This is a genomic window from Streptomyces sp. NPDC026673 (genome assembly GCF_040638135.1).
In the GTDB taxonomy this organism is placed as follows: domain Bacteria; phylum Actinomycetota; class Actinomycetes; order Streptomycetales; family Streptomycetaceae; genus Actinacidiphila.
This window is the reverse complement of sequence record NZ_JBEZXR010000007.1, coordinates 1-57,000: the sequence shown is the minus strand read 5'-3', so window position 1 is coordinate 57,000 and position 57,000 is coordinate 1. Positions and strand designations below refer to the sequence as shown.

General features: G+C 73.9%; 47 protein-coding genes and 1 pseudogene (1 of these 48 only partly in view). 27 read left to right on the top strand and 21 right to left on the bottom strand.

Annotation, left to right across the window (positions count from 1 at the left end; all coding sequences use genetic code 11):
• On the top strand, positions 1-243 hold the 3' portion of the coding sequence (locus AB0F62_RS08115; protein WP_361793609.1) for an ABC transporter ATP-binding protein. It extends 558 nt beyond the left edge of the window; 243 of the gene's 801 nt are visible here — the last part of the coding sequence; the start codon falls outside the window, past its left edge; its stop codon occupies positions 241-243.
• Positions 240-743, top strand: coding sequence for an isoprenylcysteine carboxylmethyltransferase family protein (locus AB0F62_RS08110; RefSeq protein ID WP_361793606.1), 504 nt, complete (start codon positions 240-242; stop codon positions 741-743). Before AB0F62_RS08115 ends, AB0F62_RS08110 begins: the two co-directional genes overlap by 4 nt.
• Here AB0F62_RS08110 and AB0F62_RS08105 read toward each other — a convergent pair.
• The 3 genes from AB0F62_RS08105 to fes all read right to left on the bottom strand — a co-directional run bounded on the left by AB0F62_RS08105 (position 716) and on the right by fes (position 3,599).
• Positions 716-1,234: an N-acetyltransferase gene (locus tag AB0F62_RS08105; protein ID WP_361793603.1), complete on the bottom strand. Its 519-nt coding sequence runs from the start codon at positions 1,232-1,234 to the stop codon at positions 716-718. The genes AB0F62_RS08110 and AB0F62_RS08105 overlap by 28 nt on opposite strands.
• A 68-nt stretch (positions 1,235-1,302) precedes the next feature.
• Positions 1,303-1,707 carry a RidA family protein gene (locus AB0F62_RS08100; RefSeq protein WP_361793600.1) on the bottom strand — a complete coding sequence of 135 codons (405 nt, stop codon included), beginning with the start codon at positions 1,705-1,707 and terminating at the stop codon, positions 1,303-1,305.
• 428 nt (positions 1,708-2,135) lie between these two features.
• Positions 2,136-3,599 (bottom strand): enterochelin esterase, encoded by a 1,464-nt coding sequence (gene fes, locus AB0F62_RS08095; RefSeq protein WP_361793597.1) that lies wholly within the window; start codon positions 3,597-3,599, stop codon positions 2,136-2,138.
• Positions 3,600-3,762: 163 nt separating this feature from the next.
• On the opposite strand from fes, the gene AB0F62_RS08090 reads away from it, so the two are divergent.
• The 3 genes from AB0F62_RS08090 to AB0F62_RS08080 all read left to right on the top strand — a co-directional run bounded on the left by AB0F62_RS08090 (position 3,763) and on the right by AB0F62_RS08080 (position 7,344).
• Positions 3,763-5,688 carry a DUF5107 domain-containing protein gene (locus tag AB0F62_RS08090; protein ID WP_361793594.1) on the top strand — a complete coding sequence of 642 codons (1,926 nt, stop codon included), beginning with the start codon at positions 3,763-3,765 and terminating at the stop codon, positions 5,686-5,688.
• A 73-nt stretch (positions 5,689-5,761) separates the two neighbouring features.
• Positions 5,762-6,832, top strand: coding sequence for an RNA ligase (ATP) (locus tag AB0F62_RS08085; protein ID WP_361793591.1), 1,071 nt, complete (start codon positions 5,762-5,764; stop codon positions 6,830-6,832).
• A 98-nt stretch (positions 6,833-6,930) separates the two neighbouring features.
• A complete protein-coding gene (locus AB0F62_RS08080; protein WP_361793588.1) occupies positions 6,931-7,344 on the top strand; it encodes an SseB family protein in 414 nt (137 codons plus the stop codon).
• 102 nt (positions 7,345-7,446) lie between these two features.
• On the opposite strand, the gene AB0F62_RS08075 is transcribed toward AB0F62_RS08080, so the two are convergent.
• Both AB0F62_RS08075 and AB0F62_RS08070 read right to left on the bottom strand, forming a co-directional pair.
• Positions 7,447-8,922: a phosphatase PAP2 family protein gene (locus AB0F62_RS08075; RefSeq protein ID WP_361793585.1), complete on the bottom strand. Its 1,476-nt coding sequence runs from the start codon at positions 8,920-8,922 to the stop codon at positions 7,447-7,449.
• A 98-nt stretch (positions 8,923-9,020) separates the two neighbouring features.
• Positions 9,021-9,401, bottom strand: a complete 381-nt coding sequence (locus AB0F62_RS08070; RefSeq protein ID WP_361793582.1) for a DUF2795 domain-containing protein — start codon at positions 9,399-9,401, stop codon at positions 9,021-9,023.
• Between the two features lie 153 nt (positions 9,402-9,554).
• Between AB0F62_RS08070 and AB0F62_RS08065 the strand changes: the two genes are divergently transcribed.
• Complete coding sequence (locus AB0F62_RS08065; RefSeq protein WP_361793579.1) at positions 9,555-9,815, top strand: DUF6158 family protein; 261 nt, start codon at positions 9,555-9,557, stop codon at positions 9,813-9,815.
• A 116-nt stretch (positions 9,816-9,931) separates the two neighbouring features.
• Here the strand turns inward: AB0F62_RS08065 and AB0F62_RS08060 are convergent, their stop codons facing one another.
• Positions 9,932-10,093, bottom strand: coding sequence for a hydrophobic protein (locus AB0F62_RS08060; protein ID WP_361793576.1), 162 nt, complete (start codon positions 10,091-10,093; stop codon positions 9,932-9,934).
• A 168-nt stretch (positions 10,094-10,261) separates the two neighbouring features.
• Here AB0F62_RS08060 and AB0F62_RS08055 point away from each other — a divergent pair, with 168 nt between their 5' ends.
• On the top strand, positions 10,262-11,494 hold the full coding sequence (locus AB0F62_RS08055; protein ID WP_361793573.1) for an aminotransferase class I/II-fold pyridoxal phosphate-dependent enzyme: 1,233 nt from the start codon (positions 10,262-10,264) through the stop codon (positions 11,492-11,494).
• A gap of 574 nt (positions 11,495-12,068) precedes the next feature.
• On the opposite strand, the gene AB0F62_RS08050 is transcribed toward AB0F62_RS08055, so the two are convergent.
• Both AB0F62_RS08050 and AB0F62_RS08045 read right to left on the bottom strand, forming a co-directional pair.
• Complete coding sequence (locus tag AB0F62_RS08050; protein WP_361793570.1) at positions 12,069-12,737, bottom strand: VTT domain-containing protein; 669 nt, start codon at positions 12,735-12,737, stop codon at positions 12,069-12,071.
• Positions 12,734-13,516: an MBL fold metallo-hydrolase gene (locus AB0F62_RS08045; RefSeq protein ID WP_361793567.1), complete on the bottom strand. Its 783-nt coding sequence runs from the start codon at positions 13,514-13,516 to the stop codon at positions 12,734-12,736. The genes AB0F62_RS08050 and AB0F62_RS08045 overlap by 4 nt, the downstream gene beginning before the upstream one ends.
• A 196-nt stretch (positions 13,517-13,712) precedes the next feature.
• On the opposite strand from AB0F62_RS08045, the gene AB0F62_RS08040 reads away from it, so the two are divergent.
• Complete coding sequence (locus AB0F62_RS08040) at positions 13,713-15,923, top strand: phage holin family protein (RefSeq protein ID WP_361793564.1); 2,211 nt, start codon at positions 13,713-13,715, stop codon at positions 15,921-15,923.
• A 186-nt stretch (positions 15,924-16,109) separates the two neighbouring features.
• Complete coding sequence (locus AB0F62_RS08035; protein WP_361793561.1) at positions 16,110-16,541, top strand: hypothetical protein; 432 nt, start codon at positions 16,110-16,112, stop codon at positions 16,539-16,541.
• Positions 16,542-16,624: 83 nt separating this feature from the next.
• On the opposite strand, the gene AB0F62_RS08030 is transcribed toward AB0F62_RS08035, so the two are convergent.
• Both AB0F62_RS08030 and AB0F62_RS08025 read right to left on the bottom strand, forming a co-directional pair.
• Positions 16,625-17,731 (bottom strand): ionic transporter y4hA, encoded by a 1,107-nt coding sequence (locus AB0F62_RS08030; RefSeq protein ID WP_361793558.1) that lies wholly within the window; start codon positions 17,729-17,731, stop codon positions 16,625-16,627.
• Positions 17,732-17,793: 62 nt separating this feature from the next.
• Positions 17,794-20,178, bottom strand: coding sequence for a SpoIIE family protein phosphatase (locus AB0F62_RS08025; protein ID WP_361793555.1), 2,385 nt, complete (start codon positions 20,176-20,178; stop codon positions 17,794-17,796).
• A 123-nt stretch (positions 20,179-20,301) separates the two neighbouring features.
• Between AB0F62_RS08025 and AB0F62_RS08020 the strand changes: the two genes are divergently transcribed.
• Together AB0F62_RS08020 and AB0F62_RS08015 are read left to right on the top strand one after the other, a co-directional pair.
• On the top strand, positions 20,302-21,312 hold the full coding sequence (locus AB0F62_RS08020; RefSeq protein WP_361793552.1) for a WYL domain-containing protein: 1,011 nt from the start codon (positions 20,302-20,304) through the stop codon (positions 21,310-21,312).
• A 261-nt stretch (positions 21,313-21,573) separates the two neighbouring features.
• Positions 21,574-22,077 (top strand): DinB family protein, encoded by a 504-nt coding sequence (locus AB0F62_RS08015; RefSeq protein ID WP_361793549.1) that lies wholly within the window; start codon positions 21,574-21,576, stop codon positions 22,075-22,077.
• A 687-nt stretch (positions 22,078-22,764) separates the two neighbouring features.
• Here the strand turns inward: AB0F62_RS08015 and AB0F62_RS08010 are convergent.
• From AB0F62_RS08010 to rhaI, 3 genes are all read right to left on the bottom strand, one after another.
• Positions 22,765-24,252 carry a rhamnulokinase family protein gene (locus tag AB0F62_RS08010; RefSeq protein WP_361793546.1) on the bottom strand — a complete coding sequence of 496 codons (1,488 nt, stop codon included), beginning with the start codon at positions 24,250-24,252 and terminating at the stop codon, positions 22,765-22,767.
• Between the two features lie 112 nt (positions 24,253-24,364).
• On the bottom strand, positions 24,365-26,410 hold the full coding sequence (locus AB0F62_RS08005) for a bifunctional aldolase/short-chain dehydrogenase (RefSeq protein WP_361793543.1): 2,046 nt from the start codon (positions 26,408-26,410) through the stop codon (positions 24,365-24,367).
• A 43-nt stretch (positions 26,411-26,453) separates the two neighbouring features.
• Complete coding sequence (gene rhaI, locus AB0F62_RS08000; protein WP_361793540.1) at positions 26,454-27,620, bottom strand: L-rhamnose isomerase; 1,167 nt, start codon at positions 27,618-27,620, stop codon at positions 26,454-26,456.
• Between the two features lie 312 nt (positions 27,621-27,932).
• Here rhaI and AB0F62_RS07995 point away from each other — a divergent pair, with 312 nt between their 5' ends.
• The 5 genes from AB0F62_RS07995 to AB0F62_RS07975 all read left to right on the top strand — a co-directional run bounded on the left by AB0F62_RS07995 (position 27,933) and on the right by AB0F62_RS07975 (position 33,749).
• Positions 27,933-29,453, top strand: a complete 1,521-nt coding sequence (locus AB0F62_RS07995) for a sugar ABC transporter ATP-binding protein (protein WP_361793537.1) — start codon at positions 27,933-27,935, stop codon at positions 29,451-29,453.
• Complete coding sequence (locus AB0F62_RS07990) at positions 29,450-30,505, top strand: ABC transporter permease (protein ID WP_361793534.1); 1,056 nt, start codon at positions 29,450-29,452, stop codon at positions 30,503-30,505. Before AB0F62_RS07995 ends, AB0F62_RS07990 begins: the two co-directional genes overlap by 4 nt.
• On the top strand, positions 30,498-31,529 hold the full coding sequence (locus AB0F62_RS07985; protein ID WP_361793531.1) for an ABC transporter permease: 1,032 nt from the start codon (positions 30,498-30,500) through the stop codon (positions 31,527-31,529). The genes AB0F62_RS07990 and AB0F62_RS07985 overlap by 8 nt, the downstream gene beginning before the upstream one ends.
• 95 nt (positions 31,530-31,624) lie before the next feature.
• Positions 31,625-32,710 (top strand): rhamnose ABC transporter substrate-binding protein, encoded by a 1,086-nt coding sequence (gene rhaS, locus AB0F62_RS07980; protein WP_361793528.1) that lies wholly within the window; start codon positions 31,625-31,627, stop codon positions 32,708-32,710.
• A gap of 10 nt (positions 32,711-32,720) precedes the next feature.
• Positions 32,721-33,749 carry a LacI family DNA-binding transcriptional regulator gene (locus AB0F62_RS07975; protein ID WP_361793525.1) on the top strand — a complete coding sequence of 343 codons (1,029 nt, stop codon included), beginning with the start codon at positions 32,721-32,723 and terminating at the stop codon, positions 33,747-33,749.
• Between the two features lie 491 nt (positions 33,750-34,240).
• Here AB0F62_RS07975 and AB0F62_RS07970 read toward each other — a convergent pair whose 3' ends face one another.
• Entirely contained in the window at positions 34,241-35,593 is a 1,353-nt protein-coding gene (locus tag AB0F62_RS07970) for a diacylglycerol kinase family protein (RefSeq protein WP_361793522.1), read from the bottom strand.
• 207 nt (positions 35,594-35,800) lie between these two features.
• Positions 35,801-37,003, bottom strand: coding sequence for a glycoside hydrolase family 3 N-terminal domain-containing protein (locus tag AB0F62_RS07965; RefSeq protein ID WP_361793519.1), 1,203 nt, complete (start codon positions 37,001-37,003; stop codon positions 35,801-35,803).
• A gap of 63 nt (positions 37,004-37,066) precedes the next feature.
• Between AB0F62_RS07965 and AB0F62_RS07960 the strand changes: the two genes are divergently transcribed.
• The 6 genes from AB0F62_RS07960 to AB0F62_RS07935 all read left to right on the top strand — a co-directional run bounded on the left by AB0F62_RS07960 (position 37,067) and on the right by AB0F62_RS07935 (position 46,720).
• Positions 37,067-37,558 carry a TIGR00725 family protein gene (locus tag AB0F62_RS07960; protein WP_361793516.1) on the top strand — a complete coding sequence of 164 codons (492 nt, stop codon included), beginning with the start codon at positions 37,067-37,069 and terminating at the stop codon, positions 37,556-37,558.
• A gap of 400 nt (positions 37,559-37,958) precedes the next feature.
• A complete protein-coding gene (locus tag AB0F62_RS07955) occupies positions 37,959-41,810 on the top strand; it encodes a S8 family serine peptidase (protein ID WP_361793513.1) in 3,852 nt (1,283 codons plus the stop codon).
• A gap of 174 nt (positions 41,811-41,984) precedes the next feature.
• A complete protein-coding gene (locus tag AB0F62_RS07950) occupies positions 41,985-42,989 on the top strand; it encodes a helix-turn-helix domain-containing protein (protein ID WP_361793511.1) in 1,005 nt (334 codons plus the stop codon).
• Positions 42,990-43,063: 74 nt separating this feature from the next.
• Positions 43,064-43,900, top strand: coding sequence for a PP2C family protein-serine/threonine phosphatase (locus tag AB0F62_RS07945; RefSeq protein WP_361793508.1), 837 nt, complete (start codon positions 43,064-43,066; stop codon positions 43,898-43,900).
• Positions 43,897-44,901, top strand: a complete 1,005-nt coding sequence (locus AB0F62_RS07940) for an MASE1 domain-containing protein (RefSeq protein ID WP_361793505.1) — start codon at positions 43,897-43,899, stop codon at positions 44,899-44,901. Before AB0F62_RS07945 ends, AB0F62_RS07940 begins: the two co-directional genes overlap by 4 nt.
• Positions 44,902-44,989: 88 nt before the next feature.
• Positions 44,990-46,720, top strand: coding sequence for a GAF domain-containing protein (locus AB0F62_RS07935; RefSeq protein ID WP_361793502.1), 1,731 nt, complete (start codon positions 44,990-44,992; stop codon positions 46,718-46,720).
• Here the strand turns inward: AB0F62_RS07935 and AB0F62_RS07930 are convergent, their stop codons facing one another.
• The 3 genes from AB0F62_RS07930 to AB0F62_RS07920 all read right to left on the bottom strand — a co-directional run bounded on the left by AB0F62_RS07930 (position 46,721) and on the right by AB0F62_RS07920 (position 48,990).
• Complete coding sequence (locus tag AB0F62_RS07930; protein WP_361793499.1) at positions 46,721-47,614, bottom strand: hypothetical protein; 894 nt, start codon at positions 47,612-47,614, stop codon at positions 46,721-46,723. It lies immediately after the preceding gene.
• 102 nt (positions 47,615-47,716) lie between these two features.
• Complete coding sequence (locus AB0F62_RS07925) at positions 47,717-48,418, bottom strand: response regulator transcription factor (RefSeq protein ID WP_361794019.1); 702 nt, start codon at positions 48,416-48,418, stop codon at positions 47,717-47,719.
• 110 nt (positions 48,419-48,528) lie between these two features.
• The gene (locus AB0F62_RS07920; protein WP_361793496.1) at positions 48,529-48,990 is read right to left on the bottom strand and encodes a cyclic nucleotide-binding domain-containing protein; all 462 of its coding nucleotides are present in this window, start codon (positions 48,988-48,990) and stop codon (positions 48,529-48,531) included.
• A gap of 151 nt (positions 48,991-49,141) precedes the next feature.
• Between AB0F62_RS07920 and sulP the strand changes: the two genes are divergently transcribed.
• On the top strand, positions 49,142-50,926 hold the full coding sequence (gene sulP, locus AB0F62_RS07915; protein ID WP_361793493.1) for a sulfate permease: 1,785 nt from the start codon (positions 49,142-49,144) through the stop codon (positions 50,924-50,926).
• A gap of 93 nt (positions 50,927-51,019) precedes the next feature.
• Positions 51,020-53,011 (top strand): ABC transporter ATP-binding protein, encoded by a 1,992-nt coding sequence (locus tag AB0F62_RS07910; protein WP_361793490.1) that lies wholly within the window; start codon positions 51,020-51,022, stop codon positions 53,009-53,011.
• Positions 53,012-53,040: 29 nt separating this feature from the next.
• Here AB0F62_RS07910 and AB0F62_RS07905 read toward each other — a convergent pair whose 3' ends face one another.
• Entirely contained in the window at positions 53,041-53,913 is an 873-nt protein-coding gene (locus tag AB0F62_RS07905; RefSeq protein WP_361793487.1) for a haloalkane dehalogenase, read from the bottom strand.
• Between the two features lie 98 nt (positions 53,914-54,011).
• On the opposite strand from AB0F62_RS07905, the gene AB0F62_RS07900 reads away from it, so the two are divergent.
• Positions 54,012-54,503 (top strand): MarR family transcriptional regulator, encoded by a 492-nt coding sequence (locus tag AB0F62_RS07900; protein ID WP_361793484.1) that lies wholly within the window; start codon positions 54,012-54,014, stop codon positions 54,501-54,503.
• A 6-nt stretch (positions 54,504-54,509) separates the two neighbouring features.
• Here AB0F62_RS07900 and AB0F62_RS07895 read toward each other — a convergent pair whose 3' ends face one another.
• Complete coding sequence (locus AB0F62_RS07895) at positions 54,510-54,866, bottom strand: zinc ribbon domain-containing protein (RefSeq protein WP_361793481.1); 357 nt, start codon at positions 54,864-54,866, stop codon at positions 54,510-54,512.
• A gap of 49 nt (positions 54,867-54,915) precedes the next feature.
• The gene (locus AB0F62_RS07890) at positions 54,916-55,620 is read right to left on the bottom strand and encodes a TetR family transcriptional regulator (RefSeq protein WP_361793478.1); all 705 of its coding nucleotides are present in this window, start codon (positions 55,618-55,620) and stop codon (positions 54,916-54,918) included.
• Positions 55,621-55,723: 103 nt separating this feature from the next.
• On the opposite strand from AB0F62_RS07890, the gene AB0F62_RS07885 reads away from it, so the two are divergent.
• Together AB0F62_RS07885 and AB0F62_RS07880 are read left to right on the top strand one after the other, a co-directional pair.
• On the top strand, positions 55,724-56,875 hold the full coding sequence (locus AB0F62_RS07885; RefSeq protein ID WP_361793475.1) for an acyl-CoA dehydrogenase family protein: 1,152 nt from the start codon (positions 55,724-55,726) through the stop codon (positions 56,873-56,875).
• A gap of 30 nt (positions 56,876-56,905) precedes the next feature.
• Positions 56,906-57,000 (top strand): annotated as a pseudogene (locus AB0F62_RS07880) (electron transfer flavoprotein subunit beta); the annotation flags it as partial.

Below are 57,000 nucleotides of genomic sequence, written 5' to 3'. Positions count from 1 at the left end.
ACCACGCTGCTCGTCACCCACGACATCGACGAGGCCGTCTACCTCGCCCGCCGCGTCGTCGTCCTGTCCGGCGCGCCCACCGTCGTCCAGGAGGACCTGCGCGTCGACCTCCCCCACGACCGCGACCAGATCATCACCCGCTCCGACCCCCGCTTCGCCGAACTGCGCGCCCACGTCTACGGGCACATCCGCGCCGCCAAGACGGATCCGGGACGGCCGCCCGCGGGCACCATGAAGGCATGAGACGGTCCACTGCCGCGCTCGGCAGCGCGGCGTTCCTGCTCGCGGCGCCGGGCGTCGTTGCGGGACTCGTGCCCTGGTGGCTCACCCGGTACGCCTCCGGCGGCGGCCCCTGGCCGCCGCGGGCCGCCGGCGGCCTGCTCGCCCTCGCCGGGGCGGTGGTGCTCCTGCACGGTTTCGCCCGCTTCGTACGGGAGGGTCTCGGCACCCCCGCGCCCGTCGCCCCGACCGAACGCCTCGTCACCGGCGGCGCGTACGCCCGGGTGCGCAACCCGATGTACCTGGCGGTCGTGGCGCTCGTCGCGGGGCAGGGGCTGCTGCTCCTGAGGCCCGTCCTGTTCCTCTACGCCGCCGCCGTGTGGCTGACCGTCGCGGCCTTCGTCCGCTGGTACGAGGAGCCGACGCTGCGCGCGGCCTACGGCGAGGAGTACGAGGCGTACCGCCGGGCCGTGCCCGCCTGGCTGCCGCGGATCGCTCAGAACCGGTCGAAGGGCTCCGCGTAGCGGAACGCCCCGGTCACCGAGGGGGAGTAGGCGGACAGCGGGCGGATCTGGAAGTACGGGCCCCAGGCCGGGTCGGGCGGTGTGACCCGGTAGTCCGTGCTCGCCCGGAAGCCGTAGCGGCCGTAGTAGTCCGGGCTGCCCAGCAGCGCGACCAGCGGTTCCCCCAGGGCGTCCGCGGCGCCCAGCACCGCGTGAACCAGCGCCAGTCCGACGCCCTTGCGCTGGTGGCCGGGGGCGACGCTCAGCGGGCCGAGGCCGAGGACGGGCACGCCGTCGACGTGCGCACGGGTGCAGACGACGTGGCCGACGACGGCGCCCCCGTCGGGGGCCTCCGCGACCAGCGACAGCTCCGGCAGCCAGGCGTCGCACTTCCGCAGCTCGGTCAGGAGCTCGGCCTCGACGGGGACGGGACGGTCCTCCGTGGCGAACGCCGCCGCGGTGAGGGCCTGGACGGCGGGGACATCGTCGGGGGTCTCACGTCGAATCAGCACCCGGGCAGTCTGGAGGCGGCACCGCCGTCCGGCAAGCGGATTACGTCCCGGTCACCCCCGCGGCCGGCTCAGCGCGCGATGTCGAGGCGGACGACCGCGCCGATCTCGACGAGCTGGTCGGGCAGCGCGAGGTCGGAGACGCCCATGACGGTGCTGGTGGGGCGGTGGTCGCCGCAGTACTCGGCGTGCAGGCGGGCGACCGTGTCGAAGTGCTCGCGCAGGTTCCTGACGAGGATCGTGGTCTCGACGATCTGGTCGCGGCGGGCGCCGAAGTGCTCCAGCACGCGGTCCAGGTTGCCGAGCGTCGTGCTCATCTGGAGTGCGAAGTCGTCCGCCCCGATGAAGGCCCCGGTGTCGTCGTGCGACAACTGTCCCGAGATGTAGAGGGTGTCGCCGGCCTGCACGGCCTGGCTGTACCCGTAAAGGGCTTCCCACGGCATGCCGAAGGCGAATTCCCTGGGCTGAACGGTCACGGTTCTCTCCTCTTGGTCGACTGAGCCGTCCCCGCGCGGGCGGGGACGACTACAGAGACCGGCGCTGCCGCAGCGGTGTGACACGAGCGCCGGATGGGCGGGGACGACACCGGCGGCCCGACCGGCCTCGGCCGCGGACGCGGCGCGGTCCGAGAGGGCGGGCAGCGGGCGACCGTGCACAGGATCGTGACTGCCGAGGCGGTACGGAGAGCACCACGCCGTTCGCCGGCAGGGCGGCCCTCGCCTGGAGCCGCCCGATCGGATGCACGGCAGTGGCAACGGCAACGGCAGTGGCAACGGCAACGGAACCGGCAGCGGCAGCGGCCACCAAAGCCCACGACTGCCCGCCGCCGCGCGGACGCGCTCGGCCCCCCGGACGGGTACGGCGGGGCCTTCGGCCGCGCCGTACCGTCAGACGGCGCGCACCGTCACACCGGCTCGGGACCGGCCGCCGCCGCGACGCGCCCGCGCACCGAGCCGGGGAACGGCCCGCGCAGCAACGCCACCAGTCCGTGGGCCAGTTCCTCCCGCCAGCACAGGTAGTCGTGGCCGCCGTTGTACTCGTGGTGCGCCACTTCGTAGCCCTGGCCCTGCAACGCGTCCCGCATCCGCCGCACCGCGGACGTCAGCCCCCACTCCTGGAGCCCGGCGGACAGGTGGAAGCGCACCGGTCTTCGCGCCATCGACGCCACGCGCCCGGTCAGCCACTCCTCGGGCCGCGCCCCCGCGCGCACCCCGGCCGGCCACCAGAAGGCCCCCGACTGCGCCAGCACGTTCCCGAACCGCTCGGGCCGCCGCAGCGCCGCGTATGCGGCCGCCAGACCGCCCAGCCCCTGTCCCGCGACGACCGTACGCGCCGGCTCGCCGCTGACCGGCCACCGGCGGGCCGCCCAGGGCAGCAGCTCACGGGTGAGAAAGGCCACGAAGCGGTCGTCGCAGGCGAGTTCGCGGCGCCGGGTGTCGCTGTCCAGAGCGTCCGGCATCAGCGCGACCAGCGGCGGCAGCGCCCCGGCGGCGACGAGCCCGTCGAGCAGTGCGGCAACGTTCAGATGCTGCTGCCACACGTCCCCGTCGAGCAGCACCACCACCGGCAGCCCGGCCAGGTCCTCGTATCCGGCGGGCGCGTACGCCCACACACGGCGCCAGTTGCGCAGGTGCGCGCTGCGCATGGTGTGGACCGAGACCTCGCCCACCGGCGCCCCGGACCGGGCCCGCCACGCCCCGAGCGGCGCGTGCGCGGCGGGGAGGGCGACCACCGACAGCGGCTCGCTGCCCCAACGGGTCGGAAAGACCGTCCGGTTGAGCGGGTCGCGGCGCGGGTGGCGGCGCAGCCCGCGCAGATACGCCTGCCCCCTGCCCGCCTCCGCCGGTGAAGCGCCGCTGTCCTGCCTGCCGTCCTGCCCGCTCTCCTGCCCGCCGTCCTGCCCGTCTCCGTCGCCCGTGCCCTCGTCTCCGCCCTCGTCCCCGCCCCCGTCCCCAGCGCCGTCCGCGCCGTCGTCCACGCAGAGCGCGTACGTGGCCCGCCAGTCGGCGCGCATCCTGATCGTCCAGTGCCACACGTCCGTGCCCGGCACGCGCGACATCAGATTGCCCGCCAGGTCGTCGGGGTCGAGCACCTGGTTGGGCAGGGCCAGCACGGCCCGGGTCGCGGCCGTGCCGCGCCAGAGGAAGGTGACCGCGGCGTGCCCCGGGTCACCGTCCAGCGGCTCCACCAGCGGCGTCCCCTCGGCCCGCACGGCCCGCCAGAACTCGGCCTCCCGCTCGGGGCGGGCGGCGAGCGCCGCCACCCGGGGACTGCGCGCGCGTTCGACCGGGGCGGGACGCGGGACGCGCGGCGCACGCGAGGGCGTACCGGTCGGCGGGCTCCACAGCGTGGACAGCATGATCGGCAAACCCTCCCGGACCCGCGCGACGGCAAAGGAAAGCAAAAATGACGTTCACCATATATTGAAGGCCGCACACGGCCCGTCCGGTGAGGTCGAAACCCCTGACGGCGCAGGCCGATACGGGGTTCCATGTCCTCACCCGACCACCGGTGACAGAGAGAGGGACCTCTTGGCCACCACCGTGCGACGCACCGTCCTCGCCCTTCAGGCCAGCCCGCTGGGCCCGGAGAACCCCCTGCCCGCCCTCCGGGCACCAGGGGACCTCCACGTGCTCGACGAGGACGGGAGCGCGGCGCTCCCGCCCGGGATGGCCCGCCGCATCGCCTACGGGCAGCTGCGCACGCTGCTTCCCGTGCCACGCCTCGACGGTTACACGCGCGAACGCGTTCCCACCGAACTGGACGCCGTCGTCATCGAGAACGACCGGCTGCGCGCCACCGTCCTGCCCGGTCTCGGCGGGCGCCTGTACTCGCTGCGCCACAAGCCCACCGACCGCGAACTGCTGCACGCCGACCCCGTCCTGCAGTACGCCGACTTCGGCCTCGCCGGCGCGTGGTTCTCCGGCGGCGTCGAATGGAACCCGGGCGCCACCGGGCACACCACGCTCAGCTGCGCCCCGCTCCACGCGGCACGCGTCCCCGCTCCCGACGGCGGCGAGATGCTCCGCCTGTGGGAGTGGGAGCGGTTGCGCGACCTGCCCTTCCAGATCGACCTGTGGCTCCCCGAGGGTTCCGACTTCCTCTACGCGGGGGTACGCGTCCGCAATCCTCACCACCGGACCGTTCCCCTCTACTGGTGGTCCAACACCGCCGTACCGCAGACACCCGGCACCCGCGTCGTCGCACCCGCCACCCACGCATGGCACTTCGGCGCCTCCCGGACCCTCCAGCGGGTGCCCGTCCCGGAGTCCCCGACCGCCTCCGAGCACCCCGCCGACTGGTTCTACGACCTCCCCGACGGCACCCGCCCCTGGATCGCCGCTCTCGACGCCGACGGCCGCGGCCTCGTCCAGACGTCCACCGAAGCCCTCCGCGGCCGCAAGCTCTTCGTCTGGGGCGAGGGTCCCGGCGGCCGGCGCTGGCAGCGCTGGCTCGCCGGCGACGAGGGCGACGGCCCCGGCTACCTGGAGATCCAGGCCGGTCTCGCCCCCACCCAGCTGGAACACCTCCCCCTCGCCGCGGGCGCCGCCGTCTCCTGGCTGGAGGCGTACGGCCCCCTGGAGACCGCGGCCGAGGCCGACGCCCACGCCGTGGCGGAGCACCTGGAGGGCGTCCTGCCGCGCGAACGCCTGCGCGCCGCCCACGAGACCTGGCTCCCCGCCGCCGACACCGAACCCAAGGACGTCCTCGCCACCGGCTCGGGCTGGGGCGCCCTGGAGGTCACCCGGGGCCGCTTCGACCTGCCGGGCACCCCCTTCGCCGCGGACACCATGGGCGACCGGCAGAAGCCCTGGCTGGAACTCCTGCTGGCCGGCGTCTTCCCGCGGCTGCGCGAGGACTCCGTCCCGGGCCCCGCGCTCGTCTCCCCCGAGTGGCGCGAACTCCTGGAGACCGCGGGCACCTACGACGGCAACGCCTGGGCCCTCGACTACCACCTGGGCCTCGCGCAATGGCACGCCGGCGACCGTGCGCAGGCCGTCCGGAGCTGGGAGCGGGCCGTCACGCGGTCCGGCTCCCCCCTCCCGCTGCGCTGCCTCGCCGTCGCCGACCAGGCCGACGGCAACCCCGGGCGTGCCGCGCAGCGTTATCTCGACGCCTTCCGCGGCCTCCCCGGGGGTGACGCCTGGGCCACCGCCGCGGCCGCCCTCGCCCGTGAGGCCGTCCCGGCCCTGCTCGCCGCCAAGCGCCCCGCGGACGCGGCCGCCGTCCTCGACGCCCTGCCCGCGGCCACCCGCTCTCGCGGCCGCTTCCGCCTGCTGCACGCCCAAGTCCTGCTCGCCGAGGGTGACATCGCGGGCGCGCGGGCCGTCTTCGACGCGGGCTTCACCGTCGACGACCTGAGGGAGGGCGAGGGCTCGCTGCACACCACCTGGCAGGCCCTCACCGATGAACCGCTGCCCGAAGCGTACGACTTCCGCATGGCCCCGTCCCCCTGAAAAACCGTTCGCCCGCGGCGCGCGGCACCCCGCACAGTGGTGCGATCCACGCACCACCATGAGGGGGAACCCGATGTCGACGCTGCGCGTCACGGCCGAACGGCTCACCGTCCACGACCACCCGAACGCGGACGCCCTGGAACTCGCCCAGGTCGGCCTCTACCGGGCGGTCGTGGCCAAGGGCGCCTACCGGACCGGCGACTTCGCGCTGTACATCCCCGAGCAGTCCGTGCTGCCCGCCGCGCTCATCGCCGAACTCGGCCTGACCGGGCGGCTCGCCGGCCCCGCGGCCGACCGCGTCAAGGCGGTCCGGCTGCGCGGCGAGCTGTCCCAGGGCATCGTGTGCCGCCCGGCCGCGCTGGAGGGCACCGACCTGGCGCGGGCCGCCGGCGACGCCACCGACTTCGCGGAGCTGCTCGGCATCACCAAGTGGGTGCCGCCGGTCCCGGTGTCGATGAGCGGCGACGTGGAGTCCGCGCCGGACCTGCTGCCGTGGGTCGACATCGAGAACGTCAAGCGCCACCCCGGGGTGTTCGGCGCGGGCGAGCCGGTCGCGATCACCGAGAAGGTCCACGGAACGGCCTGCTGCCTGACCTACCTCGCCGACCCGGGACGCGTGCTGGTCACCTCCAAGGGGCTGGGTGCCCAGCGCCTCGCCCTGAAGGAGGCCGACGGCAACCTCTACTGGCGCGCCGTTCGCGGACACGGCCTGCCCGACGTCGCCGCGGCCCTCGCCGGCCGGCTCGGCGCCACCCGTGTGGCGATCTTTGGCGAGGTCTACGGCGCCGGCGTCCAGGACCTCGGCTACGGCGCCGACGCGGGCCGCGACACGCCCGGCTACGCGGCCTTCGACGTCGCCGCCGAGATCGAGGGGGCGGTCCGCTGGTTCGGCCCCGCCGAGGTCCTCCCGGCCGGGAGCGTGCCGCTGGTGCCCACGCTGTACCGGGGCCCGTACGACCTCGACGTCGTCCTGGAGCTCGCGCGGGGCGCCGAGACGGTCTCCGGCCGTGCCCTGCACCTGCGCGAGGGCGTCGTGGTCCGGGCGGTCCCGGACCGTCACAGCCCCGAGCTCGGCGGACGCGCCGTCCTCAAGGCGGTCAGCGACGCCTACCTCACCCGCAAGGGCGGCACCGAGTACGAGTGACACCCGAGTGACACCCGGCGCGCACGCATGACCGTTCCCCCGCTGGGCAGGCGCCGCCCCGAGCCACCCCGTACGCAAGCAACGGAAAGGGAACGGCCATGACCGACTTCACCACTCCGAACGGCGCGCAGCCCCCGGCGCAGCGTGCCCTGCACGAGATCGCCACCGGCGGTGACAACGCGACCGCGCTCAGCACCCTGGCCGCGAGCGACGTGCTGCTGCCGGTACCGGGGCCGCCGGAGGCCGCATCGGGTGACGCGGCGGAGGAGGAGACGATCAGCCTGCCGGTCTTCGAGCAGGAGGACGGGACGAAGCTGGTCCCCGTCTTCACCTCGGAGGTACGCCTTGCGCACGCGCTGCCGAACGCGCGGGGCTACCGCATCCTGCCCCTGGCGGCGCTGAGTAGCGGCTGGCCGTCGGACGACCTCACGCTCGCGATAGACGCGGGGTCGCCGGACACCCTCACCATCAAGGGCGAGGGCGTCCGGGCGCTGGCGGGCCTGTCGGGCTGATCGACCGCGCGTCCGGGTCCGCCCCGGCCGCGCACCCGGGACGTGTGCCCGGGGCGAGTAGGGCCGCGCCCCCGCGGGGGCGCGGCCCGCGTGCGCGGCGCGTCAGACCGGCCGGTAGACGGTCAGGGCCTCGTTGGCCTTGTCGATGACCAGCTCGCGCGGCGCCGGGGCGACCTCGCCGTCGTAGGCGAGGCGGATGCCCTGGTCGATGCCGCCGATCCGCAGGCGCCGGAGCAGGGCCGTGGTGGAGCCGGTGAGGGCCGCCGTGAGCAGGCGGGTCCGGGCGTAGGGGCTGCCGGGGACGATGCGGACGTCGAGTTGTCCGTCGGAGAGGGCGCGTCGGCGGACCGGCGCCGGGCCGATGCTGCGGTAGGCCCCGTTGCCGGCGAAGAGCATCCACACCGAGTGCCGGCGCCCGTTGATGTCGATGTCGACCGGATCGGAGGTGCGCAGCACGTGCAGCGCTGCCAGCACTCCGGCGGGCCAGCTGCCCACGCGGCGTGACCAGCGCTCGCGGTAGCGGACCAGATCCGGGTAGACGCCGAGGCTGAAGGTGTTGAGGAAGACGGTGGACTCGGCGGGCTCGCCCGTGGTGTCGTCGACCGGGGTCACGCGCGCGATGTCGACGGCGATGGCGGTGCCCGCCTCGGCCGCCCTGGCCGCGTCCTCGATGTTCTCGATCGAGAGGTCCATCGCGAAGTGGTTGTACGTGCCGCCGGGGGAGACCAGCAGCGGCACGCCGTGCCGCAGGGCGACGGCCGCGGCGAGGCCGACGCTGCCGTCGCCGCCGTGGATCCCGAGTGCTCCGCCCGCCTCCGCGGCCTGCTGGGCGGCCTTCTCGAGCATCTCCGCGAGGTCGTCGTCCTCGGAGCACTCCTCGACCACGGCCTCGGGCAGCGCGCCGCGTAGCCGTTCGGCCGGGGGGCCGAGCAGCGGCGGGGGACCGGAGACCTCGTTGACCACCGCGTACAGGCCGCGGCCGCCCGGCAGGGCCGGGGCGTCGGCCCGGGGGGTCGGCGGCACCGCCAACTGGCGCCCCGTGGGGACGAGGCCGCGCACGGCGAGGGCCGCGCCCATGCCGAGAGCCATCCCGGCGGCGACGTCGCTCGGGTAGTGCACGCCGGTGTAGATCCGGGAGAACGCCACCGACCAGGCGACCGGCAGCACCGCGGCACCCCAGCGGGGCGATTCCAGGGCGACGCCCGCCGCGAAGGCGGCGGCCGAGGCGGCGTGGCCGGACGGGAAGGACGTGGTGCCGGGCTGGCGGGAGAGCCGGCGGATGACGGGTACGGCGTCGAGCACCGGGCGGTTGCGGCGCACCGCGCCCTTGCCGATGGTGTTGACCACCGCCGACGCGACGGCGAGCGACCCGGCGCCGCGCAGCGCCGCGCGCCGCCCGTTGCGGCCGCCGACGGCCGCGATGCCGGCCGCGACCCCGAACCAGAGCAGTCCGTGGTTGGCGGCCCTGCTGAGCCGTGGCAGTACCGGCTCGGCCGCCGGCCACGAGCGCGTCGCCACCCTCAGGAACAGCTCCTTGTCCCATGCGCTCAGGATCCGGCGCACAACGGCTCCCTCCATGTTCGATCGATTCCCGGGCGGTGCGGTGCGGTGCAGGGGCGCGGGCGGTGCGCGGGGCACCGGCGGCCCCGCGGCCCGCTTCGCGGGCGTGCGCCCCGTCATGCCTCCGGACGCATGCCCAGGGTCCGTACGACTTCCTGGACGTTGGCGTACCGCCGGTTGTCGCCGGGGAGTCCGTCCACCAGGTCGGTCAGCGGATCCGGCGCGTGCCGGTCGCGCAGGGCCCGCAGCAGATCGCCGCGGCGGGCGGGGAACGGCTGCCGGGTCAGGTGCCGGGCGAGCTCGAACCGCACCGAGGTGCCCTCGGGGGCGCCCGCCCAGGCCGGTCCGGTGCCGACCTCGGGGTCGTCGTCGGCGGCGGGCTCGGGGTCGTGCCATTCCTCGACCCGGGTCGAGTGCCCGGAGCGAAGCATCCCGCGCAGTTCGTGCTTCATCTCGTCGTCACGGTGGACGCTCAGACGGTCGCTTCCTCGTTGCACGGTGGCTCCTTTCCTCAGGGGTCGGGTTCTTCCATCGTCTACCCGGACCGGGGGTCCGATGCCTGTTGAATGCCCGCAGAAGCGGATGAATCCCCGCACCGGGGGTACCAAACGGGCGAGGTGACAGGGAGGCGAAAGGAAGGTGCGCGACCCATGAGCCGCTACCCCGGCGGGGTCGACCCCGCAGACCTGGACGAACGACAGCTGGTACAGGAGCTGGAGTCGGTCCACCGGACCCGCCACGAGACACTGCTCTACGGTTCCGGGGCGGCCCTCGACGCCCACAACTCGCGGATGGCGGCCCTGGAGGGCGAGTACCTGCGGCGACATCCGCAGCGGATGGTCTCCGCCGGCCGTACCCGCGCCGGGGCGAGGGCCCGGACCCTGCGGATGCCGGTCCAGGCCCAGCAATAGCGAACCGGGGAATGCCCCCGCGCGTTCACCGGGCCGGGGGCGGAACGCCGGAATCCGGGGCGTGCGGCGGCCCGTCGGCCGTCGCACGCCCCGGATCGGGTTCGCGGTTGCGATCACTACCACCGGTACCAGCGTGAGCCGCCGGAACCGCCGCGCGCCACGAAACCGAGCAGCCACAGCACCAGGACGATCAGGGCGACCCACCAGAGCACCTTGACCGCGAAGCCCGCGCCGAAGAGGACGAGGGCCAGCAGCAGAACGAGTAGCAGCGGGACCATGGGAACACCTCCTGGATGTGCGGTTGCCCTGGATTCCCGGCGGCACGCAGAGGAATTCGCGTGCCGCGGCGGCGGGAGGCGGAGCCGCGTGCGAGGGTGGCGGCGGGGCCCGCGGCCCGGGCCCCGCCGCCGGACCGCACCGGTCACCCGATTCCTCCGGAGGTACGGATGCAGCGGACGTCACCGCCGGCTCCGGCCGGGCGCCTGGCGCGGGGAGGACTCCGGCCCGACCCCGGTCTGCCCGTGCCGCCGTACTGGGCGGAGCGACTGCGGGCCGGGATGCCGGGCGGTGCCGTGCCGGAGCCGCCCGGCGGCGGCGAGGCGCTCCGTACGGCCGCCGCGGGCTACTGGGAGCGGCGGGGGCTGACCACGACCGCGGCCGACACGGCGGCCGCGCCGGGTGCGGAGCCGCTGCTGCTGGCGCTGCTCGCCGCGGTGGGAGGCGATGTCGTCCTGGCCCGGCCCGCCGCCGCGTGGCAGGCCCCGCTGGCGCGGACACTGGGCCGGCGCACCACGGCCGTCCCGACACCCGCGGTGGGCGGCGGCGCGCCGGACCCGTTCGCGCTACTGGAGGCGGTGCGCAGGGCCCGTGCGGAGGGTGCCGACCCGCGGGTGCTGGTGATGTCGGCGGCCGACGACCCCAGCGGCACGGTCACACCTCCGGAGCTGCTGCACGAGGTGTGCGAGGCGGCCGAGGAGAGCGGGCTGCTGCTGGTCTCCGACGAGACATACGCCGACACGGTCCACCACCCGCACGAGACGGTGCTGCTCACCCCGGCCGAGATGCTGCCCGGCCGGACGATCGTGATCGCCGACCTGTCCGCGGCCCTGGCCCCGCCCGGCTGGCCGGTGGCGGTCGCCCGCTTCCCCGCCACCGCCGAGGGCGGCGAGCTGCGGGCCGCCGTGGTGGAGCGGTGCGCCTGGCTGCGCGCGCTGCTGCCGGGGCCGCCGGCCGCGGCGGCCGCGTACGCACTCGCCGAAGGCGATGACGTACGGGCCCATCTGGCCGCCGCCACCCGTCTGCACGCCGCGCTCGGTGCCGCCGCGTACCGGGCGGTGGCCCGCACGGGCGGCCTGTGCCGCCCACCGGAGGCGGGTTGTCACCTCTACGCCGACTTGGCCCCCCTGCGGCACGCCCTGGCGGCCGCCGGCGTCACCGACGCGCCGAGCCTGGAGACGGCCCTCGAGGAGCGCCTCGGCCGCCCGGTCCCCGGCGGGCACCGCTTCGGCGACGACCCGTCGGCCTTGCGCGTGCGGATCGACACCGGCCCTCTCCACGGCGCCGACGACGCACGGCGCCGTGCCGCGCTCGACGCCCGGGACCCGCTCGAACTGCCGCATGTGGCGGCCGCGTTGTCCGACCTGGAGGCGGCCCTCGCCGCCCTGGCGACCGGCGCCTGACCGGCGCTCACGGGCGCATCGCCGCACCCGATCCCGGCGGGGCGCGGTCCGTGCGAAGCGGCGAAAGGCTTCGACCGGGCCGCGTAGGCCTCGCGCACGTTCGGCGATGTGAGCCCTTGTGCGCCGCCGTCGCCGTCGCCGTTCCCGGCCCCGTCCGAACGGGCGGCGCGCATCAGCGCCGTGAGCGCGGGCTCGGGCCGTCGCCGGTGTCGGGGCGAAGGCGTCCGGGGCGGCGGAGGCGCGCAACCCGGACCGGGGATCGGCTGCCGGGTTCGGCATCCGGCGGGGGCCGGTGTGGGCCCCGCGGCAGGAGGCGTCGCGCGGGAGGGGGTACGGCCGGGCCGGGGCGGCCGCGGGGCGTCAGGGGCCCGTCTGCTCGACCCGGGTGTCGTCCGGGGCGGCGGGGGAGGCCGTGCCGCCGCGCAGGCGGCGTGGGAGCCGGGGTGGCGGAGGCGTGCAGCCCGGACCGGGGATCGGCTGTCGGGTTCGGCATCCGGAGGGGGCCGGTGTGGGCCCCGCGGCAGGAGGCGTCGCGCGGGAGGGGGTACGGCCGGGCCGGGGCGGCCGCGGGGCGTCAGGGGCCCGTCTGCTCGATCCGGGTGTCGTCCGGGGCGGCGGGGGAGGCCGTGCCGCCGCGCAGGCGGCGCCAGAGTTGCGGGGCGGAGGCGATGAGGAGGGTGAGCGCGACGGCGAGCAGGACGCCCTGCCAGGGTTCGGGGAACAGGGTGCCGCCGAGGATGCCGATGAGCTGGTAGGCCGCCGCCCAGGCCAGACAGGCGGGGACGTCGCCGCGGGCGAAGCGGCGGACCGGCATCTCGGCGAGCAGGCAGGCGACCATCACGGGGATGCGGCCGGCCGGTATCAGCCGGGACAGCACGAGCACGGCCACGCCGTGTTCGTCGAGCCGGCGTTGCGCGTCGGCGAGCCGCGCGGGGTCGGCGCGCTCCTGGAGCTGCCGCAGCCAGCGCGAGCCGTTGCGGGAGCGGACGCCGCGGTGGCCGAGCAGGTACAGGCCCATGTCGCCGATGAAGGCCGCGCCCGAGGCGATGAGGAAGACCAGCGCCAGGGAGAACGGGGCCGTCTGGTGGAAGGCCACCACGGCGGCGCTGCTGACGAGCGCCCCGGTGGGCACGACCGGCACCAGGGAACCGAGCACGACCAGCAGGAAGAGCGAGGGGTAGCCGACCACCTGCCCGGTGGACTGCGAAGACGCCTGCTCCGCGAGCAGGGTGAGAGCGCTCACCGGGCCGCCGCCAGCAGCACGCTCTCCCCGTGCTCCAGCCGGTGCACCGCCACCTGCGGCGCCAGCCGCCCGGCGATCCGGACGAACTCGTGGCCGGGGGCGTGGAATTCGTGCGGGCGCACGGCGTCCATGCCGATCGGCCAGTAGGTCCCGTAGTGGATGGGCACGGCCGCGCGCGGCGCGAGGCGGGCCAGCGCCTGCGCGGCGCGTGCGGCGTCCAGGTGGCCGGTGCCGAGGAACGGCCCCCAGCCGCCGACCGGCAGCAGCGCGGCGTCGCAGGGGCCGACCTCGTCCGCCATGGCGTCGAACAGCCCGGTGTCCCCGGCGAAGTACGTCCGCTCCTCGCCCACCAGCACGTAGCCCAGCGCGGGCGAGCGCCGCGGCCCGTACGGCAGGCGCCGTCCGTCGTGCGCCGCGTTCACCACCCGTATGGTCAGCGCGTCCACCTTCACCTCGTCACCGGGGACGACCTCGGTCAGGTCCAGCCGCCGGTCGGCGGCGAGCCGCCGCAGCCGGGGCACCGCGGCGAGGGCTCCGCGCGGCACCAGTACCCGGGTACCCCGGGGGAGCCGGGCCAGCGACCCGGGGTGCAGATGGTCGGCGTGCAGGTGCGAGACGACGGCGACGTCCGCCAGCGCCGCACCGGGCGGGGGGACCGCGCCGCGGCGTCTGCGCAGGTGGGCCAGGCGTGAGACGAACAGCGGATCGGTGAGCACCCGCACCCCGGAGTCCCGCACGGTCACCGTCGCGTGCCCCCACCAGGTGATCTCGACCGCCACTCGCGCCTCCTCGTCTCACCCCGAGCCTATGCTCCGGCGCGCCCGCCGTGTGCCCCCGGTGCGCCGCGGGGCCCGGGGAGGACTGTGACAGTCTGGGGGTATTCGTGTCCGCGGACGCGGCGGGACATGTCGGGACGCAGCGTGACGCGACGTGACGTGACGCGACGCGACGAGACGTGAGGAGACGTGAGGGAGGGTGGGCGTGCTGCGTCGGTGGCGGGCCGCGGGGGGCGCGATCGTCCGCGTGCTGGTCGTGTGGGCGGTGTCGACGGCCACGATGGCCGTGCTCGCCGGGATCCTGCCCGACTTCCGCATCCAGCCGCCCAGTGGGGACAGCCCGACCCGGATCGCGATCACGGCGGCGGCCGCCGCCGGGGCCTTCGGCCTGCTGAGCGCGCTGGTGTGGCCGGTGCTCGTCCGTGCCGTCCTGCTGGTGCCGGCGCTCGTGCTGGGCCTGTTGGTCTTCTTCCTCAACGGCTCGCTGCTGCTGCTCGCGTTCCGCTTCACCCCCGACTGGCAGGGCGACATAGCGCCGGCCACGGCCGTCGTGATCGCCGCGGTGATGTCGGCGGCGTCGTCCGCCACGAGCACGACGCTGGCCATGCGCGACGACGCGGCGTACGGCCGCCGCCTGGCGCGGCTGGCCGGCCGGCGCGGGAACCCGGGTCAGGGGACGGCCGGCGCGGAGGGGCCGCGCGAGCCGGGCTTCGTCTTCGTCCAGCTGGACGGCGTGGGTCACGACGTGCTGCGCGAGGCCGTGCGCCCGGTGACGCGCAAGGGGCGGCTGCGTCCCCCGGCGATGGAGACCGTCGCCGACTGGCTGGACAGCAGCCACCGCCTGGTGCCGTGGACCACCGACTGGAGCAGCCAGACCGGCGCCAGCCAGCTGGCCATCCTGCACGGCAGCAACGAGGACGTGCCGGCCTTCCGCTGGTACGAGAAGGAGACCGGGCAGATCATGGTCTGCAACCGGCCCTCGTGCGCGGCCGAACTGGAGCGCCGCGCGGTCGCCCGCACCGGGCGGGCCGGGCTGCTGGCCCCGGACGGCGCGAGCCGGGGCAATCTCTTCAGCGGCGGCGCCGAGCAGTTGGCCCTGGTGATGTCGGTGTCGACGCGCCGCAGGCGCTTCTCCGCCGACCGGCTCGCGATGGCCCGGCTGCGGTCCCGTGCGGTGGGCGCGCCGGAGGCCGGCGAACCCGCGGCGGCCCTCGCGCGGGTCGGCGCCACCCGCTCCCGGACCGGCTACTTCGCCTACTTCTCCGACCCGGCCAACGCCGTCCGCACCGCCGCCTCCTTCGTCGCGGAGGTCGTCCGGGAGATCACCGAGTCGACGTCGGCGCGCCTGCGCCACGAACACCCCCGGGTGGGGCGCGGCGGCCTCTATCCCTTCCTGCGCGCCTTCGCCACCGTCGTGGAGCGCGACGTGGCCGTCGCGGCCGTCGTCGGCGACATGCTCGCCGGGCGCGGCGCCGTCTACGCCGATCTGGTCGCGTACGACGAGGTCGCGCACCACTCGGGGCCCCGCAGCCGGGACGCGATGCGGGTGCTGCGGCGCCTGGACCGCGCCATCCGGCTGATCGCCGACGCCTCGCGGTACGCGCCGCGCCCCTACCGGATCGTGCTGCTCTCCGACCACGGCCAGAGCGACGGCGCGACCTTCGAGGCCGCCTACGGGCTCACCCTGAAGGATCTGGTCCGGGCGGGGTGCGGGCTGCCGGTGCGGCGGCGCGCCCGGGGCACCGCCAGCGGCGCGGAGGCGCGCGCCGCGGCCCGCGCGGCGCTGCACCGCCCGGAGCGCGGGGGCCGGACGGGCGAGGAGCACGAGACCGCCGGGCCGGCGTCCGAGCCCGTGGTGCTCGCCTCCGGGAACCTGGCGCTGATCTCCTTCCCCGACCTTCCCGGGCGGGCGGACCGCGGGAGCATCGACGCCCGCCACCCGGCCCTGCTGCGGACGCTGGCCGAGCATCCGGGCATCGGCTTCGTACTGGTCCTGGACGGGGAACGCGGGCCGCTCGTGCTGGGCGGGGACGGCGGTGAGCACGAACTGGAGACGGGCAGGGTCACCGGACGCGATCCGCTGGCGCTCTTCGGGCCGGGCGCGGCGGCCGCGGTGCTGCGCACCGCCCGGTTCCCGCACGCCGCGGACATCATGGTCAACTCCGCTTACGACCCGGTCGCCCGGACCGTGCACGCCTTCGAGGAGCAGGTCGGCTCGCACGGCGGCCTGGGCGGCGACCAGAGCCGCGCCTTCCTGCTGCACCCCTTCGACCTGGACGGGCCGGACCCGACGGATCGGCTGGTGGGGGCCGGGGCCGTGCACGAACTGCTCGGCGGCTGGCTGGGGCGGAAGCCCGCGGCGGCGCCTCCGGTCGCGGACGGCAAGGACGAGGCCCCGGTCGCCGGATGACGGTCCCCGCGTACGGGACTGGTGTCCGGCGGCGGTCTCCTTCGGGGGTTCCGCACGGCCGCCGCGGGCGCGCCGCCGGGATCCGGCCACGTACGGGTGATTGACCTACGGGCCCCGCTGCTGGACGCTTGCCCGCGATTGATCGAACGGTGCGCGCGGCCGGGTCCGCGGGCGGGAGAGGCTGCGATGCCGTACTACGAGGACCTGAGTCCGTACGCGTACTTCACAGAAACGATTCCGCCGGATGTCTCGGCCCGCGCCGTCGGCTGGCTCGACCCCGCCCACCCCTTCCCGCGGGCCGAGCCCTCCGAGGAGTTCGCCGACCGGCTCTTCGCCCTGTGCCGCGACCACCTGTGCGCCATCACCCACGGCTGGTACGGATGCATCCTGTGCCGCCGCCGGCTGATCGGCGGCGGTCGCTTCAACCCGGTCGCCGTCTCGCGGGGCGGCGAGCGGATCCTCGTGGGCCACGGCGAGGTACGGGTGGAGGGCGGCGCCGGCACCTGGCTGATCGCGCCCGACCTGGTCGTGCACTACGTCCTGGCCCATCACTACGCCCCGCCGGAGTCCTTCGTCGAGGCCGTGCTGGCCGGCCGCGTCGTCGCGGGCTGCCGGTAGGGCCCGGCTCCGGGTTCGCCGCCCGGCCTGCCGACCACCGCCTGCCGCCCGCCGCCCGCCGCGCGCCACCCGCCGCGACCGGCTCACGGACTGATCGCGAGCACCACGTACGCCGCCAGCAGCGCCAGGTGCACTCCGCCCTGCAACGGCGTGGCGCGTCCCGGTATCACCGTCAGGGTGCCCACCGCGACGGTGATCGCCAGCAGCACCATGTGCGTGGCGCCGAGTCCCAGCAGCAGCGGGCCGGACATCCACAGCGAGGCGACCGCGACCGCCGGGATGGTCAGCCCGATGCTCGCCATCGCCGAACCGAGCGCCAGGTTGAGGCTGGTCTGCACCCGGTCGCGGGCCGCCGCGCGGACCGCGGCGATGGTCTCGGGCAGCAGCACGAGCAGAGCGATGACCACGCCGACGAAGGAGGAGGGCAGACCGGCGTACTGCACGCCCTGCTCGATCGTCGGCGACTCGACCTTGGCCAGGCCCACCACCCCGATCAGCGCCACCACCAGCAGAGCCAGACTGAACAGCGCGGCCCTGGTCGTCGGGGCGACGGAGTCGTCCTCCTCCGAGGCGTCGATCACCTCGCCACCGGCCGTCACCGGAAGGAAGTACGTGCGGTGCCGTACCGTCTGGGTGGCCACGAACAGGCCGTAGAGCACCAGCGACGCCAGCGCGGCGAAGGTGAGCTGGGCGGTGGAGAAGCGCGGGCCCGGGGTGCTGGTGGTGAACGTCGGCAGGACGAGGCTGAGGGTGGCCAGGGTCGCGACCGTCGCCAGCGAGGCTCCCGTTCCCTCGGGGTTGAAGACCGCGACCCGCCGGCGCAGCGCCCCCACCAGCAGGCAGAGCCCCATGATGCCGTTGCAGGTGATCATCACCGCGGCGAAGACGGTGTCCCGTGCCAGCCCGGCGCTCTTCGGACCCCCGTCCGCCGTCAGCGTGAGGATCAGGGCCACCTCGATGACGGTCACCGCCACCGCCAGCACGAGCGCGCCGTAGGGTTCGCCCACCCGGTGCGCCACGACCTCCGCGTGGTGGACCGCGGCGAGCACGGCGGCACAGAGGAAGAGCGCCACCACCACGACCACGGCCACCGGCAGCCCGCGTCCCCACGTCAGGGCGAGCAGGACCACCGAGAGCACCGGGACGACGACCGTCCAGTGCAGGGCGGACACACGGAGACGAGCGGTCATGCATCCGAGACTGACAGCTCGTCAGGATCGGCGCGACGCGGGAAGCCCGGACGTGCCGCCGCTCATCGCCCGGCCGGGGGAAACGCCTGTTCGGCCCAGATCGTCTTGCCCGCGGAGGTCTGCCGGGTGCCCCAGGCCTGGCTCAACTGCGCGACCAGCAGCAGCCCCCGCCCGCCCTCGTCGTCGGACAGGGCGCGGCGCAGATGCGGGGCGGTGCTGCTGCCGTCGGAGACCTCGCAGATCAGGGTGCGGTCGCGGATGAGCCGCAGCTGGATCGGCGGGGCACCGTACCGGATCGCGTTGGTGACCAGCTCGCTGACCACCAGCTCGGTGACGAACACCGCGTCCGCCAGGCCCCAGGCGACCAGCCGCTCCGCCACGGCCTGCCGGGCGTCCGCGACGTGCGCGGGGTCGCGGGGCAGGTCCCACACCGCGACCTGGCCGTCGTCGAGCACCCGGGTACGGGCCAGCAGGAGTGCGACGTCGTCCACCGGGCGGTCCGAGGGCAGCGTCTTCAGTACGGTGTCGCAGGCCGCCTCGATCGTCGGGGCCGGCGCGCCCAGCGCGGCTCGCAGCCGCTGCAGACCGGCGTCCAGGTCGAAGTCCCGGCTCTTGACGAGGCCGTCGGTGTAGAGCGCGAGCAGGCTGCCCTCCGGCAGGTCCAGCTCGATCGGCTCGAACGGCAGTCCGCCGATGCCCAGCGGCGGACCGGTGGACATCGGGACCATCTCGACGGTGCCGTCCGGCAGGCGCACCGCGGGCGGCGGGTGGCCGGCGCTCGCGAGGGTGCAGCGGCGGGCGATGGGGTCGTACACGGCGACGAGGCAGGTCGCGCCCAGCTCGCCGCTGGTCTCGGCGGGCGACACCTCCCGGCCGCGGCCGTCGTCGGGGTCGAGGTGCGTGACGAGGTCGTCGAGGTGGGTCAGCAGTTCGTCCGGCGGCAGATCCACGTCCGCGAGGGTGCGTACCGCGGTCCGCAGCCGGCCCATCGTCGCCGAGGCGTGGATGCCGTGACCGACGACGTCGCCCACGACCAGGCCCACGCGCGTGCCGGACAGCGGGATGACGTCGTACCAGTCGCCGCCCACCCCCGCACGGGACCCCGCCGGCAGATAGCGCGAGGCCACCTCCACCGCGGCCTGCTCGCGCAGCCGCAGCGGCAGCAGGCTGCGCTGGAGGGCCAGCGCCGTGGAGTGCTCGCGCGTGAAGCGGCGGGCGTTGTCGACGCACACCGCGGCCCGCCCGGCCAGTTCCTCGGTCAGCGTCAGATCGTCCTCCGTGAAGAGTTCGGGACGCGCCCAGCGGATGAACACCGCCACTCCGAGGGTGATGCCGCGCGCCCGCAACGGCACCGCCAGCACCGAATGGATGCCGTACTCCTGGACCTTGGCGTCCCGCAGCGCGTTCTGGGCCAGCCACAGTGTGAAGTCCGGATGCCCCAGCCGGCTCAGCACGGGCCGGCCGGTCGCCAGGCACCGCGAGGGCGGGGAGAACTCGGGATACACGTCGAGTTCGCCGAGGTCGACAGCCGCGTCCGGGGCCCGCCCGGACGCGGTGCGGTGGGCGACCCGCCGCAACTCCACCCCGGAGCCGGGCGGTCCGGGCGGGGGCTCCTCGCCGTGCAGCACCGAGTCCAGCAGGTCGACGCTGGCGAAGTCGGCGAAGCGCGGCACGGCCAGCTCCGCGAGCTCGTCGGCGGTGCGCACCACGTCCAGGGTGGTGCCGAGGCGCGCGCCGGCCTCGTTCAGCAGCGCGAGCCGCCGGCGCCCCCGGTACTGCTCGGTGCTGTCGAACGCCGCGCTCGCCACGCCCCTGATCCGGCCCGCGGGATCCCGCACCGGCCACATCTCGGTGCTCCACGCCCGCTCGCCGACCGTGGCCCCGGCGGCCGCAGGGCTCTCGTAGTGCGCGGCCCGGCCGGACTCCGCGACCCGCCGCAGGTGATCGTTGAACCGGCGTCGGGCCTCCTCGTCCAGGAGGGCCCCGGAGAAGGGCCGGCCGCGCAGATCGGCCGCGGGGACGCCGATCATGCCCGCCGCCGCGTCGTTGACCCGGTGGTAGCGCAGCGCGGTGTCGTACGTGGCCATCGCGACGGACGACTGCTGGAAGGCCCACAGCAGGAGTGCCGTGTCCGGGTCGACGGGCGCGGCCGTGACGACGCAGCCGGCGGGCCGGTCGTCGGCGTCCAGCGCGGGGGAGACCCGTACGTCGAGTTCGAGTTCCCGGCCGTCCCGGTGCCGCGCCGGCACGTGGCCGCGCCACCCCCGGTCGAAGACGATCCCGTCCTTGTCCGCTCCGAACACCTCGGCGACGGGACGCCCCACCGCCTCCGAGGCCGTGTGGCCGAGCAGCCGCCGTGCCCCGGCGCTCCATCCCGTGACCACCCCCCGCACGCTGACGGTGACCACGGCCGTCCCGGCCGGGTCCTCGGGGTCGCTCGTGTTCATCGTCGGCGATCACACACCCGTCGCAGTGCCTACCTCCCCAGGGTGCGCGCTCCACCGGGCGCCATCAAATCGGCCGGGGCCCGCCCCGCGGCCACTGTCGGTGGCGGCGGCGATACTGCCGCCATGCGCGCGAGCCGGCTCGTCTCCCTCCTCCTGCTCCTCCAGTCGCGGGGCCGGATGACCGCCGCGCAGCTGGCGGACGAGCTGGAGGTGTCCGTCCGCACGGTCTACCGCGACGTGCAGTCGCTGCACGAGGCGGGCATCCCGCTGTACGGCGACGCCGGGCACGAGGGCGGCTACCGGCTGCTCGACGGCTACCACACCCGGCTCACGGGTCTGACCGCCGACGAGACGCAGGCGTGGTTCCTGGCGGCGCTGCCCGACCCGGCGGCACAGCTGGGACTCGGGGAGGCCGCGGCGGCGGCCCGGCTGAAGTTCAGCGCCGCGCTGCCGCCTGCGCTGCGGGAGCGGGCGGAGCGCGTACGGGAGCGCTTCCTGCTGGACGCGCCCGGCTGGTACGGCACCGAGGAGCAGGTGCCGTACCTGCCCGCGGTGGCCGACGCCGTGTGGAACCGGCGGGCCGTGCGGGTGCGCTACCGCCGCTGGCGCGAGCCCGCCGAGACCGACCGCAGGCTCGAGCCGTACGGGCTGGTGCTGAAGGCGGGCCGCTGGTACGTGGTCGCCCACGACGGAAGCGACCCGCGCACCTACCGCGTCGACCGGATGATCGAGGTGCGCACCCTCGACGAGGTGTTCGCGCCCCCGCCCGGCTTCGACCTCGCCGCGTACTGGCGGGAGTACCTCGCCGGGTTCCACGCGCGGCTCCACCGGGACCAGGCCCTGATCCGGGTGTCACCGGCCGGCGTCGAGCGGCTGCCCGCGCTGTTGTCGCGCGCCGTGGCCCGGGCGGTGGCCGAGGAGGGCGAGCGAGAGCAGGACGGCTGGATCCGCGCCCGCGTGCCCGTCGAGTCGGTCGCCCACGCGCACGGCGAGTTCCTCAGGCTCGGCGCGGACCTCGAAGTTCTGGCGCCGGCACCGCTGCGGGAGCTGCTCGCGCGGTCGGCGCGGGAACTGGCCGCGCTCTACGGTCCGCCGCGATCCACACCGCCGCCTCCGCGGATGCCGCCGCACTGACGGCGGCGACCGCGGCGACTTCGGCCACGCCGGTCGTGAGCCCGGAACGGGCGGTGACCGCCGCGGCCCCCGGCATCACGGCCACGGAGGCGGCCGACCCGTACGCGCGGGCCGTCTCGAAGGCTCGCCCCACGCGCCCCTCGGCGACCGCGGCCGTCCGCAGGCGTTGTACGGGTCGGCTGGTCACCGGGACCGATGGTCCGGCTCTTGCTCGCGGTTAATCGGTGGACGTGCCGCCGCTCTCCCGGGAGCATTCCGCCGATGACTCGAACCGACACGCCGCCCGCATGGGACGAGCGCTCCTCGCTGACGACCCTCCTCGACTACGCCCGGGACACCGCCCGCGCCAAGTGTGAGGGCGTCTCGCCCGAACACGCCCGCAGCGCTCCGCTCCCGGGTTCCCCCCTGATGACGCTCAGCGGGCTGATCAACCACCTCCGCTGGGTGGAGTACTACTGGTTCGAGGTGGTGTTCCTCGGCGGTGAGGACGAGGGCCCCTGGACGGAGGAGGATCCCGACCGCGAGATGCGGATCGCCGTGGACATCCCCCTCGCCGAGCTGCTGGCCGACTACGAGGCGCACACCACCCGGTACCGCGAACTCGTCGCCGGGCACGACCTGGACACCGCCGCCAAGCGCCCGATCAGAGACGGCCGGCACCCGAACCTGCGGTGGATCCTGCTGCACCTGATCGAGGAGACCTCCCGCCACAACGGCCACCTCGACCTCCTGCGAGAGCTGGCCGACGGCACCACGGGCGTGTAGCCCTGCGGGTTCTGTCGGTGTGCGGCTGTCTCGCCGTCTCGCTCCCTTCGGTCGCAGTGCGGCGGGCTGCGGATGGGAGGGTGGGGGCCGGGGCCCTCGTGGCGGTGTGCGGGTGGGTGCGTGGTGGGGGTTCAGGCGCCGGAGCGGATGGCCTTACCGGTGGCTGGGGTCTCGTTGCCGTCCGCGGGTATAGATGGCCGCTTCCACGCCTACTGCCGGTGGTGGGCGCGCCCGCCGTGACCGGCGTCTGCGGCTGCTTCGGGGTGCTGTCGAGCCGTTGACGGGACATTGGGCTCGCTTTCGCCGACATAGTCGGCGGAACAGAGCCCGATCTTTGAGCCGCAGAAGATCGGGCCCGCTTTCACCGAATATGTCGGCGAAACAGAGCCCGATCTCGGAAAGCCACCTGCCGAGCCCAATCCCTGTAGGGGAATTACCCGCAGACGCCGGTTACGGCGGGCGCGCCACCCACGAACGGTGGGCGTGGTCACCGGCCATCTATACGCGCGGACGGCGACGAGACCTGCGCCCATGAACAACCGGCCCCGCTCCGGCGCCTGAACCCCGGTCACGCACTCACCCGCACACCGCCACGAGGGCCCCGCCCCCACCCTCCCATCCGCAGCCGGCCGCCTTGCGACCGAAGGGAGCGAAACGGCGGGACAGCCGAACCACCACCGACCACAGCTACGGCCGTCGCGCCGGGGCGAGCCCGGCCAGGCGCGCCGCCGCCGCGTCCCAGGCGCGGCCGTCCCCGTCCGGCTCGTACGTCCGCAGCGGCTGGGTGGCCGCGACCAGCGCCCGCATCGCCGCCAGTCCGTCCGGGCCGTCGCCGATGGAGCCGTGGGCGCGGGCCTGGACGAGGATGTTGCCCAGGGCCGTGGCCTCGGTGGGGCCGGCGACGACCGGGAGCCCCGTGGCGTCGGCGGTGAACCGGCAGAGCAGTTCGTTGCGCGAGCCGCCACCGACCAGGTGGACGCGGTGGATGTCCCGTCCGGCGAGGTCCGCCGCCTCGCGCAGGGCGCGGCGGTGGGCCAGCGCGAGGCTCTCCAGGATGCAGCGGACGACGGCGCCGTGCGACGCCGGAGGTTCCTGACCGGTGCGCAGGCAGTAGGCGCGGATCCGGCCGGGCATGTCACCCGGCGTCAGGAAGACCGGGTCGTCCGGGTCGATGAGGGCGGCGAAGGGCTCCGCGGCGGCGGCCGCGGCGAGCAGGTCCTCCAGGGGCAGTCCCTCCCGGCGCTGCTCCCACGTGCGGCGGCACTCCTCCAGCAGCCACATGCCCATGATGTTGCGGAGGTAGCGGACGGTGCCGTCGATGCCCCGCTCATTGGTGAAGTTGGCGAGCCGCGAGGCCTCCGTGAGGACCGGGGCGTCCAGCTCCAGGCCGGCCAGGGACCAGGTGCCGCAGGAGATGTAGGCGAAGTGCGGCCCGGTGGCCGGGACGGCGGCGACCGCGGAGGCGGTGTCGTGCGAGGCGACGGTGACGACGGGTGTCTCGGCGGGCAGCCCCGTGTGCGCGGCCACATGGGGCAGCAGGGTGCCGGCGGGGGTGCCCGGGCGGCGCAGCGGCGGCAGCAGCCGCGGCGCGATGCCGAGCCGGTCGAGGAGCTCCCTCGACCAGGACGCGGTGCGGGCGTCGAAGAGGCCGGTGGTGGAGGCGTTCGTCTCCTCGGCGCCGATGCTGCCGGTGAGCCAGTGGGTGAGCAGGTCGGGGATCATCAGCAGCGTCCTCGCGGCGGCGAACTGCGCCCCCTCACGGGCCGCCGCGAGCTGGAAGACCGTGTTGAAGGGCAGGTGCTGCAGCCCGGTGACGCCGTACAGCTCCTGCGGGCCGATGGCGTCCCTGACCCGGTCGGCGACGTGCTCGGTCCGGGTGTCGCGGTAGTGGTGGGGGACCCCGAGCAGGGCGCCGTCCGCGTCGAGCAGTCCGTAGTCGACCGCCCAGCTGTCGATGCCGACCGACGTCACGCCGTCCCCGGCCCGGGCCGCCAGGCGCAGGCCGTCCAGGCTCTCCCGGAACAGGGCGAGCACGTCCCAGTGCAGGCCGGTGGGGAGCCGTACGGGCGGGTTGGCGAAGCGGTGCACCTCCTCCAGGTCGAGGTGGTCCGGGCCCACCCGGCCGAGGATGACGCGGCCGCTGGTGGCGCCGAGGTCGATGGCGGCGAATGGCACGTGGGCCCCTCGTGTTCTGGTCGTTCGGGTCGGAGCGACGGGTGCGGTCGGTGGGGGGGGTACGGGTGCGGGGGAGCCGGTCGGCCGGCTCCCCCGCAGGTGGTGCCCGGCGTCAGCGCAGGAACGCCGCGGCCACGCCCGCGTCGACCGGGACGTGCAGACCTGTGGTGTGGGTCAGGTCTCCGCCGGTCAGGGCGAAGACCGCGTTGGCGACGTGCTCGGGGAGCACCTCGCGCTTGAGGATGGTGCGCTGGGCGTAGAACTCGCCGAGCTTCTCCTCCGGCACCCCGTACGTCGCGGCGCGCTGGGCGCCCCAGCCGGAGGAGAAGATGCCGGAGCCCCGCACGACGCCGTCGGGGTTGACGCCGTTGACCCGGATGCCGTGCTCGCCGAGCTCGGCCGCCAGCAGCCGCACCTGGTGCGCCTGGTCGGCCTTGGTCGCGGAGTAGGCGATGTTGTTGGGGCCGGCGAAGACCGCGTTCTTGGAGGCGATGTAGACGATGTCGCCGCCGAGCTTCTGCGCGATCAGGATGCGGGCCGCCTCGCGGGAGACGAGGAAGGAGCCGCGGGCCATGATGTCGTGCTGGAGGTCCCAGTCGCGGGCGGTGGTCTCCAGCAGCGGCTTGGAGATCGAGATGCCCGCGTTGTTGACCACCAGGTCCACTCCGCCGAAGGCCAGCAGGGCCTCGTCGAAGGCGGCGCGGATGGCCTCCTCGCTGGTCACGTCCGCGGTGACCGCGACCGCCCGGTCCGGGCCGCCGAGTTCCTCCGCGACGGCTCGCGCGTTCTCCGCGTCGAGGTCGGCGACGACCACGCAGGCGCCCTCCGCCACCAGGCGGTGCGCGATGGCCTTGCCGATGCCCGAGCCGGCTCCGGTCACCAGGGCGATGCGGGTGGCCAGCGGCTTGGGCTTCGGCATCCGCTGGAGCTTGGCCTCCTCCAGCGACCAGTACTCGATGCGGAACTTCTCCGCCTCGTCGATGGGGGCGTACGTCGAGACCGCCTCGGCCCCGCGCATCACGTTGATCGCGTTGACGTAGAACTCGCCCGCCACGCGGGCGGTCTGCTTGTCCTTGCCGTAGCTGAACATGCCGACGCCCGGCACGAGGACGATCGCCGGGTCGGCGCCGCGGATGGCGGGGGAGTCCGCGGTGGCGTGCCGGTCGTAGTACGCCTGGTAGTCGGCGCGGTAGGCGGCGTGCAGCTCCTCCAGCCGGGCCACGGCGTCCTCGAGCGGGGCCGTCGGGGGCAGGTCGAGGACGAGCGGGCGGACCTTGGTGCGCAGGAAGTGGTCGGGGCAGGAGGTGCCGAGCGCGGCCAGCCGGGGGTGCTCCGCGTGCGCGAGGAAGTCCAGGACGGGCGCGGAGTCGGTGAAGTGGCCGACCTGCGGCCGGTCCTGGGAGGCGATGGCCCGCAGGACCGGGGCGAGCGCGGCGGCGCGGGCCCGGCGCTCGGCCTCCGGCAGCGGCTCCCAGCCGGGCAGCGGCGCGCCGAACGGGTCCTGCCGGCCGTGGCCCTCCAGGAACTCCTCGGCGGTGCGGATGATCCACAGCGCGTTGCGCTCGCACTCCTCGGAGGTGTCGCCCCAGGCGGTGATGCCGTGGCCGCCGAGGATCACGCCGACGGCCTGCGGGTTGGCCTCCTTGATGGCGGCGATGTCCAGGCCCAGTTGGAAGCCGGGGCGGCGCCACGGCACCCAGGCGACCTTGTCGCCGAAGCACTCCTGGGTGAGCTTCTCGCCGTCGGCCGCGCAGGCCAGCGCGATCCCCGAGTCGGGGTGCAGGTGGTCGACATGGGCGGCGTCGACGAGGCCGTGCATGGCGGTGTCGATGGAGGGCGCGGCGCCGCCCTTGCCGTGCAGGCAGTAGTCGAACGCCGCGACCATCTCGTCCTCGCGCTCGGGGCCGGGGTAGACGGCGCCGAGGGCGCGCAGCCGGTCCAGCCGCAGGATGGCGAGCCCGGCCTCGGTGAGGGTACCCAGGTCGCCGCCCGAGCCCTTGACCCACATCAGGTCCACGGAGCCGCCGGTGACGGGGTCGGTGGCGGCGGCCTTGGCGGAGGCGTTGCCGCCGGCGTAGTTGGTGTTGCGCGGGTCGGCGCCCAGGCGGTGGGCGCGCTCCAGCAGGGCGGCGACTTCCGGGTGGGTGGCGGGTGCCATGGAGGTGTCCTTCGGGAGGGGGAGGTACGGGGGCGTACGGGGGCTACGCGCCCCAGCCGGCCTGGGTGCCGCCGACGCGGTCGGCGACGATGTGCTCCTGCCAGCCGGAGGCGTGGTAGGCGGCGACGGGGTCGGGGGCCAGGCCCCGCTCCTCGCGCACCTCGCGCAGCAGCGGGCGCACATCGGTGTTGTAGGCGTCCATCAGCACGGCGTTGGCGGCGAGCACGTCACCGGAGCGCTGCGCCGCGCCCAGGGCGTCGAGGTCGACGAGGAGGGCCTTGGCGGTGGCCTCCTGGACGTTCATCACCGAGCGGATGACCGCGGGGATCTTGGCCTCGATGTTGTGGCACTGGTCGAGCATGAAGGCCACGTTCGTCGCGGTCTCGAAGCCGCCGTTCTTGGCGACCTCGTGCAGGATCCGGAAGAGCTGGAACGGGTCGGCGGCTCCGACCATCAGGTCGTCGTCGGCGTAGAAGCGGGAGTTGAAGTCGAACCCGCCGAGCTTCCCCTGGCTCAGCAGGAAGGCGACGATGAACTCGATGTTGGTGCCCGGGGCGTGGTGGCCGGTGTCGACGACGACCTGCGCCTTGGGGCCGAGCTTGAGGCAGTGCGCGTAGGCGGTGCCCCAGTCCGGGACGTCGGTGGTGTAGAACGCCGGCTCGAAGAGCTTGTACTCCAGCAGCATCCGCTGGTCGTCGCCGAGCCGCTCGTACACCTCGGCCAGGGCCTCGGCGAGACGCTCCTGGCGCCCCACGATGTCGTCCTGACCGGGGTAGTTGGTCCCGTCGGAGAACCAGAGCTTGAGGTCGCGGGAGCCGGTGGCGTCCATGATGTCGACGCACTCGAGCAGGTGGTCCGTGGCCTTGCGGCGGACGCGGGGGTCGGGGTGGCAGACGCTGCCGAGCTTGTAGTCGTCGTCCTGGAAGACGTTGGAGTTGATCGCGCCCAACTCCAGGCCGCGGTCCTTGGCGTGGGCGGCGAGCGCGGCGTAGTCCTCCACCTTGTCCCAGGGGATGTGCAGGGCCACCTTGGGGGCGACGCCGGTGAACTCGTGCACCTTGGCCGCGTCGTCCAGCTTCTCGTACGGGTCACGGGGCACCCCGGCCTGGGCGAAGACCTTGAAACGGGTGCCGGAATTGCCGTAACCCCAGGACGGCGTCTCGATCCGCTGGGCTGTGAGTGCGGCCTTGACGGCTGCGAAGTCAGGCATGTCCACCTCGGATGGCTCGGTGAATCGGCTCAGTGAACCGGCTTCCAGTGAATCGATTCATTCGGCTGTGAAGCTATCCACGTCCACGGGTGGGCGTCAAGAGGTCTGCCGGTCTCGATCCCCGTTATTGAATCGTGTCATCCATGCCGCAAAAGCGCGTTGTCGCTGTTCGAGCGGCATGATCCGGCGCGTTACCTGCGGGTTTCGTGAGGGTGCAGGTCAGGCGGCGGAGGCGGCGACCCTTGACGCCTTCGCGGGGCGGGGCTAGCTTCCCGGCAACTCCGTTGAAACATTTCATAGCAGGAGGGCGCAATGACGCACCCCGAACCGGAGACCACTCCGGTGCTCGCGCTCGAGGGGGTGAGCAAGTCCTTCGGTGCCGTTCGCGCTTTGCGCGGCGTGTCGCTCCGGCTCCACGCCGGCGAAGCCCACGCCCTGGCGGGCGAGAACGGCGCCGGCAAGTCGACGCTGATCAAGACACTGGCGGGTGTGCACCGCCCGGACACGGGCACCGTGCTGCTCGACGGCCGGCCCGTGGAGTTCCACGGCCCGGGGGACGCCCGTGACGCGGGGGTCGCCGTCATCTACCAGGAGCCCACGCTCTTCCCCGACCTGTCGGTGGCCGAGAACATCTTCGTCGGCCGCCAGCCCCGCCGTTCGCTCGGCCGGGTCGACCACAAGGCCGTGCGCGAGGCCGCGGCCGATCTCTTCCGCCGCCTGGGCGTGGACCTCGACCCCGAGCAGCCGGCCCGCGGACTGTCCATCGCCGACCAGCAGTTGGTCGAGATCGCCAAGGCGCTCTCCTTCGACGCCCGCGTGCTGATCATGGACGAGCCGACCGCCGCGCTCACCGGCAGCGAGGTCGCCCGGCTGTTCGGCGTCGTCAAGTCCCTGCGCGAGCAGGGCGCCGCGGTGCTCTTCATCTCCCACCGCCTCGAGGAGATATTCGCCCTCTGCCAGCGGGTCACCACCCTGCGGGACGGCGCGTGGATCGCCAGCGAGCCGCTCGACGGGCTGACCGAGGACGACCTCGTGCGCCGCATGGTCGGCCGCGACCTCGACGAGCTCTACCCCAAGCAGGACGCCGAGATCGGCGAGGTCGCGCTCAGCGTGCGCCGGCTGACCCGCGAAGGCGTCTTCACCGACGTCTCGTTCGAGGTGCGCCGCGGCGAGATCGTGGGTCTGGCCGGACTCGTCGGCGCCGGACGCAGCGAGGTCGCCCGGGCGATCTTCGGCGTGGACCGCCGGGACGCCGGAGAGGTCGTCGTCGACGGCAAGCCGCTGCGCGGCGGCGCGCCCAGCCTGGCCATGGCCGCCGGGATCGCGCTGGTCCCCGAGGACCGCCGCGCCCAGGGCCTGGTGATGGACATGTCCATCGAGCGCAACATCGGCCTCACCGGCTTCGGGGCCACCACCAAGGGCGGTCTGATGAGCCGTCGCGCCGAGCGCAGCCGCGCCCTGGACTGGGCCGTCCGGCTCCAGGTGAAGTACGCCCGGCTGGCCGACGTCGTCGGCACCCTCTCCGGCGGCAACCAGCAGAAGGTCGTCCTCGCCAAGTGGCTCGCCACCGCGCCGGAGGTGCTCATCGTCGACGAGCCCACCCGCGGCATCGACGTCGGCACCAAGGCCGAGGTCCACCGGCTGCTGTCACGGCTCGCCTCGGAGGGCGTGGCCGTACTGATGATCTCCTCCGACCTGCCGGAGATCCTCGGCATGGCGGACCGCGTCCTGGTGATGCACGAGGGACGGCTGACGGCCGAGATCCCCCGGTCGGAGGCGACCGAGGAATCCGTGATGGCGGCGGCCACCGGCCGCGTGAGGAGGGCGGCGTGACCGTGACCGCCGACACCCCGCAGCAGCTCGCCGCGGACGAACCGCCCGCGTCCCGCCGCTTCCTGGACCGGGTGCTCAAACTGCGGGCGCTCGCCGTGCTCGCCGTGCTCGTGGTCATGCTGGCCGCGACGCAGATCTACAACAGCGAGTTCCTCTCCCAGCAGGGCGTCAAGGACCTTCTGCTGAACGCCACCATCCTCGTGCTGGTCGCCGTCGGCCAGGCCATGGTCGTGATCACCCGCAATGTCGACCTGTCGGTCGGCTCGGTGCTCGGCATATCGGCCTTCGCCGCCGGCACCTATCTGCACGGCGGCGGCAACCCGCTGGTCGCCGTGCTCATCGCGGTCGCGCTCGGCGTGCTCTTCGGCCTGCTCAACGGCCTGCTGGTGAGCCTCGGTCAAGTCCCGGCGCTGGTGGTGACACTGGGCACGCTCTACATCATCCGCGGCATCGACTCCATCTGGGTCGGCTCCCGCCAGATCACCGCGAACGACCTGCCGGCGAGCTTCGTCGACTTCGGCCACGACGGCCTGTCGGTGATCCCCTACCTCGCCCTGCTGACGCTCGCGGTGCTGGTCGCGGCCGGCTACTACCTGCGCAGCTACCGCGGCGGCCGCGACCTGTACGCGCTGGGCTCCAGCCCGGAGGCCGCACGGCTGGCCGGCGTCCCGGTCCGCAAGCGGATCCTGACCGCCTACGTGGTGTGCGGGGCGCTCGCCGGACTCGCCGGCGCGCTCTACCTCGCCCGCTTCGGCAACGTCGACTCCGGTACGGGCAACGGCTACGAACTGACCGTCGTCAGCGCCGTGGTGGTCGGCGGCGTCGCCTTCACCGGCGGCTCCGGCACCGTGTACGGGGCCGCGCTCGGCGCCCTGCTGCTGACCTCGATCAACAGCGTCCTGCCCTCCATCGGCGTCAGCTCGGTGTGGGTGCTGGCCATCGACGGCGTCCTGCTTCTGCTCGCCATCGCCGTCGACCGGATCGTGGCGCTGCGGGTGGCCGGCGTCCTCCGCAAGCGGGCCGCACAGATGAGGAGTGCCCACCATGCCTGAGACCACCAAGGCCCCCGCCCCGCTCGCCCGCCTCGGCGGCGCGGTGCGCTGGGACACCGCGGTCGGCGCCCTGCTCGTCGTCCTGCTGATCTGCTCCTTCTCCTTCGTGGAGAACTTCGGCAACGCCCTGAACGTGTCCTTCCTGATCGGCAACACCCTGCCGATCGCGCTCATCGCGCTGCCGATGACGATGCTCGTGGTCTCCGGTGAGATCGACCTGTCCGTCGGGTCGACGGCGGGCCTGTCCGGCGCCGTGATGGGCGCGCTGTGGAACGGCGGCATGGCGATCGAGACGATCATCCCGCTCTGCCTGCTCCTCGGCGCGCTGTGCGGCCTGGTCAACGGCCTGCTCGTGACCCGGCTCGGCCTGCCCTCGCTCGCCGTCACCATCGGCACGCTGGCCGCCTACCGCGGCATCGCGCAGATCGTGCTCGGCGCCGACTCCGTCACCGACTTCCCGCAGCAGTACCTCGACTTCGGCGCCGGCCGGATCGACGGCACCTTCATCCCGTACGCGGCGATCCCCTTCGCCGTCCTGCTGCTGATCGCCGTCCTCGTGCTGCACGCGACCCCGGTGGGCCGCTCCCTGTTCGCCGTCGGCGCCTCGGAGGAGGCGGCCCGGTTCGCGGGGGTGCGGGTGCGCCGGCTGAAGCTGGCGATGTTCGTGACGACCGGTCTGATCTCCTCCCTCACCGGCGTCTTCTGGGCACTGCACTACGCCAGCGCCCGCTACGACAACGCCACCGGCCTGGAGCTCTCCGTCATCGCGGGCGTCCTGCTCGGCGGCATCGACTTCGACGGCGGCAAGGGCACTCTGGGCGGCGCGATCGCCGGGGTGTTCCTGCTCGGCGCGGGCCAGAACGTCATGAGCCTGCTCAACGTCTCGGCCCAGTCCCAGATCGTCGTCACCGGCGTGCTCCTGGTGATCTCCGTCCTCGCCCCCAGGGTCGGCCGCCAGATCGCGCAGGCGAGAGCGCGCCGGCGGTCCTCCGACAAGGGCCCCGCGGCGCTCGCCGCCTCCTGATTCCCCACCTTCCCCCCGCACGCGTCACACGGCACCACACCCCCGCACTCACCCCGTCCTCACTCCGGCGCCCGCCCGGCAGCGAAAGGATCACCATGTCCAGCAGAACCCTCACCCGTCGTGCCACCGTCGTCGTCGCCGTGACCGCGGCCGTCGCGCTCGGCGCCACGGCCTGCGGCGGTACCACCAAGAACTCCTCCAAGGACAGCGGCGGCGGCGCCAAGGCGTCCGCCTCGGCCGACCCCAACGCGGCGACCAAGAAGGGCCTGACCGTCGCCTTCCTGCCCAAGCAGGTCAACAACCCGTACTTCACCATCGCGGACGGCGGCGGCAAGCAGGCGCTGGACGCGCTCGGCTCCTCCTACAAGGAGGTCGGCACCAGCAGCGGCACCGACACCGCCGGCCAGGTGAGCTACGTCAACACCCTGACCCAGCAGCAGGTCGACGCGATCGCCGTCTCCGCGCAGGACCCGGGCGCGCTGTGCACCTCGCTCAACCAGGCCCGCAAGAACGGCATCAAGGTCGTCACCTACGACTCGGACACCAAGCCCGAGTGCCGCGACCTGTTCGTCTCGCAGGCCAGCTCCGAGGACCTGGGCCGCACCGAGGTGCAGCTGCTCGCCGAGCAGATCGGCTACAAGGGCGAGATCGCGATCCTCTCGGCGGCGCAGACCGCCACGAACCAGAACACCTGGATCGACTTCATGAAGGACGAGCTCAAGGACCCCAAGTACAAGGACGTCAAGCTGGTCAAGGTCGCCTACGGCAACGACGACGCCCAGCAGTCCTTCCAGCAGACCCAGGGCCTGCTCCAGCAGTACCCCAACCTGAAGGGCATCATCTCCCCGACCACCGTCGGCATCAAGGCCGCCGCGCAGTACCTGGCGGGCTCCAAGTACAAGGGCAAGGTCAAGCTGACCGGCCTGGGCACCCCCAACGACATGCGCGCCTACGTCAAGAACGGCACCGTCGACGCCTTCGAGCTGTGGGACCCGGCCAAGCTCGGCGCGCTCGCCTCGTACGCCGCCGTCGCCCTGGCCTCCGGCCAGATCTCCGGCGCGGAGGGGCAGACCTTCAAGGCCGGCGACATGGGCAGCTACACCATCGGCAAGGACGGTGTGGTGGTGCTCGGCAAGCCGACCGTGTTCACCAAGGACAACATCGACCAGTTCAAGTTCTGAGAGTCCGGGCGTGGCGGAGAAGGGCCGCGCGGTGGGGATCAAGGACGTCGCCCGTGAGGCGGGGGTGTCCGTGGGCACGGTCTCCAACGTGATCAACCGGCCGGACGCGGTCCCCGAGGCGACCCGGGTCCGCGTGCAGCGCGCCATCGCCCGGCTGGGGTACGTACGCAGCGAGTCCGCCCGGCAGTTGCGGGCGGGCCGCAGCAGGATCATGGCCCTGCTCGTACTCGACATGGGCAACCCGTTCTTCGTCGACGTGGCACGCGGCGCGGAACGGGCGGCCCGGGAGGCGGGGCTGGGCGTCATGGTCTGCAACAGCGCGCAGAACCCGCAGGAGGAGGCCGCGTACCTGTCGCTCTTCGCGGAGCAGCGGGTGCGCGGGGTGCTGGTGACGCCGGCCGACGCCGACGGCGGCAACCTCGCCGCCTTCCGGCGGCACCGCATCCCCTTCGTCCTCGTCGACCGGGTCGCGGCGGGCAGCGCCGAGTGCTCGGTGTCGGTGGACGACGTGGCCGGCGGCCGGATGGCCGTCGGCCACCTGGCGGCCGCCGGGCACCGGCGCATCGCGTACGTCTCCGGGCCGTCCCATCTGCACCAGGTCCGGGACCGCCGTGCCGGCGCGCTCGCGGCCCTGGCCGAGGCCGGGCTGCCGCCGGAGACCCTGCGGGAACTGCCCACCGAGCGGCTGGACGTGGAGGCCGGACGGGACGCGGGGCACCGGCTGCTCGGCCTCCCGGAGCGGCCGACCGCCGTGTTCTGCGCCAACGACCTGCTCGCCCTCGGGGTGCTGCAGGCGCTGTACGCGGCGGGGGTGGACGTCCCCGGCGAGATGGCCATCGTCGGCTACGACGACATCGAGTTCGCGGCGGCCGCGGCCGTGCCGCTGACCTCCGTGCGGCAGCCCGCCGTCGGCATGGGCGCGCTCGCCGCCGGGATGCTGCTGGAGGAGACCGGTCCGCAGGCCCGGGAGCACCGGCACCGGCGGGTCGTCCTCCAGCCGGAGCTGGTGGTGCGGGATTCCAGCCTGATCAGGCGTTGAGCCGCGTGAGGGTGGCCGGTCGTGGGCGGATGTGCGCTGCGGCCGGCCGCCGGGTCGTTTCGGGCGGGCGGTGTGGTGCGGTCCGTGTGTGATGTGGGTTTCCGGTGTGCGGTGGCCGGTTGTGTTCGTGGGGGGCGGGGGAGTGACCGGTCCGCAGGCCCGGGAGCCCCGGCGCCGCCGGGTCGTGCTCCAGCCCGGTTCGGTGGTCCGCGACTTCGGCCTGATCAGGCGCTGAGCCCGTCTGGGCAGCCGGTGGCGGCGCGGGTCTCCGCGTCGCCGGGGCCACCGGCCTGATCAGGTGCTGGGCCAACCCGGGCGGTCCGGGGGTCCGGTCGCGGTGCGGCCCGTGCGGCGCTGGTTTTGGCCGCGCGGCCGCTGATCTGCGCGCACGTGTGTACGGGGACGGGATCGGTCGCGAGCTCGGGAACACCGGCGCCGGTGGGGGTCTCCGCATCGCCGGGGCCACCGGCCCGATCAGGCGCTGGGCCTGGTCAGGCGCCCGGCCGCTCCGGGCGTCCGGCGGCGGTGCGGCCCATGGTCAGCGCGAGCTTCCGCAGCCGCCGCCAGTCCGTGCGCACGCCCGTCGCCGGCACACCGGGGCGGTGGCGGGGCACCCGCACCCGCAGCGCTCCGTGGCTGATCCGGCAGCGCACGGGTGTGGGCAGCACGAGCGCCTCGCCGTCCACGCCCGCGTCGATCTCGTCGGCGTCGGCCGTGGTCACCACCTCCCGCGCCGTCGCCACGGTGAGCCCGGAGGCGACCCGCGGGCCCATCAGCAGCCCCGCGGCCTGGGCGGCGTTGTCGACCGTGACGCCGAGCACCCCCAGCAGGCCCGTGTCCAGACGGTCGCGGCGGCCGAGCCCGGCTGGGTCGTCGGTGCGGTACGGGTTGTTGCTCACCAGCACCGCCTGCGGCTCGTCGATGACGGTGTCCCCGGCCGTCGCCGTCAGCCGGGGCCCGGCCCGGTGGGTCAGCAGGTCGGGCAGGAGTTCCAGGATGGTGCCGACCTTGTCGTCCCGGTAGGCGGGGCTCTGCACGACGGCCGCGTAGGCGCCGAACGACACGTTGTTGACGAAGGGCCGGTCGCCCACGTAGCCGAGGTCGACCCGCAACTCCACGCCGTCCCGGAGCGCGTCGAGGCAGGCCGCCGGGTCGGCGCGGTCCAGGCCCAAGTCCATGGCGAAGTGGTTGCGGGTGCCCGCGCAGATGACCAGGAACGGCAGTCCGCGCTCGGCGGCGACCCCGGCCACCAGCGCCTGCGTACCGTCCCCGCCGGCCACGCCGAGCAGGTCGGCGCCCTCGTCCGCGGCCCGCCGGGCCAGTTCCGCGACGTCCTGCGGATGGTCCGGGTCGAGCAGGACGACCCGGGCGCCCAGTGCCTCCGCCTTCTCCCGCAGACCGAACGTGCCGACCTTGCCGCCGCCGGAGCGCGGGTTCATGATCAGGAACGGCCGGCGCGGCCGGGCGGCCATCCGTTCCCGCAGCCGTGCCTCGTGCGCCCGGGTGGCGCGCACCGCGTTGCGCCCGGCGGCGACGGCCAGCGCCCACAGGGCGAGCGAGCTGACCACGACCCAGAGCAGATTGGCCCGGTCGTAGTAGGCGAGGACGGCCAGCGGGGTCACCACGGTCAGCAGTACGGCCAGTGCCCGCACCACGCCGCGCCGGGTCAGCACCCACCACGCCCCCGCCGCCGTCACCGCGGTGCCGCCCAGCGCCGCGGCCACCAGCGCGATGCTGCGCAGCCCCGCGACGACCAGCGGCAGCGCCACGGCGGCCCCCGCCGCGGCCAGCGCCAGGCGGGCGAGCCAGCGCTGTACGACATGCGACCGCGTGAGGTGCTCCATGCCTCAGACACTGCCACCGCCGGGGCCCGTACCGCCATCCCGGCCGGTCCCCCGGGTGGCGATCCGGCCTCCGTCCCGGGGCGCCACGCTCCGCCGGACATCCCACGACGGACCTCACGCGCCGTCACCGTCGGCCCTGTGACGAGTACGGCCGGTCCGGCCACAGCGTGGCGCCGGCGCGTGCGGTGGAGGGCCGGCGCCGAGGTGTCAGCCGGTGCAGCGCAGCGCGCCCGCGGCCTGCTTGGCCGTCAGCACCCGCCGGGCGCTGTTCTGGACCAGGGTGCGCACCTTCGGGTCGTTCCGCATCCCGGAGCGGATGCCCTCGGCCATCGCGGGGATGCCCTTGGGGTCGACGGTCAGGACGAGGTCGCCGCCGGCCCGGAGGAAGGCGAGGGCGCGCTTGCCGACGGCCATGTTCTGCGCCGAGGCCGCCTTGCCCAGGTCGTCCGAGATGATGACGCCCTTGAAGCCCAGGTCGTGGCGGAGCGTCTGATCGACGATCAGCGAGGAGTACACCGCCTTGTGATCGGGGTCGATCCGCTTGTACGTCGCCAGGGAGATCATCACCAGCCCGGCGCCCGCGGAGATGCCCGCGCGGAAGGGGGCGATGTTGGCGCCCGTGCGGGTCAGCGTCGTGTCCGTCACCGAGGCGGTCGTGTCGGTGTTGCCCTTGACGCTGCCCAGGCCCGGGAAGTGCTTGGGCGTGGTCAGCACCCCGGCCGTCTTGGAGCCCTGGACGTATGCCGTGACGTGCGGGGACACCACGGTGGACGTCGAGCCGAACTGGCGGCCGTAGCGGCCGATGGGGGCGTTCGCGGTGCCGATCGAGGCGGGGACGACGTCGGCGACCGGGGCCAGGTTGACGTTCACGCCGGCGCTCTTGAGCTCCTTGGCCCAGCCCTCCGCCCGCTTGCGCAGCGTGGCGGTGGACCACGTGCCCTGCGTCTTCCCGCTCGGGATGGTGGAGAAGCCGGGGCCCTTGAGGACCTGCACCTGGCCGCCCTCCTGGTCCGTGGAGACCAGCAGTCCGACCCGCTGCCCCGCGACCGTCACTCCGAGCGACTTCTGCAGCCCGTCGACCAGGGTGCGGGTCTTCTTCACCCCGGCCGTGCTGCGTCCCGCGAGGAACACGGAACCGACCGCGTAGCCGCGCATCGCGTCCAGGTCCGCCTTCGGCGGTGAGGTCAGTTTGGCCGCCCCCATGAAGAGCTGGCCCACGCGCTGGGTGTCGTTCATCCCCGCCAGGACCCGGTCCACGCAGGACGGCTTCGGGCTGGAGGTCGCGGCCGGGCGGCCGGTGACGGTCATGGACTCCGGAGCTGTCGGCGCCCCCTGGCAGGCGGCGACGGCCAGCGTCGTGGCCAGCAGAGCGAGGGACACGTGTCGGGAGGTGAAGGCGTACGAGGTCACCCTTGCAGCGAATATCGTGAATGTCCGCCGTGTCAATCGGAGCCGCGTGCCGGGGGTGGGGTCGTGACGAGTCGTTATGTGGCCGTGGTGGGGCCCGCCGAGGCCGGTGCGGGGGAGTGCGACGTCGCCCGCCGGCTCGGCGAACTGCTGGCGGGGCGCGGCGCCGTCGTCGTCTGCGGCGGGCTCGGCGGGGTGATGGGCGCCGCCTCCGAGGGTGCCCGGGCGCGGGGCGGGATCACGGTCGGACTTCTCCCGGGCCGGGACCGCCGGGCGGGTGACCCGTCGCTGACGGTGGCGATCGCCACCGGCCTCGGCGAACTCCGCAACGGTCTGGTCGTCGCCGCCGCCGACGCGCTGGTGGCGGTGGGCGGCAGTTGGGGCACCCTGAGCGAGGTCGCGCTCGCGCTGCGGACCGGCAAGCCGGTCGTCGTGGTCGGCGGCTGGGACGTGCAGGGGCCCGGACCTGGGGAGACGTTCCTGCGGGCGGCCTCCGCCGAAGAGGCCGTCGACGCCGTGGAGGCCGCGCTCGCGCAGTCCTCTCCCGGCGGCGGCTGAGCGACCGGGGAGGGAGCGCGGGTCGGAGCCGGCGCCCCGGCCGCGCCCGCGGTCCGGCGTCCGCACCCCGCCGCCCGGGCCGTACGGGAGCCGGCGGCGAGGGGGTCGGGTCCGTCGGGTCGCCCGCCGCGAGGCCGTCCGCCAGGACGGTCGCTGCGCACCTGCCGTCCGGTTGCGCCAGGGTGACGGCTCGACGGTCCCCGCCGGTTGGGGGTGGTTCGTACCGGCAGCGGTGGGTTCGCCGTGCCCTGGTGGGGGTCGTCGCCGGTTGCCCGAAGCGCCGTGTCGCCGTTGGGACATGTCGCAGCTGTGACAGCCGATAACCGGTGACACCTCCCCGGCATCGGCAGATTCTGGCGGACAGCGCGTGACCCGGAGCTGTACGAAAGGTGTTTGGGTGATGGCAAGGTTCCGCCTCACAGCGGCGATATCGACAGTGCTGGTGGTGACACTCGGGGGCACCACGGCCGCCTCCGCGGGGACCGCACCGGACGGGCCGGCGCGATCCGCCGAACGTACCGGGACGTCCTCCACCACGGTGCGTCTCATGACCGGCGACCGGGTGACCGTGACCACGGTGCCCGGCGGCCGGCGGACCGCCTCGGTGCAGCCGGGGCCCGGACGTGAGCGTGTCGTCTTCCGGACGTTCGAGGAGAACGGGGCGCTGACGGTCCTGCCCTCGGACGCCACGGATCTGGTGATGGCCGGCACCCTCGACCGGCGGCTCTTCGACGTGACGGCCCTGATCGCCCAGGGCTACGACGAGGCCCGGTCCGACGCACTGCCGCTGATCGTCTCCTCCGGCGCCTCCACCGTGGCGAAGCGGACCAAGGCGTCCGAGCGGGCCGCCTCGGCGGTGGCCGACCGGCTGGCGGCGCTCAAGGACTCCTCGGAGCCGTCCCGTTCGCTCTCCAGCATCGGCGCGACCTCGCTGAGCGTCGCCGACGACGACCTGGACACCTTCTGGAAGACCCTGCTGCCCGACGGGCAGACGGGCGTGGCCCGTGTCGCCGCCACCCCGCGGATCTGGCTGGACGGCAAGGTCAAGGCGGTGCTGGACCGCAGCACCGCGCAGATCAACGCGCCCGCCGCGTGGAAGGCCGGGTACGAGGGCCAGGGTGTGAAGGTCGCGGTGCTGGACACCGGTGTCGACGCGAACCACCCCGATCTCGCGGGGCGGGTCGCGGAGGCCAGGAACTTCTCGGACAGCGCGAACACCGACGACCACTTCGGGCACGGTACGCATGTCGCGTCGATCGTCGGGGGCACCGGCGCGGCGTCGGCGGGGACCCGGCGGGGCGTGGCGCCCAAGGCCGACCTGCTGGTCGGCAAGGTGCTCGGCGACGACGGATCGGGCTCGGAGTCGCAGGTCATCGACGGTATGGAGTGGGCGGCTGGCGCGCACGCCAAGGTCGTCAACATGAGCCTGGGCGCGGACATCCAGACCGATGGCACCGACCCGATGAGCCAGGCCGTCAACACCCTGACCGCGTCGACGGACACGCTGTTCGTCATCGCCGCGGGCAACGCCGGCCCGGGGCCGTCCACCGTCGGATCGCCGGGCGCGGCCGACGCCGCGCTGACCGTCGGCGCCGTGGACCGGGACGACTCCCTCGCCTCCTTCTCCAGCCGCGGCCCGCGCTTCGGCGACGGCGCCGTCAAGCCCGACGTGACCGCCCCGGGCGTGGGCATCGTGGCCGCCCGTGCCGCGGGCACCACCATGGGCGACCCGGTCGACGCGAACTACGTCGCCGCCTCGGGCACGTCGATGGCGACTCCGCACGTCGCGGGCGCCGCGGCGCTGCTGGCGCAGCAGCACCCGGGCTGGGGCGCGCAGCAGATCAAGGACGCGCTGGTCAGCACCTCGCGCACGGTGTCCGGCACCAAGGTGACGGAGCAGGGCGGCGGCCGGATCGACCTGGCCACCGCCATGGGACCGGTCACCGCGACCGGCACCGTCGCGCTGCCCCCAGTCCAGAACGGCGGAACGGCGGGACCGCGGCAGGCGGCCACCGTGCGCTACACCAACACCGGTGACAAGACGGTCGATCTGAAGCTGGCCGTCAAGCTGTCCACCGGAACCGGGCGCGCGCTGCCCGACGGAGTCGTCACCCTCGGCTCCGGCACCGTGAGCGTCGCGCCCGGTGCCACCGTCGAGGTTCCGGTCAGCACCGACGCGGCCCACGCCGCGCGCGGGAAGTACTACGGCTACGTCACCGCCGCGGCGGCCGACGGCACCGTCGTCGCCCACACCACCGTCAGCCTCAACGTGCACGCCCCGAAGCACAAGTTGACCGTGATCGCCCGCGACCGCGACGGCAAGGTCATCGAGGGCGCGGCGCCGACGATCTGGGGCGCCGACGGGTTCGTGGGCTACACCGGCATCGAGCCGGCCGTCGCCGAGGTCGAGGAGGGCACCTACCAGCTCAGCTTCGGCACGCTGGACAGGGCCGCCGACGGCCAGGAGCTCCGCGAGGTGGTCAACCCGGAGGTGAAGGTCACCAAGGACACGACGGTGACGCTGGACGCCTCCAAGGTCACCGAGGTGAAGATCCGCACGCCCCGGCCCGCCGAGCAGCGCGGCATCGTCAGCTACCAGACGTACCGGAAGATCGACGGCAACGGCCTGATCCAGGGCGTGATGTTCTTCGACATCGCCAAGCGGATCTACGTCAGCCCCACCGCTCGCGTCACCGACGGCGACTTCGAGTTCGCCTCGCGCTGGCAGATGGTGGCCCCGCAGCTGCGGGCGAAGGTCTCCGGCGGCTCGCCGGCCTTCACCCCGTACTACGTGCCCGCGTCCCCGGCCTTCGACGACAAGGGCGCCAAGCTGACCGCCGTGGACGCCGGCAAGGGCACGGCGGCCGAGCTGAAGAAGGCCGGCGTGCGCGGCAAGCTGGCCGTGGTCCGCTGGGACTTCTCCGACGACCGGGAGCTCGCCAAGGCGGCCAAGGAGGCCGGGGCCAAGGCGCTGATGCTGGTCGTGGAGGAAGGCTTCTACCCCTGGACGCGGTGGAGCCCGACCGGTGACCGGATGGCCGTGCCCACCATGCGCGCCGGCACGGCGGAGGGCACCGCCATCCTCAAGAGCGTCAAGAAGCGCACCACCACGGTGGAGTTCTCCGGCACGGTGCGCAGCCCGTACCTCTACGACGTGATGCAGGTGTCCAAGGGCTTCGTTCCGAAGAACCTGGTGCACACCGTCTCCGAGCGCGAGAGCGCCGTGGTCCGCAGCACCTACACCCGTACCGGTGCCTCGGCGTGGGCGAGTGAGCAGCGCTTCGGCTGGCGTCCCTACCAGGACACCGCCTGGAACCAGTACAGCCGTGAGGTGCCCACGGGCCGGGAGCGGGTGGAGTACGTGACCGGCGGGGACACCATGTGGCGCCACACCGTGCACCACAACGTCGTCTTCGGCATGGACACCCCACTCGGGGCCGGCATGCGCGACGTGCCGCGCACCTACCGGCCCGGTCAGCAGGCCACGGAGCGCTGGTTCGGGGCCGTGGTCCGTCCGTCGATCCCGCGCGGCGCGGCCTGGCCGTCGGTGCGCAACGGCAACACCCTGTCCGTCTTCGTTCCGGAGTTCAACGACTCCGGCACCGGCCACTATTCGTTCTACGAGCTCAACGGCTTCGGCGGCGGCATCGGCACCAGCGCGTCCCGCGCCGGCGACGGAGCCCCGGTGGACGACACCGCCACCGCGGTGCTCTACCGCGACGGGAAGCGGATCGCCGAGTCCGACCAGGGCGCGTGGGGCGACTTCGAGGTGCCCGCGGGCAACGCGAAGTACCGGCTGGACCTGGCGACCACCCGGGTGTCGGACGACTGGCGCTTCGGCGTCGGCACCCGCACCTCGTGGTCCTTCCGCTCCGGTTCCGCCGCCGACACGACGCTGCTGCCGCTGCTCCAGGTCGACTACGCCGTACCGGTCGATGTCCGCAACGCGGTGGGCCCCGCCCGCCGGTACAACCTGGGCCTGAACGTGCGGATGCAGGACGGCATGGCGGCGCCGCGCGGGGTGACCCTGCGGGTCGAGACGTCCTACGACGACGGGAAGACCTGGACCCGGGCCGCGACGGCCCGCAAGGGCGGCGGCTTCACCGCCGCCGTGGAGCGTCCGTCGCGGGTGCGCGGCGACGCCTATGTGACGCTGCGCGTGACCGCGACCGACGCGGCGGGCAACAGCGTCCGGCAGACGGTGGACCGTGCCTATCTGCACAGCGGATCGGGGTCCTCCGGACGACGGTGACGGTGGGGCGTCACCGTTGACACAGCGGCGGGTGCAGGGGAGTGTGGGCCCCGGCACCCGCCGCGCCATCGTTTCGAAACATTTCCGGGGTATAGTCCCGCGTTCAACGATATGTGCGGCTTGTGCCCGACCGGTGCGCGTGCCGTGCGGACCCCGGACCCGGAGGAACGCGGCATGCTCGAGGCGGCTGGCCTCACCGAGGTCGAGGAGACCGTCTACCGGCTTCTGGTCTCCACCGCGACGGCCTCGGCCGACGAGGTGGCCGCGCAGACGGGCCTCCCGCCCGGGCAGACGGAGGGCGTCCTCGCCTCGCTCGCCACCAAGGGACTCGCCAGCCGCGCCGACAGCCGGCCCCGGCACTACTCCGCCACCCCGCCCGACGTGGCCCTGCTGCCGCGCCTGCAACGCCACGCCGACGCCCTCGACAAGGCCCGTACCGCGGTCACCGACCTGCTGGAGAGCTACCGCAGCACCGCGCGCCGCCAGGACGCCGGACAGCTCATCGAGGTCATCACCGGCAGCGAGGCACTGCGCCAGCACCTGCGGCAGATGCAGGAGAACGCGCGCCACGAGATGCTCTGGTTCTGCAAGGCCCAGTACGTGGCCATGCCCTCGGGGAGCAACCGCGCCGAGTACGAGGCCCTGGCCCGCGGGGTGCGCTACCGCGTCCTGTACGAGCGGGCGTTCTTCGACGACGAAGGCGCCATCGACAACGTTGTTGAGGGCGTCCAGGCGGGCGAGATGGCCCGCTCCGTCCCCCACCTGCCGCTGCGGCTCGCCGTCGCCGACCGGACGTTCGCCATCTGCCCCCTGGTGCCCGGCGGCCCGCACGGCAGCCCGAACGAACCGACCGCCGCGCTGCTGCGCGACAGCAGCCTCCTCGAGGCGCTGACCGCGCTGTTCGAGCGCTACTGGGAGGACGCGGTACCGCTGCACGTCAGCGCCTCCGGCACAGTGGGCGGCACCGACGAGGGCGAGGGCGACTCCGACCCGCTGAGCGAGACCGACCGCCGGCTGCTCTCGCTGCTCGTCGCGGGCGTCGCCGACAAGGCCATCGCCAGCCAGATGGGCCTGAGCCGGCGGACCGTCCAGCGCCACATCCAGCACATGATGACCCTCGCCGGAGCGGCGACCCGCATGCAGCTCGCCTGGCAGGCGGCCCGCCGCGGCTGGCTCTGAGCCGGGTGCCGGAGGGCCCGCGGGCGTAGGGTGAGAGGTGGCGCGAGTGCCCAAGGCCCCGGAGCGTTGGTGCCATGTCCCGACGTCACACCGCTCCCACCAGCAGCGCCGAGGAGCTGTTGAACACACTCGGACAGCTCACCGGCCGCATCCTCGAGCGGATCAAGATGCAGCAGGCCCGGGTGGAGCTGGCCGCGGCCCTTCAGCGGCACACCCTCGGCGCCGCCCTCCCGGCCGTCCCCGGCCTGCGTGTGGCGGGGCGGTACGCCCCCGCCCGGGACGGACTCGACATCGGCGGCGACTGGTACGACGTCTTCCCCATGCCGGACGGCTCGGTCGGCTGTGCCATCGGCGACGTCCAGGGCCACGACGTCGAGGCCGCGGCCTACATGGGCCAGGTGCGCACCTGCCTGCGCGCGGTCGCCGTGGCCACCACGGAGCCCGCCGAGGTGCTGGCACGTACCAACGACCTGCTGATCTCCATGGGGTCGGGACTCTTCGTGACGTGCTCCTTCCTCCGCTTCGACCCGGCGACCTGCGAACTGACCGACGCCCGGGCCGGGCACGTCCCGGCGGTGTGGGCCACGTCCGACGGCCGCTGCGAGGTCGTCCTGGACGAGGGCGGGCTGCCGCTGGGCATCCTGGACGGCGAGAGGTACCCGTCGACCCGTCGAATACTGACCGGCACCGGCGCGTTCGTCCTGGTCACCGACGGCGTGGTGGAGGGGCCCGGCCACCCCATCGACGAGGGGCTGGACCGCGTGGCCAAACTGGTCGGCGGCTCTTGCACCGCCGACCCCGAGGAACTGGTCGCGCAGGTCATCGCCGTGGCCGACCTCACCGGCCACAGCGACGACGCCGCCGTCCTCGTCCTCCGGCACGGGGACTGCCCGGGGACGGCCCCACGATGAGCACCGCCGGGCACGGCGAGGGACTCCGGCGTCACCGGGCCACGGCCCTGTGGATCCTCGTGCTGGTGGCCGCCTACTACGGTGCGGCCCGGATCGGCCTGGAGCAGCAACTGGTCCGGGGTCAGGTCACCCCGATGTGGCCGCCGACCGGGATCGCCCTGGTGGGCCTGCTGCTCGGGGGCATCCGGCTGTGGCCGGGGATCGCCGTCGGCGCCTTCCTGGTCAACATCGCGATCGGGCCCTCGGTCCTCCCGGTGCTGGGGATCGCGGCGGGCAACACGATCGCCCCGGTGTGCGCCTGCCTGCTGCTGCGCAGGGTCGGCTTCCGTGTCGAACTCGACCGGCTGCAGGACGCGCTGGCCCTGGTGTTCCTCGGCGCGCTCGGCGGGATGCTGATCAGCGCAAGCGTCGGCAGCGCCGTGCTGGTGGCCTCCGGCGCCGTGCCCGCGGGTGCCTTCTGGTCCACCTGGTCGGTGTGGTGGACGGGCGACGCCATGGGTGTGCTGGTGATCGCTCCGCTGCTGCTGGTCCTGCGTACCTGCCGGCTGCCGCGGGGCGTCGGGCCCTTCCGCTGGATGGAGGCCGCGGCCCTCCTGGCGGGCACCGTGCTCGTCACAGAGGTGGCCACCCACAGCACCCCCGGGCTGCTCTTCCTCGTCTTCCCGTTGCTGATCTGGGCCGCGTTCCGCTTCCAGCTGGCCGGCGCCGCGCCCTGCGCACTGATCACCTCGCTCATCGCGATCGAGGCCGCCGCCGACGGTTCCGGGCCGTTCGCGGGGCTCGACCTCTTCACGAAGATGGTGACCCTTCAGGCGTTCAACGGCTCCGCCGCGCTGACCGCCCTGCTGCTCGCGGCGACCGTCACCGAACGCGAGCACACCCGCCGCGAGATCGAGCAGGTCTGCCGCAGGCTCGGCGAAGCCCTGTCCCGGCTCGCGCCCGACGAGGAGATCGAGCACTGGGCGGCGGTGCCGCCCGTCGAGCGCGGCCGCCCCGAATAGCCTCGCCCGTTCCGCGCGTCCGGGTACCGCGGTGGCGCTACTTTGAAGAGAGGCTCCACGAGGGCCGCCACAGCGGACGGAGGTGCCGGTGGGGACTGACGGCGGCAAGGACGCCGAGGGCCTGCCACGGCTGCAGCTCGACGAGTTGCTGGACGAGCTGCAGACGCGCATCGACGCGGTGCGGGGGACGCGGGACCGTGTGCACAGCCTCCTGGAGGCCGTGCTGTCGGTGGGGCGGGAGCTGGACCTGCCGCAGGTCCTGCGGCGGATCGTCGAGGCCGCGGTGGTCCTGGTCGACGCCGAGTACGGCGCGCTGGGCGTGATCGGCGACGACGCGCGGCTGGCGCAGTTCCTGACGGTCGGGGTGAGCGAGGAGCAGATCGAGGCGATCGGCCCGCTGCCCTCGGGACACGGCATCCTGGGCGAGCTCATCCGCCGTCCGGCGCCGCTGCGCCTGGAGGAGATCGCGCGCCATCCGGCCTCCCACGGGTTCCCGGCGCACCACCCGCCGATGCACTCGTTCCTGGGGGTGCCGATCCGGATCCGCGAGGAGGTGTTCGGCAACCTGTACCTGACCGAGAAGCGCGGCGGCAAGGAGTTCGACGGGGAGGACGAGACGGTGCTGTCCACCCTCGCGGTGGCGGCGGGGGTCGCGATCGACAACGCCCGGCTCTACGAGGAGGCCAGGTCGCGGCAGCGGTGGCTGGAGGCGAACGCGGAGATCACCAGCGGTCTGCTGTCGGGCATCGAGGAGACCTCGGTGCTGGAGCTGATCGTGGAGCACGCGCGGCGGATCCTCGGCGCGGACCTGGGCGTCCTCGCGCTGCCGGTCGAGGGCGGTGACGGGATCACGATGGCGATCGCCACCGGTATCGACGCCGACGCCCACCGGGGGCTGACCCTGCCGCGCGAGGGTTCGTTCACCGGGGCGGCGATGACCGCCAACGAGCCGCTGACCAGTGCCGACATCCAGCACGATCCGCGGGTGGTGGCCGGTCCGCCGCGATTCGGGGGGCTGGGCCCCGCGGTGGCGGTGCCGATGGCCACGCCGCAGGGAGTGCGCGGCGCGCTGCTGCTCGCCCGGGCCGAGGGGGAGGCGCCCTTCACCCAGGCGGAGACGGCGCCGCTGATGGGCTTCGCCGGCTCGGCGGCCCTGGCGATGGAACTCGCCGAGCGCCGGCGGTCGGCCGAGCAGCTGCTCCTCCTGGAGGACCACGACCGGATCGCCCGCGACCTGCACGACCTCGCCATCCAGCGGCTGTTCGCGACCGGTATGACCCTGCAGAGCGCGGTCCGGTTCGTGGACCACCCCCAGGCGAGCGAGCGGTTGCTGCGGGCGGTCGACGACCTCGACGAGACCATCAAGATCATTCGTTCGACGATCTTCGGGCTGCGGAGCCACGAGTCGGGGCCGGGCCGCCAGGGACTGCGGGTCCGGACGGCCCGGGCGGTGGAGCAGGCGGTGCCCGCCCTGGGCTTCACCCCGTCGCTGCGCATGGAGGGGCTGATCGACACCGATGTGCCCGCCCCGGTCGCCGAGCACGTGGTGGCGGTACTCGCCGAGGCGCTGTCGAACATCGCCCGCCACGCCCGGGCCGGAGCGGCGGAGGTGTCGCTCGTGGTCGGGTCCGGGACGCTGGTCCTCACGGTCTGCGACGACGGGGTGGGCATCCCGGAGGACGGCCGCCGCAGCGGCCTGGCGAACCTCGCGCAGCGCGCGGAGAAGCTGGGCGGCACCCTGACCCTCGGGACGCCCGAGCACGGAGGCACCCGCCTGGTCTGGCGGGTGCCGTTGCAACCTGCCGGCCGTACGGGCTGATCAGCCCCGGTCCACGGCCTCGTGGACCGGCGTCCGCGCGGCGCAGTCCGCGGCCGCCCCGGAACCGAACCGGATCAGCATCTGCAGCAGGCCCGGCCCGCAGTCCGTGGTGCGCATCGCCGCCCGCAGGTCCGGCCACTGCATCGCCGCGTGCAGTAGCGACGCCTGGACGGTGTGCGCCGTGGCGAGCAGCACCACGTGCTCCATGGCCTGTCCCGCCCGCAGCCAGTCGGCACAGGAGTCGTGCGGCGTGCACAGCGCGGCGACCAGCGGCCGCCGTTCGGGTTCGTCGGGCGGGGCCGCCCCGCTCCGGGTGCCCTCGTGGAGCCGGCCACCGGGACCGGAGGCGCGGTCCGTGCCCGCGTCGTCGCGCTGCTCCGCCTCGGCGGTCAGCCGCAGCAGCCGCAGCGCCTCCTCGGTCCTCGGCAGGGTCAGCGAGGCGCCCTCCGCGTGGGCGGCGTCGATGAGCTCCAGTACGACCGCCCCGGTCGGGCAGTGCGCGAAGAACGTTGCGCGGCTGCTGTGCCGGCGCCAGATCGCGTCGTAGAGGTCCCGGTACGGACGGTTGCCGACATGGCGCGGGCCGATCGGACGCACGGAGGCGAGCAGATCGGGGTCGGCGGGAACGGGCAGCAGGGCCACGACCGGCTCCCAGCCGAAGTGGGCCAAGGCGACCCGCAGGTTGAACACCGCCGCGCCGACGGACACGTGCAGGGCGCGGGCCGCCGCCTCGGACTCCGGCACACCGGGTTCGGGGACCGCGCGCACCTGGAAGGTCGCGGTGTCGGGATCCAGGCGGTACCGCCAAGGCCGGCTGCCGCGGAACGAGGGCGCCGCGACCGCCGCGGAGATCAGCTTCTCCAGTGTCGCCCCGTTGAGTGTGGTGGGATCCATGACGCGCTCCCTCCGGCCGGCGCGTGCTCCCACTCTGCGCGCACCGGCGGCCGGCAGGGAGGGCCGACCGGCCCTACCGCGGGGGCCGCCGGGGGCACGGTCTCAGGGGCCGGAGCCCGGGGCGCCGCCGGAGGGCTGGTGCTGCGTGGCGAGGACGGCGGCCTGGATGCGGCGCTCGACGCCGAGCTTGCCCAGCATCCGGGAGATGTGGTTCTTGACCGTCTTCTCCGACAGGAAGAGCCGTTCACCGATCTGCCGGTTGGTCAGTCCCTCGCCGATCAGCTCCAGGATCTCCCGCTCGCGCGGCGTGAGTCCGGCCAGCGCTTCGACCTGCGGCTCCGGCGGCTCCTCGGGCCCGCGCAGGTTGCTCATCAACCGGGCGGTGGTCGCCGGGTCGAGCATCGACTGGCCGGAGGCCACTGTACGGACGGCGGAGACCAGGTCGGAGCCCTTGATCTGCTTCAGCACATAGCCCGCGGCCCCGGCCATGATCGCGTCCAGCAGGGCGTCGTCGTCGTCGAAGGAGGTCAGCATCAGACACGCCAGCCGCGGCATGCGGGAGCGCAGATCGCGGCAGACGCCGATGCCGTCGCCGTCCGGGAGGCGCACGTCGAGGATCGCCACGTCCGGGCGGAGGGCGGGTGCGCGGGCCAGGGCGTGGTCGACGGTGCCGGCCTCCCCTGCCACCTCGATGTCCGGCTCGGCGTCGAGCAGATCGCGCAGCCCGCGCCGCACCACCTCGTGGTCGTCGACCAGGAACACCCTGATCGGCGCCTGCGCGGTGAACTCCCGTACCTCGCTCATCCCGGCCTCTCGCTCCTCGTCGCCGCCGGCGTCTCCGCCGGCGGCGCCGGATCCTCCGATCATGGCCCGGAGCGGCCCCCGGCGACAGGGCCGAACGGACCACGCGCGGCTCAGCGCTCCGTGCCGCTGCCCTGCGGACCGTAGAGATCGAGCAGCCGGGTGCGGGCCCCGTGCAGCCGGTGCGCGACGATCTGCGCGACGCGCCGGGCGACCGCGCGCCCGAAGGCCGCGTCCGCCTCGCACAGCGCCCGCACCACCGTGGCGTCGAACTCGTCCGCCCGCACCGGGCTCACCGCCCGCGCGCCCAGGTGCCAGGAGTAGGGCGGGAAGAGCCACGAACAGCCGAGCAGGTCGCCCGGGCCGAGGGTCTCGACCACGGCGGACCGGCGGCCGGGGACGTGCAGGTCGAGCTCGACCGAACCGGTACGGATGATCCAGAACCGGTCGGCCCTGTGCCCCTCCCCGAAGATCCGGGCCCCGGCCGGGAAGGACACGTCGCGCGCGAGTTCCAGAAGGCGCCCGCGGGTCTCCGGGGGCAGTGCGTCGAGCAGTCCCGTCGTGGTGGTGGTCATCGCCGTCCTCCCTCTCGTCCGGTACGCCCTCACCTCCAGGGTCCGCCCGGACCCGCGACCGCGAGGAGGGGCCGACCGGCCCCAAGGCGGGCCGTCGGGCACCCCGGCCGATCTGCTCGCCGCCCGCCGTCCCGGCGGGGAGGATGGGCCCATGCCGTCAGCCGTGTCCACGCCAGCCGGACCGCCCAAGAGGTCCGCCACGAAACGGGGGTGGCGCGGACTGCTGCCGGGCCTCGCCACCCTCACCGGGTACCGCAGGGCGTGGCTGCGGGGCGATCTGCTCGCCGGCGTCACGGTGGCGGCGTATCTCGTGCCCCAGGTCATGGCGTACGCGGAACTGGCCGGGCTGCCCCCGGTGGCGGGGCTGTGGGCCGTCCTCGCCCCGCTGGCGTTCTACGCCCTGCTGGGGTCGTCCCGGCAGCTCTCGGTCGGCCCGGAGTCCACGACCGCGCTGATGACGGCCACCGCGGTCGCGCCGCTGGCCGCGGGGGACCCCGGCCGCTACGCCGTGCTCGCCGCGGCGCTCGCCGTCGTGGTGGGCCTGCTGGCCTGGGTCGCCTGGGCGGTGCGGGCGGGCTTCGTCGCCGATCTGCTGTCGCGGCCCGTGCTCGTCGGCTACCTGGCCGGGGTGGCGTGCATCATGATCGTCGACCAGCTCCCCAAGCTCACCGGCGTGCCGGTCACGGGCGAGGAGTTCTTCCCGCAGCTGGTCTCGTTCGTCACGCACCTGCCGCAGGCGCACCCGGGGACGGTGGCCTTCGCCGCCTCGGCGCTGCTCTTCCTCTTCCTCGTCCAGCGGTACGCCCCCCGCGCCCCCGGGCCGCTCCTCGCCGTGGTGGCCGGCACGGCAGTCGTCGCCGTTTTCGGGCTGGAGGCACACGGCATCGCGGTCATCGGCGAGGTCCCCTCCGGACTGCCCCGGCCGGACCTGCCCGACCCGGGCGACCTCGGACGGCTGCTGCTTCCCGCGGTGGGGGTGCTGCTGGTGGGCTACACCGACTTCGTCCTCACCGCACGGGCCTTCGCCGGCCAGGACGCGGACCGCCTGGACAGCAACCAGGAACTGCTCGCCCTGGGCGCCGCCAACCTCGGATCCGGCGTCCTGCACGGCTTCCCCGTCAGCAGCAGCGCGAGCCGTACCGCGCTCGGTGTCTCGGCCGGCAGCCGCACCCAGCTGTACTCGCTGGTCACGCTGGTGGCGGTGGTGTGCGTCCTGCTCTTCCTGAACCCGCTGCTGTCGCAGATGCCCTCCACCGTCCTCGGCGCGATCGTGGTCTTCGCCGCCTGCCGGCTGATCGACCTCGCCGGCTTCCGCCGCCTGGCGTCGTTCCGCCGCCGTGAACTGGTGCTGGCCCTCGCGTGCCTGGTCGGCGTGCTCGCCCTGGACATCCTGTACGGGGTGATGGTCGCCGTCGCGCTGTCGGTCGCCGAGATGCTGATCCGCGTGGCCCGCCCGCACGACGCCGTCGAGGGCCTGGTGCCCGGCCTCGCCGGCATGCACGACGTCGACGACTACCCCCAGGCGCGCACCATCCCGGGCCTGCTCGTCTACCGCTACGACTCGCCGCTGTTCTTCGCCAACGCCGAGGACTTCCGGCGCCGCGCCCTCGCCTCCGTGGACCGGCAGCACGACCCCGTGCGGTGGTTCGTCCTCAACACCGAGGCCAACGTCGAGGTCGACATCACCGCACTGGACGCCCTGGAGGCCCTCCGCCGCGAACTGGCCGAGCGCGGCATCGTCCTGGCGCTCGCCCGCGTCAAGCAGGACCTGCTGGACGACCTGGACGCGTACGGGCTGTCCGACGTGGTGGGCCGGGAGCGGATCTTCCCCACCCTGCCGACGGCGGTCGAGGCCTACCGCGCCTGGGCGGAAGGGGACGCCGGCGCGAGCGGGGGCCGGAACGGGAGCGGCGGGAGCGGGGACGGGGCGCACTGAGGGGAGCGGCGCACGGAGCGGCGCCGCGAGGGGAAGCCTGTGGGCAGGGCCGCCGCGGCACGGCGCCGGGGCGCCCGCCGAGGGGGGACGCACATGAGCAGGCGGAAGCGGCAGGCCGACCCGAAGAACCCGGACGCCCTCGCGCCCGAGGAAGTGTCCGAGTCCGAACGGCTGCTGTTCGGCGGGCCGTTGCGGTACGACATGGGCTGGAACAAGCACGACGGCTCCTTTCTTGAGCTGGGCCTGCGCTCGATGATCCGGCGGCTCCCGCAGCTCGTCGCGACCACCGTGCGCCTGGCCCACCGGGCCGACCCGCGGGCCCTGCGCGTCGTGGTGTACGCCGAGGTGGGCCGCGGTGTCGCCCAGGCGGTGGGCCTCGTCGCCGTCAACTGGGTGCTGGCCCGGCTGCTGGTGCCCGGCGAGACCACCGAGCGGCTCACGGGCGCGGCCCCGGCGCTGGCGCTCGTGGCGGTCGCGGCACTGGTCGGGGCGCTGCTGCGGTCGGCCTCCACGGCCGGCACCGGCAAGCTGGAGCCGACCGTGGAACGGGTGGCCACCGAGATGTACCTGGAGCGGGTCGCCCGGGTGGAACTCGCGGCCGTGGAGGACGACGAGTTCCACAAACTTCTGGACTCGGCCTCCTGGGGCGCCGCGTCCGCCCGACGGATGATCAACTTCTGCTCGTCGGTGGTCAACGCGCTGATCTCGCTGCTCGCGGCGGCCGGTGTGCTCACCGTCCTGCACCCGGCCCTGCTGCCGCTGCTCGCGGTGATGACGCTGCCCAGCGCCTGGAGCGCGCTCACCATCGCCCGCCGCCGCTACATCTCCTTCCACAACTGGGTGCAGCACGCCCGGGCGGGTCAGCTCCTGGGCCGGCTGCTGATCGAGGCGCAGGCGGCGCCCGAGGTCCGCGTCCACGACCTCGGGCCGTTCCTGCTGGGGCACTTCCGGGCGATGGCGGAGAACGGCGAGCAGGAGCAGACCCGGCTGGCCCGGCTCGCGGCGCGCACCGGGCTGGTCGCCTCGGGGTGGACCGGGGTGGCGACCGCGGCGACGTACGGCGCGCTGGGGGCGCTGCTGTGGAGCGGGGCGATGGCGCTCTCCGTCGCGGGTACGGCGGTCATCGCCATCCGTACCGGCTCCGCCGCCCTGGACCGGCTCGTCGTGCAGCTGGGATACCTGCACGAGGAGGCGCTGTTCGTCGCGGATCTGGAGCGCCTGTGCGCCGAGGCGGACCGCCGGGTGATCCCGCGGGGCGGGCTGGATCTGCCGGAGCGGGTGGAGGCCATCCGGTTCGAGAAGGTCACCTTCAGCTACCCGGTCACCGCCGCCGAGTCCGGCACCCCGGCGGTGAAGCCGCCGGCCCTGTGCGAGGTCGACGTCACCATCCCCATCGGCCGGATCGTCGCCCTCGTCGGACGCAACGGCAGTGGCAAGACCACGCTCGCCAAGCTGCTGTGCGGGCTGTACGCGCCGGACTCCGGGCGGATCAGCTGGGACGGCGTCGACGCGGCCGAGGCCGACCGCCGGCAGATCACCGACCGGATCGCACTGGTCTCGCAGGACGCCTACCGCTGGCCGTTCACCGCACGGGTCAACGTGGGGATCGGCCGTCCCGACGCCCTGCTGACGGACGACCGGCTCACCGCCGCCGCCCGCTACTCCGGCGCCGACGAGGTCGTCGCAGGTCTGCCGCGCGGCTGGGACACCCTGCTGGGCCGCGGTTACAAGGGCGGCCACGAGATATCCGGCGGCCAGTGGCAACGGCTCCAGCTCAGCCGCGCCCAGTACCGCGACGCCCGCATCCTCATCGTCGACGAGCCGACCAGCGCCCTGGACGCCCAGGCGGAACAGAGGGTCTTCGACCTGATCCGGGAACTCGCCGCCGACGGGCAGACGGTCGTCCTCATCACGCACCGGCTGCACAGCGTCCGGCACGCCGACGAGATCTACGTCCTGGACCGGGGGCGCGTCGTCGAGCACGGCCCCTTCGCCGACCTGATGCGGCCGGGGGCGGGCACCGGCGCCTTCCGCGAGATGTACCTGCTCCAGTCCCGCCAGTACCAGCATCCCGAGGACAACTGACGGCGCCCGGCGGCACCCTGCGGGCTCCTCTACGTCAGCAGCCGGTGCCGCTCGGCCCACGTGGTGACGGCCGCCGCGATGGCCTCGGGCCGGTCCTCCGGCGCGTGATGGCCGGCGGGCCCGCAGTGCTCGGTCTCCAGGGCGGCGATGTGCCCGGCGCACCAGGCCGCCATCTCGTCGCCGATCATCAGCGTCGGGGAGGAGTCGAAGGTCAGCAGCAGCTTGGGCACCTGCGGGCTGTCGGCCAGCCAGGCGCCGTACCGCTCGACCCGGGCGACCACGTCGGCCGGTTCGCCCTCGAGCGGCATCGCGCGCGGCCACTCCAGCAGCGGGCGGCGGCTGTCGGGGGTGGGGTACGGGCGACGGTAGACGTCGTGGTCCCGGGGGCTGATCCCGGAGAGCACGGTCGGGCCGAAGCCCTGCTCGATGAAGGCGTTCTCGTCGAGGACGAGGCGTTCGCCGACGCCGGGGGTGCGGAAGGCGGTGAAGCGGTCGCGTGCGGCGGCGGGGAAGTCGTCCCAGGTCATCGGCCGCACGATGGTCTCCAGGAAGACCAGTCCGCGGGTCCGTCCCGGATGCCGGGCGGCCCGGTCGAAGGCCAGGGCGCCGCCCCAGTCGTGGCCGACCAGGACGACCTCCCCGTCCAGACCGAGCGCGTCGAACCAGGCGTCGAGATAGCGGGCGTGGTCGGCGAACCGGTACGGCGGGCCGGGCTTGCCCGAGCGGCCCATGCCGATCAGGTCGGGGGCCAGGCAGCGGGCGTGCCCGCCGATCCGGGGCAGGACGTTCCGCCACAGATACGAGGAGGTGGGATTGCCGTGCAGGAAGACGACGGGAGTTCCGTCACGGCTTCCCGTCTCCTCGTGGTACATGGTCGAGTCGAGCGCCTCGGTCACGGGCATGGCGGATCCCTCTCCATAGCGTTGGTGGCACTAACGTTTGTAACGCTAACGAAGTTAGGTCGTTAGCCCCACTAACGCAAGGGGGTAGGATCGCGGCCGTGAGCGAGAAGGAGAGGGGCGGCGGCACGGACGGCGCGCCGGGGGAGGGTCCCGCACCACTGCGGGAGCTACCCAGCAGGCTGCTGTCGCTGACGGCGCTGACCGCCGACCGTCTGGTGAACGAGGCGCTGGCCGCCCTGGACGCCCGCAAGTGGCACTACGCGGTCCTCGCGACGCTGCGCGAGTCGGGCCCGGCGAGCCAGGCCGCGCTGAGCCGCCGCACCGGCGTCTACCGCAGCGACCTGGTCGCCGTCATCAACGAACTGGCCGCGTCCGGATACGTGGAACGGGCGCCCGACCCCGACGACCGCCGACGCAACGTCATCACCATGACCGCGCCCGGCCGCGCCCGGCTGCGCCGGCTCGACACCGTGCTCGCCGCCGTGCAGGACGAACTCCTGGCACCGCTCGGCGGGGCCGAGCGCGAGCAACTGACGCACCTGCTGGGCCGGTTGCTGGAGCATCACCGCGCCGGGCAGGCGATGGACTGAGGGCGGCTACCAGCCGTATGGGGTCGCGGGCGGCTCGCAGAGTTCGAAGAGGAGCCCGCCCGCGTCGGCGCTCGCCGTACGGGCCACCCGCACGCGCGCGCCGCTGCGCACGTGCATCGGCAGGGCGCCGACGACCCGGCCCCGCACCGAGAACCCCTCGGAGAGGTCGACCAGGGAGGCGTCGTCCCGCATCAGGCGGACGATCACCCCCATGCCGTCGCTGCGCACCTCGTCGAGGTCCGTGGAGGCGCAGGTGGGGCAGAGCAGGCGCTGGAAGGCGGTGTTGCCGCACCAACGGCAGCGCTGGACCAGCAGCCCGCCGTCAACCGATACGTCGTGCGCGTCGAGAGTCCGGTCATCCATGGCGCACACCATATGGCACTGAGTGCACTTTGGGAAGGCACTGAGTGCCTCAGGAGAGGGAGCCCTCCTCGGCCAGGCCCGCCTCGATCTCCCGGACGACCCGCCACATGGGGGTCCTCCGCTTGGTGATCACGATGACCACGTCGTCCTCCGCCTCCGGCGCGCCCCGCCGCGTGGCGCCCTCCCCGTTCCAGGCGGTGCGCACGTACTCCAGCGCGTGGTCCACGGCCGTGCCGGCGTCGCCCTCCGCGCCCGAGCGGAGCCAGGTGCGCAGGCCGTTGTTGTGCGCGGCGACCACGGCGGCCGCGATCACGTCGGCCCGGAGCTTGCCGTCGGGGCGGTCGGCGTAGCGGGCGCCGAGGTACTCGGCGAGCGCGCGCTCGTACCGCCAGACGACCGAGAGTTCGTACGCCCGCAGACCGGGCACCTGCTTGGTGAGGCGGTAGCGCTGCACGGAGAAGGTGGGGTTCTCCGCGTACATGGTGAGCACCAGGCGCGCCGCGTCGCAGACCCGGGTCACCGGGTCGTCCGTGTCGGCGCTGGCCTCCAGGAAGCGGGTCATGTCGGCGAGGGCGCGCTCGTGGTCGGGGAAGACCACGTCTTCCTTGGAGGGGAAGTAGCGGAAGAACGACCGGCGGCCGACGCCCGCGAGGGCGACGATGTCGTCGATCGTGGTCGCCTCGTAGCCGCGTTCCAGGAAGAGCTGGAAGGCCGCTGCGACGAGGGCGTCCCGCATCGGGGGCTTCGTGGTCATGGAGGCGAACCTAACACCGGGGGCCGGTCGATCGATGGCACTGAGTGTGCATAATTGAGGGTACTCGATGCCATGGAAGCTGACGCGGACTGGAGTAACGGACGTGAGTGACAATTTCGACCTCTTCCGGACGTCGGAGGAGCACGACATGCTCCGGGACGCGGTGCGTTCGCTGGCCGAGGCGAAGATCGCGCCGTTCGCGGCCGAGGTGGACGAGCTCGGGCGCTTCCCCCAGGAGGCGCGGGACGCCCTGGAGGCGAACGACCTGCACGCGGTGCACGTGCCGGAGGCCTTCGGGGGCGCGGGAGCGGACGCGCTGTCCACGGTGATCGTGATCGAGGAGGTGGCGCGGGTGTGCGCCTCGTCCTCGCTGATCCCGGCCGTGAACAAGCTCGGCTCGCTGCCGGTGCAGCTGTCGGGCTCGCAGGAGCTGCAGGCGAAGTACCTGGGCGCGCTGGCGCGGGGCGAGGGGATGTTCTCGTACTGCCTGTCCGAGCCGGAGGCCGGCTCCGACGCGGCGGGGATGAAGACCCGCGCGGTGCGTGACGGCGACGAGTGGGTGCTCAACGGCGTCAAGCGGTGGATCACCAACGCCGGCGTGTCCGAGTTCTACACGGTGATGGCCGTGACCGACCCGGACAAGCGGTCCAAGGGGATATCGGCCTTCGTGGTGGAGAAGGGCGACGAGGGCGTGTCCTTCGGCGCTCCGGAGAAGAAGCTGGGCATCAAGGGGTCGCCGACGCGTGAGGTGTACTTCGACAACGTGCGGATCCCGGCGGACCGGATGATCGGCGCCGAGGGCACCGGCTTCGCCACCGCGATGCGGACGCTGGACCACACCCGGGTCACCATCGCCGCGCAGGCGATCGGGATCGCACAGGGCGCGCTGGACTACGCCAAGGGGTACGTCAAGGAGCGCAAGCAGTTCGGCAAGGCGATCGCCGAGTTCCAGGGCATCCAGTTCATGCTGGCGGACATGGCGATGAAGCTCGAGGCGGCGCGGCAGCTGACGTACGCGGCGGCGGCGAAGTCGGAGCGCTCGGACGCGGATCTGACCTTCTTCGGTGCGGCGGCCAAGTGCTACGCGTCGGACGCGGCGATGGAGATCACCACGGACGCCGTGCAGCTGCTGGGTGGTTACGGGTACACGCGGGACTACCCGGTGGAGCGGATGATGCGGGACGCGAAGATCACCCAGATCTACGAGGGCACCAACCAGGTCCAGCGCATCGTCATGGCCCGCAACCTGCCGTAATCAGCAACCGATTGTGTGAAGGGACATCAAGTGAGCTTGAGGATCGTTGTCGCAGTGAAGTATGTGCCCGATGCCACGGGTGATCGTCACTTCGCCGGGGACCTGACCACGGATCGGGATGCGGT

Bases quoted from the DNA above. Each gene is read 5' to 3' on its own strand.
- AB0F62_RS07890 (WP_361793478.1), bottom strand. From the start codon at position 55,620: ATGACCACGAAGCCCCCGATGCGGGACGCCCTCGTCGCAGCGGCCTTC.
- AB0F62_RS07985 (WP_361793531.1), top strand. From the start codon at position 30,498: ATGCCTGAGACCACCAAGGCCCCCGCCCCGCTCGCCCGCCTCGGCGGC.
- AB0F62_RS08055 (WP_361793573.1), top strand. From the start codon at position 10,262: ATGCAGCGGACGTCACCGCCGGCTCCGGCCGGGCGCCTGGCGCGGGGA.
- AB0F62_RS08065 (WP_361793579.1), top strand. From the start codon at position 9,555: ATGAGCCGCTACCCCGGCGGGGTCGACCCCGCAGACCTGGACGAACGA.
- rhaI (WP_361793540.1), bottom strand. From the start codon at position 27,620: ATGCCTGACTTCGCAGCCGTCAAGGCCGCACTCACAGCCCAGCGGATC.
- AB0F62_RS07895 (WP_361793481.1), bottom strand. From the start codon at position 54,866: ATGGATGACCGGACTCTCGACGCGCACGACGTATCGGTTGACGGCGGG.
- AB0F62_RS08030 (WP_361793558.1), bottom strand. From the start codon at position 17,731: ATGACCGCTCGTCTCCGTGTGTCCGCCCTGCACTGGACGGTCGTCGTC.
- AB0F62_RS08075 (WP_361793585.1), bottom strand. From the start codon at position 8,922: ATGGAGGGAGCCGTTGTGCGCCGGATCCTGAGCGCATGGGACAAGGAG.
- AB0F62_RS07950 (WP_361793511.1), top strand. From the start codon at position 41,985: ATGCTCGAGGCGGCTGGCCTCACCGAGGTCGAGGAGACCGTCTACCGG.
- AB0F62_RS08015 (WP_361793549.1), top strand. From the start codon at position 21,574: ATGACTCGAACCGACACGCCGCCCGCATGGGACGAGCGCTCCTCGCTG.
- AB0F62_RS08035 (WP_361793561.1), top strand. From the start codon at position 16,110: ATGCCGTACTACGAGGACCTGAGTCCGTACGCGTACTTCACAGAAACG.
- rhaS (WP_361793528.1), top strand. From the start codon at position 31,625: ATGTCCAGCAGAACCCTCACCCGTCGTGCCACCGTCGTCGTCGCCGTG.
- sulP (WP_361793493.1), top strand. From the start codon at position 49,142: ATGCCGTCAGCCGTGTCCACGCCAGCCGGACCGCCCAAGAGGTCCGCC.
- AB0F62_RS07920 (WP_361793496.1), bottom strand. From the start codon at position 48,990: ATGACCACCACCACGACGGGACTGCTCGACGCACTGCCCCCGGAGACC.
- AB0F62_RS07970 (WP_361793522.1), bottom strand. From the start codon at position 35,593: ATGGAGCACCTCACGCGGTCGCATGTCGTACAGCGCTGGCTCGCCCGC.
- AB0F62_RS07930 (WP_361793499.1), bottom strand. From the start codon at position 47,614: ATGGATCCCACCACACTCAACGGGGCGACACTGGAGAAGCTGATCTCC.
- AB0F62_RS07945 (WP_361793508.1), top strand. From the start codon at position 43,064: ATGTCCCGACGTCACACCGCTCCCACCAGCAGCGCCGAGGAGCTGTTG.
- AB0F62_RS07905 (WP_361793487.1), bottom strand. From the start codon at position 53,913: ATGCCCGTGACCGAGGCGCTCGACTCGACCATGTACCACGAGGAGACG.
- AB0F62_RS08060 (WP_361793576.1), bottom strand. From the start codon at position 10,093: ATGGTCCCGCTGCTACTCGTTCTGCTGCTGGCCCTCGTCCTCTTCGGC.
- AB0F62_RS08005 (WP_361793543.1), bottom strand. From the start codon at position 26,410: ATGGCACCCGCCACCCACCCGGAAGTCGCCGCCCTGCTGGAGCGCGCC.
- AB0F62_RS08080 (WP_361793588.1), top strand. From the start codon at position 6,931: ATGACCGACTTCACCACTCCGAACGGCGCGCAGCCCCCGGCGCAGCGT.
- AB0F62_RS07910 (WP_361793490.1), top strand. From the start codon at position 51,020: ATGAGCAGGCGGAAGCGGCAGGCCGACCCGAAGAACCCGGACGCCCTC.
- AB0F62_RS07995 (WP_361793537.1), top strand. From the start codon at position 27,933: ATGACGCACCCCGAACCGGAGACCACTCCGGTGCTCGCGCTCGAGGGG.
- AB0F62_RS07940 (WP_361793505.1), top strand. From the start codon at position 43,897: ATGAGCACCGCCGGGCACGGCGAGGGACTCCGGCGTCACCGGGCCACG.
- AB0F62_RS07955 (WP_361793513.1), top strand. From the start codon at position 37,959: ATGGCAAGGTTCCGCCTCACAGCGGCGATATCGACAGTGCTGGTGGTG.
- AB0F62_RS07925 (WP_361794019.1), bottom strand. From the start codon at position 48,418: ATGAGCGAGGTACGGGAGTTCACCGCGCAGGCGCCGATCAGGGTGTTC.
- AB0F62_RS08025 (WP_361793555.1), bottom strand. From the start codon at position 20,178: ATGAACACGAGCGACCCCGAGGACCCGGCCGGGACGGCCGTGGTCACC.
- AB0F62_RS08020 (WP_361793552.1), top strand. From the start codon at position 20,302: ATGCGCGCGAGCCGGCTCGTCTCCCTCCTCCTGCTCCTCCAGTCGCGG.
- AB0F62_RS08110 (WP_361793606.1), top strand. From the start codon at position 240: ATGAGACGGTCCACTGCCGCGCTCGGCAGCGCGGCGTTCCTGCTCGCG.
- AB0F62_RS08085 (WP_361793591.1), top strand. From the start codon at position 5,762: ATGTCGACGCTGCGCGTCACGGCCGAACGGCTCACCGTCCACGACCAC.